The organism is Halocatena marina (assembly GCF_023276375.1).
GTDB classification, from domain to species: domain Archaea; phylum Halobacteriota; class Halobacteria; order Halobacteriales; family Haloarculaceae; genus Halocatena; species Halocatena marina.
On the sequence record NZ_JALLPK010000004.1, the window covers coordinates 1 to 57,671 of the forward strand.

Sequence of the window (57,671 nt, forward strand, 5' to 3'; positions counted from 1 at the left end):
GCCCGAAGAGGTGACCGCCGAAACTCTCGGACAGACGCCTTGGAGCGAGGGGAATCCGTGTAGCGTCCGGACGATCGTCACGGGCGCGGATCGTCGGCTCCGGCTCAAACAGTTCCTATACGACTGGGCACCTCCCGCTGCGAGTATTGCACCACTCTGGGGGACGCCCGAGCCGACGCCGTTTGACTGCGGTGGCGCTGTCGGATGGCTTGGGACAGATTACAAGGAACATCGTGGCGCTTGTGTCCAACGAGATCGGACCCAGATCGAGCTTTCGGTCGTCAAGGGCGAGTTCGATGACGCCGAATTGAAGACCCTCCTCAGCGAGTTATCTCCAATTGCCGTTGATAGAACTCGTTCTGTCCAGGGCATTCCGTTTCACCGACTCAACTATTGGGTGCGCTACCAGCACCGAGGGCCGAGCGTTCCGCATGGGCTGTGGGCGTATACGCCCGTCAGACCCTACGATACCTGTCAGCCACTCTCATCGATTGCACTATGTGACAACCCACCAGTCCCGCCACTCGCCCCACCTGAGGACTCGTTTGTCCTCGACTCGGCGGTCGCGTTTCCGGACGACGATGCGATTGAGTGTGTCTTTCGCCATCGGGAAAACACAAGTGACCATCTCTGGTTGACAGCAGTGGATGAAGAGAGCCGACTTGCACCCTCGATGCCACCGGAACCGACAGACCAACCAGCCGAGACACGGCGGGCTATCACCTTACGCGGTACGACTGTTCATTACGCTGCACTGACTGAGAAGAGGGGAGCGTGGGAAGTGATGTGGGCCGAAAACGGTGTACACTACGTGGTTTGGGCTGGTGCGTCACGATTCCTTGACGGTGACGGATTCAAAACACTGGTTGACACCCTCAATACCCCATAACATCTATCTCACTATCTGGTAGGTTTGCGATCTTGCTGGATAAGCACGGACGTCAGTCTATCAATCAAGTATTCGACGATGCGGACGAGACGGTCGGGAAGGCGGTTGCTCCCACGTTTTTGCTATGTGTATTGCTAGATGTGGGGACGTGTACTGTAGAAGAGTTTTATCAGTCCTGCGCTGAGATGCTTCGAGGAGAAGGTTAGACGAGATATCAAGCTAATTAGGCCACATGGAGAGCGATCCCGATTGACTGCCCGCGGTATCTTCCGGATGACCTCCTACCGTGACCTCCCCAATTATAACACCACACGGGCATTGTGCTTCGGCGCAAGACAATCTTGCCGTACTCGTTGATTGCATCGAACATGTGCTCGCTGTCGAATTCCCGGTCTGTCGAAACGGACCCCCCGAACGAGATCGTCGATAGGTGTAAGAATATTGACTCGATGTAGGCGCATGTCTGCGATCTAGGTGCGAGAGGAGGTCAAGAAGACCGCCAAGGTGTTGCTGTGAAACCAGCAGACGAATGCCCCAGTATCGTCATGGCCCACTTGCTTGACTCACGCGCCAGGAGTCGGTGGATATCGTGTTCAAGCGAACTGAGCCCGTGAACACTTATCTACAGCTGTGCTTCTGGCTTATCGACTTTGAAGCTGCATGTCAAGACCGTTTTTTGTTTTAATAGTAATCTCTGGCTCTAGGGTGATCGTTGGGTCGCCACCATCCCATGCAAGCTCCCATTGCTGGCCAATTGTCGCTAGCACAAGAGTTGCCTCAAGACGGGCAAACTCCTGACCGATGCAGGTCCGTCGACCACCACCAAACGGGATGAATGCGTACTTGGGGAGATTCGCTTCAAAATCGTCGGTCCATCGATTGGGCTGGAATGCCATTGGATCGTCGTAAAAGCGCTCGTCACGATGGACTGCAATGATTGATAGATGGACTTCTTCATCAGCAGGGATCAGATAGTCATTGATCTCGATATCCCGAGTCGATCGCCGAGGGATGGTGTGGATCGGGGGATAGAGACGGAGTGTCTCGGTCACAATTCGCTGTGTGAGCTCCAAATCCGCAATATCGTCATAGGTGGGAGGACCACCATCCAGTACGCTATCGAGCTCGTCATGAAATGACTGTTGAATCTCGGAATTCATCGCAAGCGAGTACCACGCAAAGCTGAGTGCCGCAGCAGTCGTCTCGTAGCCTGCGAAGACCATTGAGAGCATCTGCCCCTGAACCTCTTCTGTGCTAAGATGGCCCTGACCGCTTGCTTTGCGTGCATCATTTAGCTTTGACAAGAGAGTTTCCGCGTCTGATTGATTCTCTGATGCAGAATCGACGCTATACTCAGACAACAATCGTTGTACTTCCGTTCTGAGACGCTTCTTCGAGTTAGAGAATTCTTGGCGGGAAGGTGTCCACACCCAATTCGGAAGTGCCAATGATACCGGAGTGAACCACTTGTTTAACCCGTCTGCTGCATCACGGAGGTCATTCCCTTCTCCTGGTGAAAGCGCACGGCCAAAGAGCGTCGAAAAGAGAATTTCGAGGGTAAGATTCTTCATTTCCGATTCCATCTCAAGCGTTTCTCCTTGTTCCCACGTAGCAAGTCGACGCTGAGTGGTTTCTACCATCGTATTGGTATAATTCCTAATCCGATCCAAATTGAATAGTGGTTGGAGGATGCCTCGCTGACGACTCCACTGTGCTCCCTCTGTCGAGAGCACTCCATCACCGAATGCTCGTTGAAAATCAGCAGTCTTCGCAAATGCGTCAGCGTCTGTTACTAACGCCCGTCGAAAATAGTCGGGATTCGCCAGAACATATATATTCAAGTCGTAAAGGAGATCCATTCGATAAATATCTCCACACTCATCCAATGCATTGTTAACGAATTGAAATGGGTTCCACAGGTATTCAAGCGTGTTTCCGATTAGTGGTGTTCCCTGTGGGGCAGGAGGGCGCGAGTGTTGTCGATTCATGTTTATGTGCGCGGTAATGGGTCTAATAAAACCACTGACGTTACACTCAACATGACAATCTATTAAAAATATATGAAATAATCAAACGCAGTAGCTAGTACTGTAATTCGGCCTTTTGACGGCAGTCTCGCACAGCAGTGCCATTTCAGCAGCAGTAGGGAGTGATTACCACGGGCGCGGGGAATAGTCCATGGATAACAAAATTCTGAGATATTGTCTCACCAGATATGGTGTGCTTGTGTGTGCGCACGACTACGCGACGAACTCACGGAGACTGTCGACGGGGCAGTCGTGACCGAGTACTCTACCAGTGCCGGCGCGGTCCGAATTGAACAGTGTGATATCGAGTTGCTGGCACTCGAGGTCCTTGTATCCGGAGAGAAATGATCGTCATCCCTGTCGGAATCTGCGTATTGGTCCCCTCTTGTCCTTCCCTATGGCTTCGGATAGTCGATGCCGCAGAGAGTCTCTCCCAGTCCAGTACCCCGGCCGACGGCGAAGCACCACTTCCGAGAAGTCTCCTCCGTAACAGCCGTTGACGTGTCCGTATCGACCACGATGATTATTTTTCACAGCACTATTCATCTTATATGCAAAGGTAGAGAATAAAATCCGAATGATAACCTTACTACGTGTGATGAAAGGGCTCAATTCCGCAAAGATAACCATCTAGTCTGGGTAGGAAGGCATTAACACTCATTCGTGAAGGTCTCACAATTTCCAATAGCGTGAGAACAATCCATATTGATATACGTGTAAATGGAAAATTAATTATCTCCAAGAAGATAGTTAAACACTCCTAAAAATAGGGATGTGCTTGCAATACATGTTATATCGGCAACAACTTTCTTTTGGGTAGGTGAGGCTTACTGACCTATGGTACGAGATTACCATCCGGATGAGAAAAAGAAGGATAACCATACCGGGAATAGCGGAGAGAATAATAGAACAAACGAGCGTAGTACTGATAACCAAGAACAAGCATCGAACGCCCACTTCGGTCGACGATCCCTCCTAAAAGCCGGTGCTGCAGCTGGTCTCGGAATTGTGGGGACGACAAGCCTCACCGAATTGGCTGCAGCGTCTATCGATAAATCTTCGAACGGCAAGTACGACGTGTGGAAGATCACGGGAAAGGAGGTGTACGACCTATCTGACGGCGAGAAGCTGTCGAACATCTTGGTCGATCAGACTGCAGATGGTGCTACCTTGACCATCCGCTCGCAGAACAAGAGCAAGTGGGCAGTCAGAAACATCGGCTTCCTCGGTGTCGGCCAAGATGGTGAAGGTAGCAGTAGTTTTCAGTTTCAGGTGTCGACACCGTCTGGCGGCCACGGTTTGATAGAGAATATTTGGGCGAACGGCAAAGCACGAGACGGCCAGCCAGCCTCACAACTCGGTGGGATCTACATTCGACCCAGCCACGAAGGACACATCGATATCAGACACACGTATATCGAGGGATTCGGCAACAACGCCGTGTACGCAAGTGCTGTCGGCAAAGACGGCGGTAACGCCGGCTCAGTCACACTCAAGAACTGCTACCACCGGGATAATACTGTGAGTCAGTTCCGTATCGGATCCCCAAAGTCAATCGTTCGCAACTGCGTCGGCGTCGTGAATGACCCAGACGGCAAGCGGGGACAGTACCCGAGCGACGGCTCCTACAATGCCCGGTGTGTCTGGGGGAAGCACTTCCGTAATCAGCGAATTGAAAATTCGTCGTTCTATCTCTCCCCAAATGACGTCAATCCTGACACGGTATTCGAGGCACGATACATTGACGAAAGATCCGAAGGAGAGCAGGCAGTGGTAAACGCGAACGGCTGTAACGTGAACGCGAACGCGCCTCAATTGCAAAGCTCCACAAGCAACGCGACGGTAAATACCACCAGTCTCGGGAAGAATCCAACGGTGGCTGTGATCGGCGGTGGCGGAGTCCCACTCTCACCCAAGATGGCGGCCAGCGGCAACCGGTCGATGCCTCCGGAGCTGCCGGGAGCAGACGGAGGAAACAACTCAAAGAATTCTACTCCCTCCAAAGCCGATGGTGGAAACAGCTCGAACGATTCTACAGAAATCAAGACAGAGTGCCCTAAGGCGCAACCCCAGCGTCAGTCCACAGAGAACTAAACGCAGCACGTAAGTCGGAATTAAAGAAGCCAAGCGTTCTTCGCCCGGCTCTGTTGAGTAGTCGTTGACTGAGCCTGGTAATTAGACCCCAGAACCGGATATCGAACTATTTCTAAAGAAAAATGTAGATGCTAGTATCGATGATATAGTGAGTACAGAAGCTGAAGCGACGGAAACTATGAGTGATATACACGACTATCTGCAAAGCCAACGCACATCTCTGAACGTAGAACGACACCCCTTTGTTCTAGCGAAGGAGCTGGAGAGCTATCTCAGAAATGGAGTCTCTGTCTATGTTTTCCCGTAATGATATCCAAGCGCGAAGATGAGAAGTGGGACGAGTATGACGGACACAATAGCGACCATCTGAGCATAGATGGTGATGGTCTCTCCAGATGTTCCAAATTGAACAACCCACCATGGGAACTGACCCATCTGATGCAGATCAGTAACGATACCATCGAGGACTACTCCGAGGGCGATTGGTACTACCAGGACGAGGACAACGCCTGATAGGTGACCAATTGTCGAGCGGGAAAGTACCGCATAGTAGTAGTATCTGATCCCATCCATATATATGTAATTTCTATTCAGAATATACGTGGTTTAATAGTGGTCATTCACTCTCCCGCAATGTTGGCAGGAGACGTATGAACCCTCCACTCATAGTCCGAGCGTATGAAATGGGAGTAGATTTCACGTTTCTGTACAACCGTGAAATTCACTATGACCAGTGACAGGTTGTGTGTTTCTGTAGACTCACACACCCGAGAAGGTAATGGAATCCGGCATGATCAGCATGGAGCACAGGTGAATCGCTTCGAAGCGTACTCGGTGAAAATGTAACGCCAGCAGTTCGTAAAGGTGGATTGGGAATGAGGGTCCTCAGAGTATGACGGAAGGGATTTTGTACTACTAATACAACCTGTAATACAGTAATGTCCAGTAATACCGATAACGGGGAAATCATTCGCGTGTCCAAGAAGGGACAGGCGACGATCCCAAGGATCTCCGTGAACGGTTTGGCATCGAAACGCCTGGGAAGGTACACATCCACGAAGCGGAGGGAAAAATCGTGGTCGAACCCCTCCCTTCGGTCGAAGAGATGCAGGGTGTCCACGCTGGCCGCTACGAGAAGGGACAGTCATTGAGCACCTGCGGGAGATGAAAGAGGAGGATAAACTCGAATGCGTCCATGATCGTCGGCCACTCATCCGAGTCCGGGATAAGCCCCTCCCCAGCCGCATCGAAGCGCGTTCCGAGCAGTGGCCGTCCCTGATAACAGCCGGACTCAATCCGTCGCTGGGTCTCCTGCTTCGAGCGCTCGATCTCCGTACGCTTCGATGTGCTTGACGAAGTGCTTTGCACGTTTGCTTCCAAAGTTCAAATATCTCGAAGGTACTCGCCGGTTCTATGGGTATCTCATCGACGCTGGACGAGCGGTGTACAATCCGCTCGATCGGATGGCCACTCGCTTTGGGAGGGATCGTCCTGACTGGGACAACCCAGCACTCGATCACGACGACGTTACCGCACTCTATCGGGCCGCTGGTGCTCCTCGAAGAACTTTCACTAATCGTTCGCATCCGCCGATGGTGACGACTGTCCCTCTGAGCTTATAGCTGAGCTCGCTTTCTGATAGCGTCGTCGACCGTTCCGTCGGCAGCGATTGCTTCGAGTGCGTCCGTCGCACGGAGGCTCTTCAATTCCGAAACGGCATCGCGTCGCAAGGCACCGTCGATACCGTTCGTCCGCGTAAGTGTCTCAAGCTGCTCAACGCCATTGAGGCGACCGATTTCCCGGACCATCTCACGACGTTGCTTGAGTGATATGGACTTCTTGACAACTTGCTGGAATAATTTGCGTTCGCTCGGCATCGTCAATCTGCCAACCCCATCTCTTCGGCGGTTTCGGTATCTCCGGCCTGTTCGTCGTCTGCTTTGACCTCAAACCGTGGGAAGCGGTCTTCGAAGGCGTCCCAGTTGGCATTCATCTCTTCGTCGGTCAACGTGGCCGTCTCAAGGTCTGCGTGGCGGATGTCGTGGTCTATATTGGTACCAATGATGACGAGCTGGGACGCTCGATCGCCGTACTTGGGATGCCAATTTTCCTCTAAGTCGGGATACGCTTTGAAGTACTGCGACTGTTCTTCCTCTGGGAGCGTCGCGAGCCACATTCCAGCGGGTGTGAGACGAATCGACTGGCCCGCGACATCGAGACCGAGTGCAATCTCTTCGCGTCCTGCCAGCCAGAAGTGGCCCTTCGAACGAACGACATTCGCCGGGAATTCATCCAGCAGTTCAGCAAACCGTTCGGGATGGAACGGTCGGCGAGACTCAAAGACGAACGAGGTAACCCCGTGTTCTTTTTCCGCCGAAGCGTGGGGTTCTTTGAGCTCCTGCATCCAACCAGCGGACTGACTCGCTTCTTCGAAGTCAAAGCGATTCGTGTCTAAGATTGCTTCCGGATCGACAGCGCCGTGTTCGGTTCGGATGATCTTCGCGCGCGGTTGGAGTACTTCGATCATCTCCTCAATTTCATCAAGCATCTCCTCGTCCACGAGGTCGCACTTGTTCAGTAGGAGGACGTCACAAAATTCGATCTGTTCTACCAGTAAACTCCCGAGGTCTTTCTCCGTATCGCCGTCCATAAGCGACTCCTTCGAATCGAAGGTCGTCCAGAATTGGTGGGCGTCAACAACGGTAACCGTCGTGTCGAGTTCGTAGTAGTCCATCACCTCAATACCGGTCTCTTCGTAGAAGTCCGTGGGATCAAGGTCTGACTGGTCGAACCCCATCGTGAGCGTCTGCGCAACGGGGAGTGGCTCAGCAACGCCTGTTGATTCGATAACAAGGTAGTCGAACTCACGGGCCTGCGCGAGTTTTGCGAGCGCGTCAAGGAGGTCCCCACGCAGCTCACAACAGATGCACCCATCCGACAGTTCGATCAGATCCTCATCGTTCTCCGAGATATCCGAATGTTCGGCGACACGCTCGGCGTCGACATTCACTTCACCCATGTCATTGACGAGGACCGCGATGTCCAGGTCTGTTCGTGTGTTCAGGAGGTTGTTCAGTACAGTTGTCTTGCCTGCACCGAGGTTTCCGCTCAATACAGTGACAGGTATCGTCTCTCGTCTCATCTGTTATTAAGACTAGAGCGTATATTATTTATATTTAGCTATCTAAGCCACCATGTTGTTAACAGTGACACCAAACAAAGTCCGAAAATACGAGTCGCTTGACGTGGTAATCGTCGGCGCAGGTGCCGCTGGCATCGGTATTGGAACCGTTCTCTCAGATCTCAATCTCAGCTCCTACACGATTCTCGAGCGAGACGAGATCGGGGCGTCGTTCCAACAGTGGCCCGAGGAGATGCAGTTCATCACGCCCTCGTTCCCAAGCAATAGCTTCGGTTGTCGAGATTTGAATGCCATCACCACCGATACGTCGCCTGCATTTGCCCTCGACCGCGAGCATCCAACGGGCGCAGAGTACGCTAAATATTTACAAGGTGTTGTCGAGTTCCACGACCTCCCCGTTCGAATAGGAGTTGAAGTCGAATCAGTAGAACAGCATAACGATGAGTTTGTGCTGCATACGTCAGCGGGAGTTATCCACTGTCGGTTTGTCGTCTGGGCGGCTGGTCAGTTCGGTACCCCGAACGACAACCCCGTTCCGGGAGCAACACATTGTATCCACAACTCGCATGTTGATTCTTGGCGTGAGTATGTCACAGAGTGTATCTCAGACACTATTGTTATTATCGGTGGATATGAGAGTGGTATCGATGCGGCTCTTCATCTCGCTGATCTTGGATATGAGGTTATCGTTCTCGATAAAGAAGGACCATGGCAATTCCGAGAACCTGATCCAAGTGAAACGCTCTCACCGTATACGATCCAACGATTATACGAAGCGATTGACAACAGTGCCGCGATTACCCTGTACGATGGCTTCTGTGTCGACCATATAGAACAGTCTGATGGTGGATTCGAGGTGGTAGGAATGGATGGTGAGTCGTTCGAGACACGGAATCGTCCAGTGCTTGCGACAGGGTTCGAAAGCGGGCTCGGGCCTGCAGACGAATACTTTGATGTTACAGAAGGTACCCCCCAGCTCACTGAGCGAGATGAATCGACGGCGACGCCAGGGCTGTTTCTCGTCGGACCGCAGGTTTCACACAGAGGACAGCAGTTCTGCTTCATATACAAGTTCAGACAACGGTTCGCTGTTGTCGCCGATGAGATCGCCAATCGACTCAATATCGACCGGTCACCACTCGATGAGTACCGTGAGAAGAGCATGTTTCTCGAAGAACTGCCCTACTGCGAACAAGACATGTGTGATTGCTAATCATGACACAAGATACTTCAGAGGAAAACAACAGAATCGAACGCTCAAACGAAGCGAAGGACGACCATCGCTATGTTTGTCGAGTGACTGGTCGCGAAGATGGTCTCATTGGCAAGTATAACATCTGGCTCTGTCGGCAATCGTTCCGTGAGCTGGCTCCGACAATCGGCTTCAAGAAATATGACTGACGCACTGACGTGGTTGAGCAGTGGCTCATCGTCGGTGAGCGACGGAGAGGAGACCGTTGTGGTCGTTGGGAAAGAGAGCGTTGGCAAATCGGAGCTCGTCGCTGGCCTCACTGGGACGAATCCGACGACTGGGAACTTTCGGGGGACGACCGTCGATGTCGAGCGATACGAGTCGGATGAATTCGACTTCGTCGACACGCCCGGTATCCTGCTTGGTACGGACACCGAGACCACCCGAACGGCAATTAGAGCTGTCGAAATGACCGAGACAGTGTTACTCGTCACTCGCGCGACGAGCATTGACGATGATCTCGAAGACCTGCTGCCACTTGTGCAAGGAAAAACCGGTGCTATCGTGGTAACGTTCTGGGACAAGGTGGCGAACCCGGCCGAAGCGCGAGACCAATTGAACCGACTTGCAAGGAGTCTCGGTGTTCCACTCGTTCCTGTAGACGCGCGGAACGTCTCTCGTATATCTTCCGATGATGGTGATGCCGCCATGGACAGAGTCGACAATGACCAGCTCATTAGTGCGATTCACAACGCAAGAGAATTCCCTGGAAGAGTTCACCGACAAACAGGTATTTATTTCGAGCCTCCAGAGACAATCATCGACCACCCACTCACGGGTCCGTTCGTTAGCATTGCTTTGCTACTGTTGCCAGCCGCAGCTGCAGTCCACTTCGCTAACGCTGCGGCTGCCGAGCTCTCTCCCCTCGTTAGTACGATACTCACGCCGGCGGTCGAATGGACAAACGGTCTTCCAGGACCACTCGCAGCAGTGCTGGGCGGTGACTATGGCCTGCTTTCCATGGGGCCATTCCTGTTCGTCTGGGCCGGGCCGACAATCCTCATCTTTGCGGCTTTCATGGCAGTCTACAAGAAAAGCGGACTCATCACACGAATAACCGCATCACTCCACCCATACCTTCGGTGTGTGGGCCTCACTGGTCGGGACCTCGTCCGCGTGGTCATGGGGTTCGGCTGTAATGTCCCGGCGGTCACCAGTACCCGAGGTTGTTCGAACTGTACGCGTCGGACAACTGTCTCGGCTATCGGGTTCGGGTCGGCTTGCTCGTATCAGTTCCCGGCTACTCTTGCTGTGTTCGCGGCGGTCGAGATGCCGTGGCTCGTCATTCCGTACGTCGGTATTCTCACGACAACGACACTCGTCTACGCTCGCTTGATCGCACCTGAACACGCGCGAACGGCACCGCTCGCCACCGAAAGCCGTGCTTTCCTCCAGTGGCCGACGTGGCAGTCTGTGTGGCGCGAGACTAGAATAGTGGTCCACAGTTTCTTTCTCAAAGCACTCCCGGTCTTCACTGGTATTGTCCTTGTCGCATCTCTCCTCGACTATTTCGGCCTACTGGACATGATTGGCTATGCCCTCTCACCACTAATGGGAATCTTCAACCTTCCCGGTGAGACGGCACTCGTTGTCGTTCTGGGATCGATCCGCAAGGATGGCTTGCTTCTATTACAGTCAGATGGTCTCAGTTCGACGCTGTCCGCGATGACCCCCGCGCAGGTGCTGACAGCCGTTTATCTAGCGGGGGTGTTGCTTCCATGTTTGGTCACAGCGATCACAGTTGCGAAGGAACTCTCACCGAAGTATGCAGGACGTATGATGCTCCGCCAGGCAGCAGCTGCCGCCGGCTTCTCGCTGCTCATTGGATGGGGTGGAGCGATTATATTCTAGAAATGAATGGGAAAACAATACCGCTCGCATTTGAGCTTGCTGTGCTTTAGTGAATCAAGAAGACTGATCATCACGCCGACCGAGAGCAGGAGGCCGTATCGACCGGCGGAGGCGAGCCCTCACAGCAGTCGCTGTTGCTAGACGAGAAGTGCGCTGTAGCACGATTCAATGCCGGATCGAAACATGCCAAAATATTCTAATTGATACTAGAAAAACGCACTTTACCCATAGAATAGACATATTAATAGCGTAGGTAGACATCTCTCTTGGTACGCACGAGACGGTGAGGTATTTGATGGATTGCGTCTGCTCTTACTGAGGACGCTACTGGTGTTCTCCGTTGAGATTTCGAGAGACAACTCGATATCGATAGGTGTTCACAGCGATTCCACAGCATCACACGAATTTTACTGTGTGATCGGTCGTCTCTGGTAGTTAGGGGTGATCGGTGTGCAGCCGGTCGATATTGCCCCTGAACTGATGTCGATATCTCGTTGTATTAAAATACACCTATATCTACTCTTCTGATAGTAATGGGAGAGCGAGCATACGTCGGTACAGAGACGAGGTTCGTCGATTGAATATACGAATTATGGCAAAATCGTCGCATAGCCCCGTACTTTTTAGCAAACCGTGTTCTTATTTCATACCATCAGCACATATATTTGACTAGTTATCTATTCTTGATTTGTTGAGCGGGGCAGTACCGATAGCGACTGAAGATCGTTGCCCACTGACCGACCCCGACGTAATGATCCGGTATTCAGGACGGGGATGGGGCTGTCAGTTCGCCGCTCGAGAATTCGATCTCCCGGAGATCCCCATCTACCAGAAGATCGTCGCGCTCACGCGCTTCTCGGACGAGCGCCTCCGATGCGTACAGTCGGTCAAGCTGCATCGTATCGCTGATCCTCAGGATTCGAGCCTCGTCCGGTTCGACCACGCCGACCGTCGACAATGCAGCGGTCAATCCAGCCCTATCAGTCTCGACGACGGGCGGAGTCCGTGCAGCCCTCGGGGAACTGCTCGTAAGCGTGTTGATGAGCAACTTTAATGGATCGGCGGACCCTGCCAGCCGCTGATGGATGAAGTCAGCCATCCCGAGACCGGAGGCATTCCCGTGGGAGGCGTCCGTGAGTGATCGAACGTAAATACGCTTGACTGACGGTGATTCGGGTTCGGGTTCGTTGATTGCATACGGACGTCGGCCGACCACGTTGGTGTCCATCCCAGCGCCACTAACGTCCTTTCCCATCTGATCAACGACGAGCACGTCCAGGTCGTCGAACGGCAAGCTTGGAAGCAGGTCGTAGGCTCGTTCGAGGAGTGCTGATTCTCGTTCGAGAAGCGTGTTGGCCGGAACTCCTTCGATAACAGCTGTCTCATCGCGCTGATCCTCGACGATAGCAACACCGCCAAGGATCGGGAGCGCATCCAGCATGAACGACGCGATTTCGGGAATCATCTGGCGGAAACTCCAGTCGACAGCCCACTCGTGGGCCGTCTTCGCCCCAACCTGGTTGCCCATCCCAATGACGAGCATCTTCGCTAACCCGCTCTCGACCGATCCTTGAAAGTCGGTGTGGGGCTTCACACGATTGACCGGGATGATGCCGTCGGCTGCGGCCGCTGCCGCATCGGCGTGAACCGGTACGTTTCGCTCCGAAGTGTGGCCGACGACAACTGTCTCCATCGTTGAGCGCACTTCGCAACCAATTGAGTCCTCCTTGACGCCCAGCGCCTCGAGCTTCGATACCTGCCCGTCGGCGGTCGCTCCGCCGTGACTGCCCATCGCGGGGAACACAAATGGCTCATAGCCAGCATTTCGGAGCCCAGAGACGACACCCCGGACGATGGCTGGAAGGTTGCCGATTCCGCGACTTCCGACGCCAACCGCCACCTCATCTCCTGGCTCGACTGTCGTGAGTTCGAGTGTCGTCACCATCTCTGAGGCGTGGCGTTCAATCTGCTCAGGCGCTATTGGATTAGTGTGCCATACCTGCTCAATCGTTCCCATCCGTGGCAGCTTCTGGGTGCCACAGGCGTCCAGAACCGTCTCTTCTGGTACCACGAGTGAGTGTGGAGACGAGTTGTCAGCCATAGGTATAAGGATTCAGGGGATACATTATAGTGTTTTGGGGACAAGTCGCATGCAACTGAGCAGGCTCGACACAGAAACGGGTGACTCCCGACGAGTCCAGTTCGGCATAACCGACATCGCCAGAAGCTCCGACTGTAATGACTGTAGCAGGGGGCTGCCCACACCGACCACCACCAGAAAGCTCACGCCGCGAACGCCTCCGAGAGGTATCGCCTCGAAAAGACGTACAGGACTGTCGGGGGCGTCCCTATGATGAGCACTTCGACCATGAGCTTCCCCCAGAACACACGCTCGCCTGAGGATCCCGAGACAGTCTGGAACAGCACAGGGACTGCCGGCCGAGGCCCGAACCCGGTGGTCAGCAAGTTCGAGAACAGAAAGTCGTTCCACCCGACGAGGAACGCGAGGAACCCGACAGCAACAATACCAGGGGCCGATAGAGGCAGGACAACCCGAACGAACGCGCTGAACTGCGTGCATCCGTACACCTGTGCTGCTTCCTCCAGATTGGCCGGGAGGGACTCGAAGAAATCCCGCAGGATCCACATCGCAAACGGGACAACGAAGATCTGGTAGGCAATCCAGAGCCCATGGATCGTGTTAAACAGTCCGAGGTCGTGCCACAGCGATGTCACTGGAATAATCAGGACGATATACGGGAACAGCATCGCCCCGACGATGAGGTAGAAGCCTACCTTCCGGCCTGGAAAGCGAGTCCGTGCGAATGCGTAGGCACCTGGGATGGTGATGAGCAGTGCAATGATAGCGGTACCTGCGGCGACAAAGAGGCTGTTGACGAGATTGTCTTTGATTTCGTTGAATCCGGTAACCCATGTCTGTAACGTGGGATCGTGTGGAATGAGGTGTGGTTCGCCGAAAAACTCCGTCGGAGGGCGAAATGAGACGGACACAATAAACACGAGCGGGACAATGATAGTGGCCACGAGGAACGCAATCGTTGCGTAAACGAGGCCGCGATAGAGCAGGTCGCTCGAATCGGTTCGACGTCGGTTGGTACTCATGCTCGACCCACCTCATTCTCCCGCTCGAACTCCCGTATGAACAGGAACACGAATCCGAATGTGATGACGAACAGGATGACTCCGAGGGTGAATGCGAAGCCGAGTTGTCCGCGGTCGTAGGTGTAGTTGTACAGCAGTACAGCAAGAATCGACGTCTCATAGCCAGGGCCACCTTGCGTCATCTGGAGCGGCTGGGAGACCTTAGAGAGGTTCCAGACCATCCGGATGCTGATTGCAACAAGAATCGGTCCTTTCAACTGGGGGAGCGTGATGTTCCGGAACGTCTGCCAGCGGTTCGCCCCGTATACTCTGGCAGTCTCGTAGTATTCGTCAGGTATCTTCTGGAGCCCGGCCGTGAAAATGATAAACATAAACGGCCAGAACGTCCACGCTGTGGCGAACGTGATTACAGCGAGGGCGGTATCACCGTTTGCTGTCCAGTAGATCGACTCTGCGAGCACCCCCCACTTTGTCAGGTAGCCGAACACGGGACCGAGATCGGGTTCAAGTAGGTAAACCCAGATCGTCCCACTCACGAGCGGTGGCATGGCGTATGGGATGAGGAACACGCCGTTGATCACGCTCTTGAATCGGCTAATCTGGCTGACAGCGAGCGCGGCAGCGAGCGCGACAACGAGCTGGATGAACGTCGTTGTCGCGAATAACACCGTCGCCTTCATGGAGATAAAGAAGACGTCCCAGCTCATCAAAAAGGTGTAGTTGTCGAGACCAACCCACTGTGGCTCGCCGACGAACGGCCACTTGTGAAAACTCATCCAGATGCCTCGCATGAACGGGAACCACATCAGAGACACGAGGAATAGGGCTATCGGAACGACCAGAAGATACGAGAACCAATGGTCCCGCAGTACGCTCTCTATTTCATCAAGCCGGGAATAGCGGCGGACCGACTTGGCACGGTCAATAATTGTCCAATCCGAACTTGTCATTGTGACACAGAGCCTCTCGAATCGTAATAAAGATTCGCCCTCGCGCAAGGCGAGCGGCGTGCGGTGCTACATGCTGAAGTCGATCTGCTGTCGCGCTCGCTTTGCAGCCTCGTCGAGCGCCTTTTCGGGCGAGGTCTTCCCCCGAATAGCGTTCTGCAAAATCGGAGGCGTGTCACCCATCATCGCGGTGAGGTGTTGAGGGTGTGAGCTCCATCCAACTTCCGCGATCGTGTCCTCTGCAGTAGTGATCATCGTTTCGCCGAGACGGTGGGACGCTCCCTTGATTTCGGGCCAGACGTTTTTGTTCACCGGTGCACCGCCAGTGAACGTGTGGAGCTCCTTCTGGAACTCGTCTGTGAGCATGAAATTGATGAACTGCTTGCCCGCGGCCTGCTTTTTCGCCCACTCATCTTGTCCAACTCCCTTGGGTGCTCCCATGATTCCCGCGGCATAGATGAAGTACGCCCCGCGGTTGTTGGCGGCGCCCTTCCACATAGGTCCATACTGGATAGTTCCGTCCTTAATCATGTCAGGAGCTCGTGACAGGAACATTCCGTGGCTCAACGAATTGAACTGCATCATGCTAACTTTACCGTCGATGAGCAGTTGGACAGACTGCTCATCGGACATTGAGGGCGAATTCGGGTGAGATAGCTCGTGTTTTTGAAAGATGTCTACGTATTTGCGGAACCACTCTTTCCAGACCGCGTTGTCGAAGTTCACGTCGCTCCAATCGGGTGCGAGGAACAGACCGTCGGCACCACCTTCCGCTGTCGTCCACATTGCCAGCGTCTCGTCAGTGATGTCGCCCTGATCACCGAAGATCTGGTATCCGTAGTCGGCTGGACCGTCTTCCTGAAGTTGCGTTGCAACCTGTACCAGGTGGTTGTAGTTTTTGGGCGGGAAGTCGTCCTCAGGACTAAGGCCTGCTGCCTTGAAGTGATCCATCCGTGCGACGAAGGGTCGGCTCAAACATAGCGCGGTCGGCATCTCAACGACATCAGCGTCGTAGCCATTGTAGACGTTACGCGCCAGTTTGAGGCTCCACTCCATCCCGTCTAGGACTGAGTCATCGATACTGTCCATGTAGCTGTCGGCGGGTTCAATCCAGCCGGGCTTGATGAACTGACCGGAGAGGAAATTGTTTGAGTTGTAGATCGCCGGTCGCGTACCGCCAGCGATGTTCTGGCGCCACTTTCCGCCAGCGATGTCCCCAAACGACGTGTAATTTCCTTGGATGGTCAGCGATTGCTCGTTCTCGAACTGCTTAACGAGCTCTTTGACCCTATTGTTCGCGTACTCTGACTGGGAAGGATACCACGTCCAGTACGGCAACTGGACGCCGCTCCCGTCCGTCCCGGGCGTCGATGAATCGTTTCCACCGAGACAGCCCGCCATCGCGGCAGTGCTCGCTGTGGCGAGAAGCCCAGTACACTTCATAAATGACCGACGGCCGATTGGCTTACCATGCTCCGTCATACCCCCAAGAGAGGAATACATATTATTAAAACTTTCTCCCACACCGATTCATTAGTGGGAGCAGCACAGCAAGGTTGTTGTCGTCGAAAGAGAGAAACTGATCGGTTAGACAGCCAATATCCATCTCGTTACCCGTCTCAATTTTCAATGGAGTTCAAATTCTGAGAAATAAATCCCAAAGCCACCGTCCAGAACCCTCATTAGAGCGTCTAATCTCCGAGACATCAAGCGCAGTGCACCGAAACCACAGCATCAAAAACAGCGAGTTAGAATTAGTATCCACATTATTACATAGTGCGTTGTCGCTTTCGGACCATCACGGTTCACGAATGGCCAAGAACCTCGACCGGCTTGTACGGTTCCTCAATGTAAGCGATATCGCTGTCTGATAGTGAGACATCGAGGGCCTCGACCGCATCTTCGAGGTGCTCGACGCTCGTGGTCCCAACGATGGGAGCGTCGACCCAGTCATTGTGGCACTGCCATGCCAGACTGAGTTGAGCCATTGTCACTCCTTTCTCGTCGGCGAGTTCCTCGATCCGCTCGTTGATCTCCTCACCACCCCGGGAACGGTAGACTGCCTCTCGTTCGTGGAGGAGTTCGTCGGTTTGGGTCCGAGTCGATGTCGACTGCTCGTCGTGAGGACGCGCGAGGAAACCGCGCGCCAGTGGACTCCATGTGACGACACCGACGCCTTCCATCTCACAGAGGGGCATCATCTCGCGCTCTTCCTCGCGATAGGCGAGATTGTAGTGGTTCTGCATCGTGGCGAACCGCTCCAGATCGAGCACATCGCTTGTATGCAGCGCTCGGGCGAGCTGGTGGGCCCACATCGTGCTCGCGCCAACGTACCGGGTCTTCCCGCGACGGACAGCGTCGTCGAGCGCCCGGAGCGTTACCTCGATGGGCGTGTCGTCGTCCCACCGGTGGGTCTGATAGAGGTCAAGGGTGTCCATCCCGAGCCGGTCGAGGGTCGCGTCGAGCTCCTGTTCGATGGTCTTGCGAGAGAGCCCTCCCGAATTGGGGTTGTTGGGATCGGTCTGAAAGTACACCTTCGATGCGACCACCATCGCGTCCCGGTCGTACGGCTCAAGTGCCGTTCCGAGGATGCGTTCGCTCTCTCCAAAGGAGTAGTTATTCGCTGTGTCAAAAAAATTGATTCCAAGGTCAATCGCTCGCTCGATGATTTCGTGGCTTTCCTTACGGTCGAGCATCCAGTCGTGTTGGTTCCCAAAGCTGTTGCATCCCAAGCAGATGCGACTCACTTTCATCCCAGTGCGACCGAGTGTCGTGTACTCCATGTCGATACCGATCAACCCATTTGAATAAAGCTTTGGGTGAGTGCCACGCTGCGAGAGTGATCGAACCCATCGGACCTGCGAAAACTACAAGTTCTGTCGACGTCGTGTCCACTGCATGACTCAGACCCTGTCGGAACAGACAGCCATAGTCACCGGATCGAGCAGCGGGATCGGAAAAGCCATCGCAGAGGAACTAGCGGTGGCTGGGGCAAACGTCGTGACCAACTCACGCTCGGAGGAACGAGCGGAACACGCTGCCGCAAACATTGAGCGTGCCGGCGGAACCGCCGTCGGTGTCGCGGCCGACGTGACCGATCCCGACTCTGTCGCCACACTTGTCGACGAAGCCGTCGACGAGTTCGGTCGGCTCGACATCATGATCAATAACGCCGGCACGAACGTCAGAGGGCCCGCCGAGTCATTCGACCCGGCGGACTGGCAACACGTCATCGACGTGGACCTCTCGGGAGTGTTCTTCGGTGCCCAAGCGGCCGCCCGTCGAATGATCGAGCAGGGCAACGGCGGCCACATCGTCAACATCTCCTCGATAATGGGCGAAGTCGGGCTGCACGAGCGGGCGGCGTACTCGGCTGCGAAAGGCGGGGTGAATAACCTTACACGGACGCTGTCGGTCGAATGGGCCGAGCACAGTATCCACGTCAACGCGCTTGCACCCGGCTACATCAAAACTGAGATGACCGACGAGGCGCTCGCCGAAGTCGGCTTTACCGATGCGAACGTGCGAAACCGTACCCCGCTTGAGCGCTGGGGGTCCCCTGAAGAGATGGCCACTTGCGTACGCTTCCTCGTGGAGGGGGACCACTTCGTGACAGGCGAAGTGCTTCACGCCGATGGGGGCTGGTTGGCGTTCGCCTGGGGAAGCAGCGGCGACTAGAGCAGCAATCTGCGTGGGGTAGGGAAACCAGTGTCATCAGAACGGCGGAGATCACCGAGGTCAATATTATTAAGTAGGAGAGTGCACCTTTGTATGAGTATGGCTACAGATAGCATTCAGCAGGAAACAGATCTGTCTGCGGACGACTCCGACATCCGGATCCGCATCGAAGATCTTCAGAAGACGTTCGCCAATGGGACGGTTATCGCAGCCGAAAACATCGATCTCGATATCGAGGACGACGATTTCGTGGTGCTGCTTGGCCCTTCGGGGTGTGGGAAGACGACGACACTCCGATGCATCGCGGGACTCGAGGAGCCAGACTCGGGTACCATTTTCATCGATGACGAAGATGTGACGTACAAGAAACCCAAGGACCACAACCTGGCGTTCGTTTTTCAGCAGATCGCGCTGTTCCCCCATATGTCCGTCAGGCGGAATATTCGATTCGGCCTCGACATGAACACCGACCTCTCTAGCAAGGAAAAGCGCGAGCGAGTCGAGGAGGTTGCTGACCTCCTCGGTATTAGAGATCTGCTCGACCGAAGTCCCTCTGCGCTCTCTGGCGGCCAACAACAGCGCGTCAGCCTCGGCCGAGCGATGGTCATGGAACCCGCCGCATTCCTGCTCGATGAGCCGTTCTCAGCACTCGACGCAAACCTTCGGGACCAGATGCAGACAGAGATCAAGAAACTCCATCAGTCACTTGGGACCGCGATGGTGTTCGTCACCCACGATCAGGAGGAGGCGATGACCCTCGGCAACAAGATCGTCGTGATGAACGACGGCCAGATCCAGCAGATCGGTTCACCCTACGAAATCTACAACGAGCCGACAAGCAAATTTGTCGCCGAATTCATCGGATCCCCGTCGACGAACATGTTCGACTGTATGGTACAAGCTGGGAAAGAGGGTGTGACACTGCGCTCTGATACGTTCGAACTGCACTTGGATGAGCGACGGGCAGACGCGTTCGATGGCATGGACGGTAATTCGGTCACACTCGGTATCCGCCCGGAGTATCTGGAGGTAGACGCCTCCGACCCGCTGTTCGAGGCGACAGTCGACGTCATCGAGCCCCAGGGTAAGTCTGACGCGGTCCACTTGAGCGTCGGTGATGTTGGCATCGTTGCCTCCGTCACTCAGGGGCGCATCGGCCGGAACCGCGAGCGGACAAGCATCGCCTTCGACCGCGATGAGCTTTGGGTATTCGACGAAAGCGGCTCGCGTCTCCTCTAAAAGCGATCACAGCATGACCTTCAACATTATCATCACCGATTACACCTATCCCGATCTGAAGATCGAACGGAACGTGCTATCGACCATCGACGCGACGGTCACTGCTATCGACGCGACGACATCTGCCGAGATCGTAGAGCGAGCGACCGACGCGGACGCACTCATCAACCAGCAGGTACCGATAGACGAAAACGTGTTCGAGGCGTTGAGCAATCTCCGGGTCGTGGCGCGCTATGGCGTCGGCGTCGACAACGTCGACCTCTCGGCAGCCACCGAACACGGAATCACGGTTGCGAATGTCCCGTCGTACTGTGAGGAGGAGGTCTCAACCCACGCGCTGGCGCTGTTGCTAGCGGTAACCCGCAACGTCGTTTCATACGACGAGCATGTGGGAGCTGGTGGCTGGGACTGGAAAGTTGGGGCACCCATTCATCGTCTGGAGGGGAAGACACTGGGATTAGTCGCATTCGGTGCGATCCCGCAGGCACTCAGGCAGAAGATCCGCGGCTTCGACCTTGAGATCCTCGCGTACGACGAGTACCTCTCGACTGATGTGTTCGAAGCGCACGATGTCGAGCAGGTGAGCTTCTGGGAGCTTCTCGAACGCTCGGACGCCGTCTCTGTTCATGCCCCACTGACCGAAGAGACAGAGAATCTGTTCGATCGGAAGGCATTCGCCGCGATGCGTTCCTCGGCAGTACTCGTCAACACCGCACGTGGACCCATCGTGGACGAACAGGCGCTCGCCGAAGCTGTCAGGGACGGCGAGATCGCCGGGGCCGGCATTGACGTGTTCCCCAACGAACCGCCGTCGAATTCGTCACTGTTCGACCTTGATAAGGTCGTCTGTACGCCTCACGTAGCGTGGTACTCTGAGGAGTCGCTGACCGAACTTCGCCGTAAGACGGCGGAGAACGTCGCCAGAGTCCTCAAAGGAGACGACCCGATCAACCGGGTGAACACTCCTGTCGCCGACTGACGGACAACCGGGGAGCTCTGCAGTGTAACGATTCCGACCGCGATGATCGGCGTACCGTCTCGGTCCTCTAACGAGATCATCTGTGGTCTCCGTGCTCACGGTTACCGATCTCTATGAAGTGGAGTCGACCTCGGTTCAAAAATACTGTGACACGTGATGTTTATCCAGCACGAGTGGCCACAACGATGTGTCGATATACCCGCCGTCAACCCTGACGACCTCGTCAATCGAGGACAGAGAGGTCACCTCGTCGGATATGATGGCAGCCATCTCAACACTACGATCTCGGAGCATCCCGGTCACCGACCCGACATTCTTTGTCCAGCGGCTACTCATGTCGCTGTCCGCCCCGTCACTGAGGGAATTCTAGCACGGACACCAGCCTCTATCGCGTATCCCACCGACGACAACGATGTGCAATTCCTTTACCGTCACCAGTTGATGGACGAACGTCTTCGACGCCGATCGTTAGCGAACGGTATGCGGATTTGATACAGCTCGTGAGCAAGGATACAGGACAAAATCGTCCCGAATCAAGTTAGTAACGAATGACTAGGCAAGACTGATTCGTCATTGTTGGATATCCCCTCACATGACGGGTTCTCGACCATCCAATATTGATGGATGTTAGCATATTTCTATGGTACCTCCAACATTATTGAATATATTCATACGAGAAATACTGAAAATTACTAATTCAGTGATCGTCATCCGAGTGATATGGTATCAAATGATACTAAACCTCCGTCGAGGACCTAAATTCGTTCGATTGAAGAAATATTCAAGATTGTTGGAATTTCCGAAATGCACAACGGAGCAACAGTCACGGAAATCACAGAGGGTCTCTCGATCTGGAATGAGACTGAATACCGTATCGGGCTTCACGTCCACCAACACGACAGGTATGCCAACCACCAGTTCGTGATCTGTGATGCCGCCAAATGAGAAATCGACAAACTCGTGGACAACCGAAAGATTCGCAACACTTGGCGTCGAGGAGATCAGGTACTTCATCGAGAACAGTGACTGGAGGAAGAGATCGACGGTCGACGTCCCAGTCAATGGACCCAACGGAATCGCTCAAGTGCGATCGCCGGTTCAATCCGAAGCGTCGGACTCACGAAAACATCGATGACAACTCCGAGGCAGTTATGAATTCCGTGAACGGTGGCCGACTTCGCTACGATCGCTGCTATGCCCACTAAACCATTTTATCGATCCGCCACACCGCAGACTCTGGCCGTGCTATTACAGATCTACTGGTGTAACGGTTCGGCGTTCTCTATTGACGATAAGCAGCTCTCGTCAGTCCTTTTCTCCCAATCGTAATCTTATCTGGAGGTGCAAGCCGAGGGCATTACAATAGTACTTCTGTAATCGACTCGGTCGAATGAGATCACACGGGATCTTGGGACCGTATCCTCCTTACAGAGCAGTGTAGGTCATGTCTACCATGCAATCGTGCAACGAGCAACACGACACGATGGTATAACCTCTTGGATTCTCTCAAAGGGGCATCGAACCTAGTCGGTAAGATAGATCAGAAATATCCACTCGTTCAATGTAAATTCAAGAAATACACGTTCAGATATCTTAGTGGGCCATCGGCGAGTACATGATACCGGTAGTGTGATGATCCAGCACCCTATCTTCGCAGCGATTGTATCTATGACGAGAAGACACAACAATTCCTTGCTGAATAGAAACGTAGACAGAGCGGATCATTACCATCAGATCCATCGCTCTTCGTCCTCGGGATTCAGTTCATGATGCTCTCACATTGCGATGAGTGCTAGCTCTCTGATCATGAACTCCACTCACGATGATGTCAGAAAGAGCGAAAGAACGTGCCTCGCTATTAACGCATGAAACTGATGAACGCTGCACTGAGCGTCAGATAAGTGCCGAGACGTTCGATCATATTTACATCCGTATGTGAGTCATTATTATTAATGGCTCAACGGTGCTCGACCGCTTCGCTGAGTGGGACGATCTATCAGCCAACGGTCTGAACGATTTTTGGATCTACCTGTTTTGCAACCACGTCCGGACGCATTCGGCTTTGAGGGAATCAGAGATCAGTCGATAGTCTAGCGAGCCACACTGAGCGATTCAGTGACGACCGCTTGGATGCGGTCGCTATCATGCGTTCGAAGCATTCGCGTACTTACTGGCACAAATTGTGTTTCTGTGTCGTCCCAGAAATCCGAGACATATACCTTGAGGCGATGCAGCGCCTACTCGCGGAAGCGATCAGAATAACACAGACCGTGGCCAATCCAACCCTACTCTGAACAGGGCGCTAACTCGCATCAGTGTTGAGTTTCGAGTGGATTTTTATGTCTCTTGCTGCTGTGCCCGAAACTCAGTTGCCACTTCGATGATAGGACGCTCGTGTTCGGCTTCAACATCGGCGACAATCTCCTCGGTGAGCGAGGCTATCGTCGCGTCGGCGAGTCTTTCCTCAAAGGCTTGCTCTGCGGACGCGAGCATATCGCTGATCGCCGGAGGCATCCGACAACCGACCGGACACTCCTTATTCGGATAGTTGTCGTAGGATTGGAGCAATGGGCCGGTATCAATGGCGCGGTAGACGTCGAGCAAAGTGATTTCCGCTGGAGAGTGTGCGAGTTCAAATCCGCCGCTGCGGCCGCGCTGGGATCGGACGACACCAGCGTCCTGAAAGTCCCCCAATAGCCGACGAACGACTACGGGATTCGTGTCGACGCTGTAGGAAATTGTTTCGGAGGTAGTCGGCCTGTCCCACACGGCCAGCACGACAAGCGTGTGTACACCGGCTTGAAACCGCGTGTTGTTCATGGCTCCATTTCAGTACTGAGTGGCTAAATCTCCATCGCCGTTCTATTGGTGCGATACTGATACGTCGAAGCAATCAGAATGCAGTGCGTTTATACGATTCCAAATCGTAACTAGCGTTGTTACGATAAAACGTAACGGGCAAATCACCATGCATAGCCTGTTCAGCTCCCTCATGGGGAACTTGCTCGACGAAACGAACATCAGGCCGTCGTGGCCTGAGTCAACCGAACGACGCAGGAGAGATAACCATGGCAGCAACCAACACAGAGACAGCGGAGTATAACGAGCAGAAACTAGAGAACAAGGTCGCGGTCGTCACTGGTGGCAACAGCGGTATCGGCCGAGCGATCGCCGAGAGGTTTCACGCGCAAGGCGCGTCGGTCGCGATCTTTGGCCGGAATCAGGAAACTCTCGACGAAACGCTCGATGCGCTCGGCGGCGAGGATGAGTCGCTTGCCGTCCAAGGTGACGTCACCGACGCCGAGGATCTCGATAAGCTCTATGCGGCCGTCGAGGAGCGTTTCGGTCGAGTTGATATCCTCGTGGCGAACGCCGGGGTCGGGAAGATCCGTCCGTTCGACGAGGTCGACGAGGACTTCTTCGATCAGGTTACAGACATCGATTTCAAAGGTGCGTTCTTCACGGTCCAGACGGCCCTCCCGTTACTGAGCGACAGCAGTTCAGTGATGTTCACTACCACGGGCGCGACCGAAAGGGGTCTCCCAGGATTGTCGGTGTACGCAGCGGCGAAGGCGGCGCTACGCTCGCTGACGCGGTCGTTAGCAGCCGAACTCGGACCGCAAGGAATCCGCGTGAACGCTATTAGTCCTGGTCCGGTCGAGACATCGCTCGTGGAACGAATGGGTATTCCGACCGAGCAGGCGACCGAGGAACTGGGCAACATCGTTGAGCAGCAACCAATCGACCGGTTTGCCCAGCCAGAGGAGATTGCAGCGACAGCAGTGTTCCTCGCTAGCGAAGACGCTTCTTACGTCACCGGCTCGGAAATCGACGTTGACGGTGGGATGGCACAGGTCTGAGCCATATCTGATGTCGGTTATATAGATTAATTATACGTACATATATCTGAAGTGTATGACACCAATGTGAGTTTCGAGTTCAGGCGTGCATTAGAAATCCACTTACTTGACTCCAGATTCATTTAACGCGTCGGGTTCAATCGTCCTTGTCCTAGTGGAAGCGATCGACTCGTCCAGATTCGGTCACTGAAGAAGTACACTGACTTTGACTCACCAATTTGCTCATGTCACCGTTTGCTCGTTCAAGAAATGACAGAGCGTGTCTGCGTGGACAATTGTACAGCGGCTGGTTTGGTCACAACTTCAAAGTGACACACTAAGCGGACGCTTCGGCGACGAACTCCGTAACGATCCTGTTTTCGGCCCGACGAAGCAGTTTACTCATCGACGATTTGTTGATGTCAAACTTCTCTGCTAACTCAGCAAGTGTACAGCGCCGAGTTGCTTCGTAGTACCCCCGTTCGACCGCTTCCGTAACTACCTGCCATTGACGGTCCGTGAGCACCTCGTTCGGGTTGTATGCGTGGGTCAACGAGACGATCTCATACGGGATGTCGATTTCTGTTAGTTGATCCAAATATTCCGATAGCTGCTCTTGTGAAGCCGTTAGTTGGGCCGAATACCACCCGTTTTGAAGACTAACGGGATATTGGGGAACTGTTCCCGAAGATACGAGTACGTCGTACGACTCTGTCATCCGGCTGGTGAACTGAAACACAACCATCCGATCATCGGTGTGGAGTAGCTCGTATGAATCCACTTCCACTAAGACCTCAATATTGCTCATGAGTCTCCCGATGTCTGACGTCTGAACTTCGACAATGCCGAGCAAGCCCTCGTTCGTGGGAATCGTCGCTGATACGTTGAACGTCGCCTGCGGGAACGCAGTCGAGAGCGTAGCCAACCAATCCGCTACTGCCGCTGCGTTGATCTTCAGTCGTAGATGAGCCATTTCGATGAATTTGGGTCGCTCAGTATTTAAACACGGAAACCGGTTTCCGGCAGAGATTACGATGATTGTACGGCAAATACGTATACGGTAATGAGACCACACGAATCCATGTCGACACTGATTGAGAGGCGATGATGAGTCTTGAAACCACAGTTGACGGAACGACTGTACTTATAACAGGAGCATCAAGTGGGATTGGAGAAGTCGTTGCTAAACGATTCTCCGCTGATGGCGCAAACGTTGTTATCTGCTCTCGTACCCAGAAGAACGTCGAGCCCGTTGCCGAACAGATACGAGATTCTGGCAACAATGCGCTCGCTATCGAGTGTGACGTGACCGATCGTGAGGCTGTTAATCGGCTTTTCGCCGTGACAGCTGAAGAATTTGGCACTGTGGATACACTCATCAATAACGCCGGCACGAGGGTCATGTCCGACTTCGATACCATCTCGGAGGAGGAGTGGAAGACTGTTATTGATGTCAACCTCCATGGAACGTATCACTGCACTCAGGCTGCTAGCGAGTATCTCAAGCAGGCCAGTGGAACAGTGATCAACTTCGGCCTTTCCAGTGCTGCAAAGCAGCGCGGGACGCCATCACTAAGCCATTATAGCGCCGCGAAGGCAGCCGTAATCAATCTCACAACAACACTAGCATACGAATGGGCGGACGATAATGTCAGAGTCAACTGTATTGCGCCTGGATTCGTCGCAACCCCAGCTGTCGAAACCGGGATAGGTATCTCAGCAGCAGAGATTGACCGCACCGAAGTCGAGCGGTCCATCGCGCTTCCCGAAGAGATCGCCGATGTTGCAGTCTATCTTGCAAGTTCTAATTCATCACATATCGTTGGCGAGACGATCACTGTTGATGGCGTTCCTCGAATTGATGAAATGCCTGAACTTTGACTATTGGATCGCAATCGTTGGCAAGTCATCCTCTTTCGCCTGAAGTACTTCGATGCCCGGTTCGCAATCTTTACAGATAATGTACTAAGTTTGACCCAGTAAATAGTGCTTAGGTGGATGTCAAAATAAACACAGTGATAACGACTCTCTCTAATTGTCATCGACACCGTGACGAAAAGCAGAGTGTAAGCTATTGATATAGCGTGATATTAACAGCAACCGCCAGCGTCACAAGCGTCGTCGTACTGAATCCCAATCCCTTCGCTGATCGCCTCGTTACACTGCACGAGTATTTCCTCGAACTCTGATTCGGTTGCCTCGGACTGGGTCTGTGTCAGTTCCTCGCCGAGTTCTTTGGCCGCGCTTAGAACGTCGTCGTCAGTAGTGCTCAACAGCACCCACCTCCTGTTGACTGAGCGAACTCGTGACCAATTTCCTCGCTTATCACATCGTTCGTCTCCTGTAGAAGTTCGACGAGCGCGTCTTGGGCGACTTGGTGTCGTCGGATAGTGTCGTTGTCAGCCATCTCCGATTTGAGGTCTTGAAGTTCGCCCATTATCGACTGGTCGAATCCGTCTCGTTGGAGCTGTTGTTGCTTTTCGTCGAATTCTCTGAGCAACGCAGACGCTTCTGCGTCGTTTTCGAGTGCGTTGCTTGCCTCGACGAACTCTCGGTACGTCTCCGATTCTCTGAGTGTCTGTACGAACGTTCGAAGTTTGTCGTCGATATCTTGCTCTCCAGATTGGACTTCGCTCATGAGACTCTCACCTCCTGTTTATTCGTTAGTTCTGCGAGTCCGGTGATCTCATCACCGAACGCGCGCAGTTCATCTAGTCCGACCGGTTCGTCCTGACGAAGCGGCGCGAGCATCATCGGCGTTTCGAAGCGGTCCTTGGTTTCACCGAGATACTTTTTCTGTTGGGCCCGTCGGTTGGCGAAGAAGGCATTGTCGCCATACTTCTCCGGCAGGAGATAGTTTGCGACGACGAAGGCCGTCTCGATACCGACCTGTTCTTGCAAGTCCGCTGCGGCACGGTAGGCTTCCATCATTGGTGTAAATTCGGGATATGTGACGAACGCAAACGAGCTCTGCGCTGGATCCTGCATCGTTTCAATAACCTCGTCGTACTGATCACTTTTCGTTGGCGCTGCTCCTTTCGTCAACGAACCCAGGTCCATGAACCCTTTCCAGTCAGATGGAAGTTCGAGTAAACGAAGCGTGTGGCCGGTCGGTGCGGTATCGAAGACGACGATGTCATAGCCGTCCTTCTCGAAGTAGCTGACGAACTTCTCCAGTGCGGCCATCTCTTCGGCGCACGGCGATTCCAGTTCTTCCTCGACGTTCGCGATCGCCGCTTTGGCGTCCAGTTCGGAGCCTTCTTTATCCGCATACATCTCGTGGACGTGGTCGAGGACCTGCTCGCGGTACTCTTCGAGGGCTTTCTCCTGATCAATACGGGCGGCGTCCAAATTCGATTGGCTCACCGAAGTCGGTTCGTGGCCGACAGTTTCGCCGAAGATATCCTCCAGGTGGGCGGCCGGGTCAGTCGTCACGACCAGTGTTTCGTACCCGGCTTCGGCGAGCTTCGTCGCCGACGTTGCAGCCACGGTACTCTTGCCAACACCGCCTTTCCCGGTGAAGAACAGGTACCGGGTGTCGTCGGTGGGCGTCAACTGCTCGGCGACCGACTCCGGGTTGGCCAGCGCATCGACGTCGACCGATTGCTCGATATCGACATCGGTGGCTGCGCCGACGTCGACAGTCGACTCGTCGCCATCGTAGATGACACTACCGACATCTGACAACAAGTCTAGACCCGCAATTTCACCGGGCTGGAGTGGATACGTGGCCATCGCGTCGACATCGAATTCGGTCTGTACCCGCTCGATGGCTGCCTGTTCGTCGTTTCGCTTTCCCTGAAAAAAGGGGTCCTCACAGACCGACTCAGGGAGGTAGCCGTTTATCACGAGAAACTGAGATTCAATGCCCAGTTCCCCGAGGTCCGAGGCGCTGCGTTCTATTTCGTTGATAGACGACTCCTCGGGTTTGCCCACGAACGCGAACGTGGTTCGGTCCTCGTTCTGAAGCGTATTGATGGCTTGCTCGTACTGGGCCTTCTTGTCCTCCATCGAGGAGGCAGGACCGATACAGGTCGAGCCGCCCTTATCGAGTTCGGCGTTCCAGTCCGAGGGCAGTTCCATCAGTCGGATAGTGTGTCCGGTCGGTGCAGTGTCGAAGACGACTACGTCGTACGCGGGGCTATCCATGAAGTCGACGAAATTATCGAAAGCGGCTATCTCTTCGACACACGGGCTGTTGAGCTGCTCTTCAACCGTCTTGAGTTGATCGTCGTCGAGCAGTTGGCGCATTGGTTCGATGGTTTCCTGGCGATACTCCTCAGCCGCCGTATCGGGGTCGATTTCAATGGCTGAGAGATTGTCAATATCTCTGATCTCGGTCACCTCGTGACCGATTTCTTGCCCGAAGATGTCCGAGAGGTTCGGGGCCGGGTCGGTGGTCACCAGCAGTGTCTCGTAATCGTTGTCAGCCAGCCACGTTGCTGTGGCACAGCTGACGGTGCTCTTTCCAACGCCGCCTTTCCCACTGAAAAAGACGAACTCGGTATCGTCGCTGTGCGGTTCAACGATTTCGCTGGCTGTCGTTTGGTTGCTGGTCATCTATGTTTCTTGTGGGTCGGTAGAATTCTCGATAGTCGATGCGAGTTCGTCATACGAGAGATACGTCTCCTTGGCGACGATCTCGTTGTCGACGACAGTGATCGGGAGAATCGACGGGCCGTGCGCTTCGAGCAGATCTGCAATTTCCTGAGTTTCGAGAAACTGGTCGATGTTGTGTTGCATATTTGCCCGCGACACATCGACGTCGTAGTCGTCTTCGAGCAGATCGAGGGCGGCACTGACTTCGACGAGTTCGGCGTCCGGATCCGGTCCACAGACGCCGGTGGAACAGCACATCGCTTCTTCGTACAGCGTGAGTTCAGTCATTCGTATGTTGGCAGTATTTGTTCAATTGAGTAGTCGATACCTCGTATCGTTCTACAGTCTTCCTCGGAGCATTTTGACCTGAGTTGTTTGAGTATTTGTTCATATGTAGATAAGCGCTTTGGTCGGAGATCCATTTAGACGCAGCTGAGAGAACCGCCGATTGTAGGTGATCTCTTCGAATGATTGAGTCTAATCGTCGCTTGCACTCACCGCTCTTTGTGGGATGGTATCTGCCCGCTCGTATAAATAGGCGGCGGCAGACACGGTGGCTAAATGCTGGATACGCGTCAGAATCCGCGTCTCAGTACGCAACACTTACTTTATGATACACTCAAGTGTAGAGTATGTCCTCGACCGAGCGGTTACAGCGGTATCTCACGGACGAACGCGGTGGCTGTGGTGATGAAGAAATAGCGCAACGGTTGGCTGAACTTGAAGAGTTAGACGCAGCAGCTGGTGGCCCCGCGCTCACGGCTGATGTTGGTGTGTTGTCCGCGCTCGCCAACGAGACGCGGTATAAGATAGTCCGTATTCTCCACATCGCAGGTGAAGAACTCTGTGTCTGTGAGTTTTCGCCGCTTCTCGACGTCAGCGATAGTGCGATTAGCCATGCCCTCTCTCAGCTGACCGACGCTGGGCTCGTGACGCGTCGGAAAGACGGGAAATGGCGAAAATACCAGACAACTGTACGGGCCGACGCACTGCTCATCGCACTCAACGGTTCTCGCAGATGAGCAGAGTTCGACCGATGCTGTACTGCTGTTTCCACAGTCACCGTTAGCCGGGCAGAAAGACATTGAGTATAGCAACGACGATGCCAGCAAGCCCCATCCGAATACCAGCAATATACCATCGTTGCTGCGAAATCGACGCCATGTAGGCTCCGAAGGTGAACAACACACCGACTGCAAGGGCGACCGAGACGAGCGTCGCTTGGAGTAACGAAAGCACCGTTCCTTCCATCAGGAATGGAATAAGGGGAATTACAAGACCAAGCAACGGGCCAAGTCCACTCATAGCGGCGTTGATAACCTGATTGCTCATCTTCTCGCGTTCGACGTGCGTATCGCTCAAGTCGGTGAGCATTGCCGCTTCGGTCTCCTGCAGTTCGGCGCGCATCTCCGCGCGTTCGATCTCCCAGACACTCCAGACACCAGATGTGCAGAGCCCGATGGCAGCTCCGAGCCCAATACTGATAACAGTCAGTCCGTCAGGCACTCCAGAGAGATACGCGCCCACGGTAACCCCAACACCAGTTAGCGCCCCATCGAACCCATTCGAGACAAAATATCGCCGCGCAATCGGTCCGACTTTATCACTCCCGAGCCGCTGTACCAACGACGCCGAATCGGATTCCGGGGCCATTAGTCCTGAGCCGTCGGTTCATCCTCAACGATGTACTCTCCACAGGCGACCTGATCGACCGAATGGACGCTCGCGCCTGCATCTTCAATCACCGCTACAACGTTGTCGTAATCGATGTCCTCCCCTTCGATGGTGAACTTGATGTTGCGAACCTCCTCATCCATCTCTAAGAGAACAGCGTTTACACCGCTGACGCCGTCAGTGTCTGCGACCTGTTGTGCAATCACGAGCATGGTCGGTTCGTGCGGCTTGAGAATATCGATTACCAACTGACGAATTGTAGCCATACGTTCTTGCTATAGAAGCAGACAATAAGGATGTGTTGATGACCAGCTCCGCGGACGGTTCCCGACAGAAACAGAGTGGATATGACAGGTTTTTGAATTATAACTCATCTGCAAAGACGTCGTTCAGCGCAGGGTGTGGCTACTTCATCCCACACCACCGGTTCCAGTGCTGTCAGTGGGTTCACATGGATCGATTAACCCAACAGCCGCTCTAACAGTGAACGGTCATGTGGTCGCTCGGCGAGTAGCACAGTTGTCTCTAGATCGTCGAGAACCGACAGTGTTAGCGATCCGCCAATGATTCTCGAAAGCAATCCACGCTCTGTAGCCCCAACAATGACTAATGTCCGATCAGTTGCTGCTCTCCCGATCGCGGTCTCGACGTCGCCAGTCTCTACCAGCAGCTCGGCCTCGTCCAATCCGTGATCGGTGGCCCATCCTTCGATGAAGTTCTGGCCCGTCGGTGGGTTATCGGTCACGTGAAGAATCGAGACACGCGCGTCGACCGTCTGCTGTAATGCCCGCGCGACCTCCGCAGACAGATCCGAAGAGTGGCCACCGGCGGTCGGCAGAAGGATCTCGCTTGGGTTGAACCCTCGTTCGTCGAGCACGAGTACGTCACACGGTAGATTGTGCATCAACTCGTCCAGTGTCCCTTCCGCTCGGCTCCCAGCGAGGCGTGTTCCCCGATGACCCATAATGAGCCTATCGACATCGTGAGAACGGGCTGCATCGAACACCTCGTCGAGTCCCTCGTGTGAGAGGATTGTCCGCGTCTCGATGGGCACTCCAAGCTCTTCAGCGTCCGTTCGGGCGTTGGCCAAAAGTTGCCCAGACATCTCCGAGATACGCTCGCGCTGGTTGGCTGCAGCCGCCAGCGGTGTCTGGTTCGGCACTTGAATGACGTGGACTGCGAGGAGTTGCCCGCTGTCGTGCTTCGCAAGGGCTGCTGCCAAGGCGACGAGCGAGTGTTCGGTTCGGGGGTTCGAGAGCGCGACCATCGTTGTCGGCGTTTCCATGTCCTCGGTAGTGCCATCTGGAGCAACACTCGCTGCCGCATCGACGACAGGCGAGGGCAGGTCCCCCCCGCGATCCAGAATGTGCTTGCCGAGGAGCCCCTGTCCATCAGCCCGATTGCGTGCGTACCCGAAGTACCACCCGAAGGCCACGACGATGAAGACCGCCGATAGGAATAGCTCTCGCTGGCCGACAAACGCCAGCAGTCCGATCGAGAGAACCATTCCGAGGATGGGTGTGAAAGGATACAGCGGCACGGTGAACACCGGATCGTAGTCGGGATCGGTTTCACGGAATACGATGAGCGCTGCGTTCATCAGTGCATAGACGACGAGGTGGAGGACACTAGCTGCCTTCGCAAGCACCTCGATGTCCTGGCCCAACATCGCAATGAAGACAATAATCATTGCACCTGTGAGGACGATTGACCGGTACGGCGTCGCGTACGAAGGATGGATCTCGTTGAGCCAATTGGTGACGATCCGGTCCCGGCCCATCGCAAAGTTGATCCGAGCCGATGCGAGGATCGACGCATTTGCGCTCGAAGCTGTCGCCAGCAATGCCCCGAGCGTCACGACGGTGACAGCGACACCGGTCAACCCACCAGGGAATGCGACCTGAGTCGCCTGAGTAAGCGGCGCTGTTTGGCTCAGCTCGGGCCAAGGAACCACGCCCAGCAAAATACTCACGAGGACTGCGTAGACGACCGTCACGATGGCGACGCTTCCGATGACCGCGATGGGCAAGTTCCGCCCTGGATTCTTCAGCTCCTCAGCGACTGTCGCAATCTTCGCGTAGCCGAGAAAGGAGACGAAGATCAGCGCTGTTCCTGGGAGTATCGCGCCATATCCTAGAGGAGTGAGGCCGCCATCACTCAGCAGCGTCCCAACATCGAACGACAGCCAGCCCTGAATCGCAAACAGAGCGAGGATCGATAGCAAGATAGTTACGATGACCGTCTGGACGCCACCGGTCTCTTTGGCACCGATGTAGTTGACACCGACGAAAACGGTACCGGCGATGAGTGCCCCTACCTGAATGTCCGAGAGGAATAGAATGTCCGGAATCGGGAGCAGCGTGGTGAGATACTGACCGAAGCCGATGCTGTAGAACGCCGAGGCGAACGCAAGACCCATCCAGTCGCCGAGGCCGGCGATCGAACCGAACAGAGGGCCAAGTGCTCGATTGACGTAGTAGTAGCCACCGCCGGCTTTGGGCATCGCTGTCCCGAGTTCGGAGACCGACAGCGCGTTCACCATCGCGATTAGCCCGCCGATCACGAACGAGACGACGACAATGGGGCCGGCGGTGCTGGCTGCAACGCCCGGGAGGACGAAGATGCCCGCGCCAATCATCGTGCCAATCCCGATGGTCAGCGCTGAGAGCAGCCCAAGGTCCTTCGCAAGTTCCTCGTCGCTCATTCGTTGGTGTCTACGTGTGGGAGGGCAATCACTGGACGGTCCGCGTTCGTAACAAGCTTCGGAGAAAGATCTCCCGAGAGAAACTTCATAACTCGGCCACCACCACGGGAACGGTACACGATGGCACTCGCATTGACCTCGTCAGCAGCCGAAAATATTGTGCCAACGATATCTCTGGCGTAAGCGGTGTGCTCGTCAGCATTAGGAAACACCGTGCGAACAGCGGCATACGATTCCCTTGCTATCTCCTCCGATTGCACAACCGGCGTTTTGTCTGGGACACCTTCTCCTTTCTCTACAACGTGGAGCGTTGTAACGTTCGATGGGCGATACGGTTCAAGTGCGGTCGCCGTCGCGAGAGCGTCGTTTTCGTTGGCGACGGGCAGAAGTACGTGGGCGAGCAGATCCTCGGATTCACCATCAACGCTACCGTGCATGCTCGTCTACTAGGGACAGATCGTTAATAGATTTATGTATAGAACGTTAAAATCGTTGGTATAGTATTTAAACATGGAGACGATTGGGGATTCTGTCCTGTATTCTTTCGATGAAGCGGATAACCGGGGAGCAAATCAATAGAGATCACTGGAACCAATTGGAGAATCTTCGTTTCCAACTAATCGGGAGTACCCCTCTGGAGAAACAATCCAATTCCTCAATAAGTGTTAATTACAACACTATCACAAAGAGAACAATTGCACGTGGCTCTATTGTAATCGTAGAAAGGAGAGTTCGCTTTGTGCAATTGACACTGAGTTGTGGATCTGTTTATTATCTCTCGAGATTCCCGGTGACACGTGTGAGTCTCTTTCTTAATTCGAGCGACTACGACTCGTCTTCTTGGTCGAGGAAACCATGGTAGGGACAGACGAACTCGTCACGTATGAGTTGCTCATCAACGATGTTCAATCCGATTCCGTCAAGCTCTTCGCTTATTCGATTGAGGTCATCGTGATCTTTCCCGATGGCATTCACATATACGTTCCGTTCTCCAGTCATAATCTCCCGAACTGCCGTTACGCCGCGTATGTCACGGGCCTGGTTTGCGAAGTCAGCTCGTTCTGGAACGGGTGCTGTGCAGATGATTTTCGTATAGAGTGGATACCCCGCGAGGTCGTAGTCAATATCGATATGGTATCCACGAACGATACCGCTCGCCTCGAGCTTATTGAGACGTGTTCTTACGGTGCTCGATGAGAGATCAAGTTTCTCTGCGATGTCGCTGGACGATGTTCCTCTGGCATCCTGCTGGAGATAATAGAGGATATGTTTATCTACTGAATCCAATTTGCCATCCTTCATTTGTATCTTATTTTGGTGCTCGGTTCAACCATTAGTCTTGTTCTATCCCAATCATCTAGCACGATATTGACGACAGATCACGAACGATGTTTCATTCTTAAGGAAGGTCAAATAACTCCAGTCAATCATCTGTGACGCTCTGACCTTCTGTTGGACAACGAAATAGGGTTAGATGATCGAGATATCCATATAACGGATAAGGCTTGATATCGGTATAAAATTGACGGATCGTCAAATAAATACTATAGTTTAAGGGCTTCCGTCACATACATGGGAATGAACATACGCAGTCGGAACGAAATTTCATTCGATACTAACCCACGCATATGACGCCGAATCCAACCGACGTAGATGATCGATCCACAGAACATGAAACGAGCTCGTACTACGTGCTGGGTAGCAGACATGTTGGTCCTGCTGTTGCCCGCCGTCTCCGAGTAAATGACCATACCGTTTGTGTATTGGACGAATTGAATGGCCGATCTGAAACATCTGGGTTCGAGGGAGATCAAATAGACGTCCAAACCCTCGAGACGGCTGGAGTGGGTGCCGCATCAGCGGTCGTCGTAGCCACTGAGTCAGACAGCCGCAACTTGCTTATCGCACAGCTCGTTCGAGCTTGCTTTGACGTGACAAATATCATCGTATTGACTAACGTCCCGGAGCACTTTGATATGTTTAGAGAAGCCGGTCACAACCCTGTCTGTGCGACGTCCGCCCTGTCTGACGCGCTCGTCAATACCATATGAAGGAGCTCGAACGCGACCTCGGACTGCCATCCGTACTCGCGATAAGCATCGGGGCGATGATCGGTAGTGGTATCTTCATCCTGCCAGCGCTCGCACTTGAGATCGCAGGAACAGCAGTGATTCTCGCATACGCTCTTGCAGGACTGCTTGTCGTTCCGGCCGCCCTTTCGAAGTCCGAAATGGCGACCGCGATGCCCGAAGCTGGCGGTACATATATTTATATCGAGCGGGGAATGGGCCCGTTGCTTGGCACCATTGCCGGCATCGGGACGTGGTTCTCCCTGTCGTTCAAGGGAGCGCTTGCGCTCGTCGGTGGTGTCCCGTACTTGCTCTTACTGTTCGATCTTCCACTAAAACCAGTTGCTCTCGGACTCGCAGCGTTGCTGATACTCATAAATGTAGTCGGTGCGAAACAGACGGGTCGGCTACAGGTAGCGATCGTGATCGTCATGTTGGCTGCCCTCGGCTGGTTCGCTGCCGGAAGCGCACCCAGCGTCCAGTCCGCCAACTACGCCAACTTCTTCGATGCTGGCGTCGGTGGACTCCTTGCTGCAACTGGATTGGTATTCGTCTCCTACGCTGGCGTCACGAAGGTCGCGAGTGTCGCCGAAGAGGTCGAAAATCCGGGCCGTAACATCCCATTCGGTATTCTTGGGTCGCTCGTATTCACGACAGTGCTGTACGTAGCTATCGTGACGATACTGGTCGGAGTGACGGATTCGAGGAGCGTCGCTGGTTCACTGACACCAGTGGCAGTCGCCGCGGAGTCGACGCTCGGTCAGTTCGGTGTCATCGTCGTCATTCTTGCAGCCATTCTCGCGCTGATTTCGACGGCCAACGCAGGTATTCTCTCCTCATCGCGGTATCCGTTCGCGATGAGTCGAGATAGTCTTGCTCCACCTACTCTCTCAGCGGTAAGCGATCGGTTCGGAACGCCCGTACCCTCAATTACGCTCACTGGAGTGGTGCTGTTGATACTCATTGCGTTCGTGCCTATTCTCGATATTGCGAAACTCGCCAGTGCATTCCAAATTCTCGTGTTCGGACTCATCAATTTGGCTGTCATTGCCTTCCGTGAGGGTAGCACAGAGTACGACCCCGAGTTTACGTCGCCACTGTACCCTTGGATACAGGTGTTCGGTGCCATCACTGGACTCCTCTTGCTGACCCAGATGGGGACGGTTGCTCTCGTTGGGGCCGTTGTCATCGCCGTTGGGAGCATCGGCTGGTACGTGATCTACGTCCGACCGCGGGTGAGCCGAGAAGGGGCAGCGACGGACGCGGTTCGCCGACGAGTCAGAAGAGACGTACTCACAGAAACTAAGTCCGTCATGGACGACACACCCCGTGAAGTTCTCGTTGCGTTCACCAAGAATCTGGATGAGACTCGTGAACGATCGCTGGTTGCCATCGCTGCCGATCTCGTTCGTTCGGACGACGGTCGCGTAGTTGTCGTTCGGTTCGAGGAAGTTCCCGATCAGACCCCTCTTACTGAGGACGTGACGGTTCGGTCCTCCTCAGATATCTCGTACGAAACGCGGATTGAGTCGCTCTCGACGGAGTTGGCGGTCGACATTGAGGCCGACGAGATCGTGAGCCACGACACGAAGCACGCGGTCGTCAACTTCGCAGACAATCGAGGGGTGGACACGATAGTGGCCGAACACGAGCCACTTCGGCTTCGGTCCCGATTGTTTGGCGATCCCATTGATTGGGTTGTTCGCCACGCACCGTGTGATGTGCTTCTCGTGGATAATCTCGGCTACGACCAGCCAGAGCATGTCGCTCTCTCTGGAGATGGTGGACCGCACCCACCACAGGCAGTGAACGTTGCCGAAGCCATCGCCGTCGCGAATGAGGGATATATTTCACTCTGGTATCCCGCTGATCGGAAGAGCACAGAGCAGTACAAGCGTACGATCGATGACTACCAATCCGAACTCTCGGAGATTCTTTCCGTTCCAGTCCGTGTGGAGTCCATCAGAGCCGACGGCGGGCAACCATCGATTCCAGATGTGGTTGTGCGTCGCGGCACTGATGAGAGACTTCGGGGCGTACTGTTCGATGACTATCCAGTTTTCCCAAGTCCAGGATGCATAACGATTACCGTGTATCCGCATAAATCACGCCGACCAGGGTTTGCACGCCGACTATTCGAACACTTTACTTTCTAACTCATTCTAGTGTTCGACGGATTCAATAGTTGCTGCAGCTGAATCGTTGGTTGGAATTGTCTCACACGATGACATACTGACCATGGATTTACTTTGTGCTTGAGATGGAGAAATGTTAGACGATAGACATCCCGAATATCCAATTACATTCATTCGTTTTATACGGCGAGACAAATGTGTCTCGATCTCAACTCCGACTACTACTGTCGTATCACCGTGTGATTCTATGCGACTCACAACGGCTTTTTCACTGGTCTGTCTGCGTTTCGGGACGAAATAAGTATCGTTGCTCAACACGATGCGGGACGCTAGAAGGTCTTCGATCATGTCGTCCGGAATGCCGACGGTTTCTTCCTAATAATAGCTCGTGCAAAACAACAGCGTCGAGCACGATGATCAGTTTTCTTTATATTGGCATCCCACATATAGAATTTTAGTAATTGAACCGATCAGCGAAGACATGAGAATAGTTTTTAGAATGATGTTTAATTTTAAAATCCCAAGGTTAGCATCTCTCCAACCACACCCCCCACGTTTCCGACGTCTCCGTCGTTGATGCACACTAATACCGTGTGTATCACCCCCTACATTTCCGTCGTTTCTCCATCACCCACCCCGGATTTCCGTCGTCAAACGAATGGAAAAGTCAAGGGATCGCTTGTCATCTCTGCATACGAGAATCTTCGAGAATCGTTTCGCGAACAACTTCGGGATCTTCGATAAGACGGTTTTGAAGGTGGATTCCACCAGCACTTCCCTTATTGATCTTCTCAATTTCCACGACGCCAAGAAACGCTTGTTCTTTCAGAATGTCGCGGAAACGCCGAACAGATAAACTATCCATATTCAGTTCCATACAAATGTTCTCGTACTGATCATAAATCCGACCAGTGAGAAACACATCATCCTTGGAGTTGAGACTGAGTTCGGTCAAAGCGAGCAACGCAGCCTTTGCTTGGGTAGGGGCGCCGTTTACAAGTTCTCGAAAACGATCTTTTTCAGCGTGCTGTTGTGCCCGACGGACATGGTTTTCATGAACCCTCTCTGCCTCATCTTCATAGGCCACTTCGCCAGCATGGCGAAGAATGTCGATCGCCTTCCGAGCGTCGCCGTGTTCCTGAGCTGCAAATGCGGCAGAAAGTGGTATAACATCCTCAGTAAGGACACCATCCCGAAAGGCATCCTCACGGTTAAACATGATCTCACGAAGCTGGTTTGCGTCATATGGTTTGAAGAAAATCTCCTTGTGCTGGAAACTACTTTTGACTCGTTCGTTTAGGTTATCGACATACTGGATTTTGTTACTGATTGCAATAACACCGATACTACAGTCGATTTTTCCGGCTTCCTCAGCTCGTGAGAGCTTCATCAAGACACTGTCGTTGTTCATCAAGTCGATCTCATCGAGAATGAGGATGGTAGAATCAAATTGTGTATCAAGCGTCTTCCAAAGAAGTTTGTAATATTTCGATGTGCTGAGACCTGTATACGGGACAGAGATATCGGTGGCTGATTCGTCATTTAGTTTTGCAGCGAGTGACGAAATTACTTGAGTTTCGGTGTTATCTTCCGCGCAATCGATGTACGCAGTGCCAATATCAATATTATCCTCTGCTGCATTTTGCGCACGTTGGCTCACATGTCTTGATACCAACGATTTTCCGGTTCCAGTTTTACCGTAAATCATCACGTTCTCGGGAGAGGATCCAAAAACTGCTCCATTAAGACGTTTTGCAAGCTTGGAGATCTCTTCGTCACGTCCAACAATACGATCTGCCTCTGGGACGTGACCGATCTTTAGGAGATCCTTGTCTGAGAAAATTCGATGGTTAGAGTCAAAAAGTGGATCGTTGACGGTACTTGATGGGGGATCAGACGTCATTGAATACAACGAATTTGGGTGCTAGATGTATAAAACTAGTGGGCAGGTAAACCCCATGTTTCCGACGTATAGTCACTGAATTTGATGGATAGAGCCCGAGTAAGCCAATAATTAGTTTGTCGACACTAATACCAGGTTTCCGTTGTCGACAGATGAAGCTGAAAGATAGCTGTTCGATAAGAACGAAGTGCTGACTACACACCCACCCCACGTTTCCGTCGTATTTCACTGACGGAAGGAGGTGGAGTCGAAGAAGTCCTTTTGCGATAGGCAATTAAGTGTAACGTCACCTGTCACAGTGTTAGAAGACTATAGAAAACACTCGAAAAACCCTTGGTTCAACTGAGAACGAATATATTTCGTTCTCGCTGGAAACGAATTTGACTTAGTGGGCTATTCACTCCCAAACCTTATTAAGTTAATGATCATGTGACATACATCGAACAACACAGACCAAATATAAATTATCTCATGTCAATAATTTACTTCTACAATGTTTTCCCCTTAGCTTCTCGATGGTACGTCGGAAACGTGGGGTGGGTGTCTCCGTGATTCTCTATGCTCGAACGAATACAATGGTGGGATCCGACAGAATCAACGAAGTTCGAAATACGTTCAACCCGTTCTCCAAATGCAACACGCAAGTAGTCGTCCTCGATCATGAAGAGCGTATTACGAGCAGATCTATACTTTCTTGATCAACACAAAACAATCAACACGAAATATCGTACAACGACGCGATCAGGTTTCGAGTTGGTGTCTTGAAAGATGCTGCTGGTGAACTCTATGTAATTTCGCTACTAACTACGAGATACTGAATGAAAACACTCACTCTCCTATAGCTATTGCTATAGCTCGTCCTATAGTCCTGAAAACGTACGTTTGAGCGCCTTCATTAGGTATCTCAGACTAGGTCTGTCTTATCGACTCATTAGAGAACACTACGATAGCCGCAGGTATTACTCAGAAAAACTGTGTTTCGGCCGTTATCCGTTGGGTCACGTGCTTACTCCACGGTCACTTATGGCAAGGAATCAATGATTGACTCGCATCCAAAGATATCGGTAGTGGCAATTCTTTTCGAGAGAACGTTACATAGTGGTTCAACACAGCTGATCTCCGTGCCTCTCTACTGTTCAGTCATGAGTTTGTACTGCTTCTTCGGAATCTCATGTTGCAACGCACGGTTTTGTTTGAAACGGCTGATTTCATCGACCATAGTACTCGTGAGCGGCTCTCTGATCGCCGATCCAGCCATATGAGGTGTGAGAATAACATTCTCAAACTCTCGTAATCTATGGTTTGCTGGGAGTGGTTCTTGATCAAAGACATCGAGTACAGCCGATATGCGCCCTGTTTCAAGCTCACGGATAAGATCTTCAGATTCGATTATCGATCCCCGAGCCGCATTAATCAGCAGTGAGTCGTCCTGCATTAATTCAAGTTTAGGCTCATCAAGTAGGTGAATCGTTTCGTCGGTTTTCGATGCGTGAATAGAAACGATTGAAGATTCTGTGAGCACCTTCTCGAGATTCACGCGAGTAACAAACTCATAGTCAGCGATTCTCGCATCCGAAATATATGGGTCGTAGACGAGAACTTCGACATCAAATGGAGCCAAGAGATCAAGTAAGTACTCTCCGATGGTTCCAAGTCCAACGAATCCGACTGTTGTTTCAAAGAGCGAGTCAATTCGTGTTGGTCCTCGATCCCACTCACCGGCTTTCATTTCTGCATCGATAGCAGGGATATCCCGGAGTGATGATAATATACTCCCCAGAATGTATTCAGCGACAATCTTTGCCATGACGTCATTTGCGCTACATACAGTGATACCCTGATCGTAGGAATAATCCGACACATATGGTGCAACACTTCCACCGACGTGTGCGATAAGCTCTAAGTCTTCAGCCTTTTTAAGAACATCTTCGGTCATCTGAGAGGACTTCCACCCCGTGATACACACTTGTTTGCCGGGAAGCAGCGATTTCAGTTCGTCCTGTGTTAATGGTTCTGTCCCCGAATTCCACGTTACAGACCCTAAGTCATTGAGACGATCTCGGATTGTATCATTGAAGAACGTCTTCAGTCTCGAATGCTGATCTGGAATTGTGACTAAGATATCCATTATGGATTCACTCAACTAGAGATTGCAAAGACGAGTAATTAAAAATTGTGCCGCGTTGACCGGGAAGTGAGCACGAAATTAGATTCCGGATTAGCATACTTGATAGGCAATGAAATTTTCTCGTTGGACACGGAGTTGCTTCCCTCACGGATCACACTGAGGTTCTTGAAGTAGCCGAGAAATTCCTCAAAAAGTAGCGCTGCATTGTGGGCTACCATGGATCAATGACAGCGTTGACACGCATGATGTACTTCGCTTTGCGGACCAAAGCATCGAGGTGTACAAAGAATTGGGACGTACTTACTTTATAGAGGAATTTCACTGTCGAAGGCTGTGTATGGATGCCTGCAAACAAGCACTAAAGAGTACGGGATCTGTAGTGTTTTTCTCTAAACAACTGTTCCGGTATGTGGAATACACTCTGAAGTATCTTTCCTCTTGACAAAGAAGAGCTGACGATATTTACAGTCGTAACACCGTAATGGGTAGTTACAACACTATAGATGTAAACTTTTCCGAGAAGTCGAGTATTAGCGGAAAACGAGTGGTCGCTGTTATTCCTCTATATGGAAATCCCACCTATTAGATGGAGGATATACTGCCTCTATTCTAATACGTCAAAAAATCGCTACTCATCGGATTTCGCAGGGCTAGTCCAGTATCGAAGGGAAATCAACTGAAAAACAACGAACTCAGCCCACAAGCTCAGTCGTGAGGTCCTGACTCTATGCCTGTACCGTAAGAATGGTAATACTGGATTGTGAAACAATATTTGATGACGGAGAGTACGAAAAACTACGTCAACGGTGAGTGGGTCGTTTCAGAAACCGGCGATACTTTTGACGTAGAGAACCCCGCGAATCCGAACGAAATCGTCTCGCGATATCAACAGTCAAATTCCACTGACGCTGCCGTTGCTGTCAGTGCGGCTGCCGAATCACAAGACAGTTGGAAAAACACACCAGGACCCGAACGTGGGCGGATCCTTCGTGAAGCCGGAACTGTTCTTGCTAATCAGAAGGAGGGCTTGACTGGATTGTTGGTTTCCGAAGAAGGCAAATCCTACGCTGAAGCAGCCGGAGAAGTTCAACGAGCGATCGATATTTTCCATTACTTTGCAGCCAAAGCTGCTGATCTTGGAGGGACCGTAAAAGGATCAAGTGGAAAAAATACCACTCTCTATACACGGAAAGTACCGGTGGGAGTCGCCGCTCTCATTACGCCATGGAATTATCCAATTGCAATCCCTGCGTGGAAACTCGCTCCGGCACTCGCTGCAGGCAATAGCGTCGTTCTCAAGCCAGCTTCGGTTGCACCGGGCCTGTCCCTCAAAATTGCAAAGGCACTGGATGAGGCGGGGCTTCCTGCTGGTGTCCTCAACGTAGTCACTGGTCCCGGGAGGGAAGTCGGATCTGAGTTCATTGAGAACGAGTCCACTGATGCTGTTTCATTTACCGGTAGCAGTCAGGTCGGCCAGACAGTGTATGATCAGGCAACCGATGCTGGAAAGCGCGTCCAAACTGAACTTGGTGGAAAGAATCCCACCGTTGTTACTGGTTCTGCTGATCCCAGTAAAGCGGCTGATATCGTAGCTACAGGTGGGTTTGGTACTACTGGACAGTCCTGTACCGCGTGTTCACGGGCAATTGTAGACAGTGCGATTCATGATGATTTCGTTGCTGCACTGATCGACCGGGCAGAGTCGATAGATATCGGGCCTGGAAGCGATCATGAAATGGGACCGCAGGTAAGTGCAAACGAGCGAGATTCCACCCTCGAATACATCGATATTGCTGTTGAGGAAGGTGCGACGCTCGCTGCTGGGGGTGGTGTTCCCGATGGAACTGCTGTTGCAAACGGGTACTTTGTGGAGCCAACTGTCTTTACTAACGTAGACTCCGAGATGCGAATTGCTCAAGAAGAAGTGTTCGGCCCCGTAATCTCCGTAATCGAAGTCGATGACTTTGATGGAGCGATCGACGTAGCGAATAATGTCCAATATGGTCTTTCGGCAAGTGTCGTTACCGAGAGCCACAATGAAGCAAACCGCTTTATCGACGAGGCTGATGCCGGGGTAGTGAAGGTCAACCAGAAAACGACTGGACTCGAGCTTCACGTGCCGTTTGGTGGATTTAAACGCTCTTCATCAGAAACGTGGCGTGAACAAGGTGATTCAGGACTCGACTTCTATACAATCGAGAAAACGGTTTACGACAGTTACTGAGCAGTATACTCAATCACTGATCCCAGACTGTCCTCATCATACCTAATCCGGTGACGATAGATGGGGGCACGGGAATACTAATAATTCGGCTGAGGAAATTCTTAGATTTGCAGTGGGATAACAACCGATACGTCCAATAAGGTTTGCTCACCAGCGGTGGCTAGAGGAATTCCTCAGGGATCATCTTCGAGTCGAAAACGGTCTACGGTATTCTCGTCGACATTGATACCGAGCCCCGGATCACTGGGGACGGCGAGTTCTCCACCAGTTGGGTCGAGTGGTTCGACCAACAGTTCCTCGCGAATTGGGTTCTCACTTCGGTCGAATTCAAACAACATCGGGTTGGGAAGCGCTCCCGCATGTGGATATGAAGGAATAGATGCAGCAAAGTGAAGTGCGGCGACAAGACCGACGCCACCATTCCAGACGTGTGGTCGGACGACAACATTCTCAGTAGTGGCGAGTTTCGCAATGAAGCGCGCCTCTGAGAGTCCTCCACAGTGGGTAACGTTGGGCTGGACAACGTCGATCAGTCGGTCGTCGATCAACTGCTTAAATTCGAACCGGTTAAAGTGCGCCTCGCCAGCAGCGATCGGCACATTAACACGTTCGGATAGTTCACGGTAGCCAGATAGATTTTCTGGAGGAACCGGCTCTTCGGCCCAAGTGATGTCATATTGCTCAATCGCGTTGATTGCTTTTGCAGCCTGCTTGGGTCGATAGTTACCATTGAAATCAACCATTAAATCTGCATCCTCACCGAGAACGTCTCGTGCCGTTCGAACCCGTCGGATGTCGTCATCGATACCACACCCGATCTTGATCTTGGCCGCGGTAAATCCCTCTTCAGCAGCTTCTGTCATTGGGGTTTTAGGGTCCTCTCCCCACTCAGTGATGTACATTGTCGAGGCATACGGCACGACCTCAGAGGGAACAGAGCCATCTATGAAGACGTCAGAAGAGGACGTCCCAAGCAGACGGGAGATGGGTTCGCCGACGGCTTTTCCCTTCAGATCCCACAGAGCGATGTCTGCAGCACTTACTGCGCTATGGACGACGGGTCCACGACCGAAGTGATAGTCACCGGCGTAAAGATCAGTGGTCAGCGTCTCGACAGCGTGCGGTGACCGTCCAACGATGTAAGGTGCGACAATTTCCTCAATAGCGGTTGCGATGGTCCGAGGAGGTGCGAACGCCTCTCCCCATCCCACAAGTCCGTCACGGGTTTCAACGCGGACGAGCGTCGCTGCGCGTGTATCGGTAATACCACGCGACCCGCCAAACCGACGGCCTTCTGGGAGTGAGTACGACAGCGGAATTGCTTCTATTGACGCGACTTCCATATCTACGGAAATAATCGTATACTACAAATAACTACCTCTACCTTTCCAACATAATACGAGACAAGCACTCACGAAAGCTATCTGCTGCAGGTTACCATCGTGTCTGAAAGCCCCTGTTCTGTGGAGACATTGTTCATCACGTCCGCGTTTGCAGCAGCATTCGATTGAACCGAGGAGTAGCCGATTGCACTCATTGTACCGCTCGTGTATCACTCAACTCGTCTCTTGTCGATCTCAACACCCAATCGAGGCACATCGGTAACCGCGATGCATCTAGTCGGGAGTAGCCACACAGCAACAGAAGCCATTCGTCGATGAACAAGCAGACCTATACTGTCCCTCGAGGGGCCCGCTTCAGTAACTCGTAGGCAAATGGGATTGCAAGGATATATACGAAGCCAAAGAACGTACCTGCCGTTTTCCCGAGATTCAGGTACGTTGCTACGGAGATAACAATTCCCAATACAATGATAAGCGCGATTCGGGCGGGTATTCCTGTGATCTTCACCATCTTCCAGTCAACATTATCTACAGAGCATAAAAAAACACCGGTTAAGTAACAAGATATTGTTGGAAATGCAGATTTCGAAATGGGCGCAGAAAGTGCTATTCAATAGTCAGGGATAGCTTCACCCCTATGTTCCTTCCAGTGGTTCGCTATCCCAGTATTCATGATCTGAATCTGCACGATAGCAGGTGACCTCTCCTCCATCGGAGGTATCGAAAGTTGGCGGATATTCTTTACACATCGCTCGGGCATCGGGACAGCGCGTATGGAACCGGCAACCTGATGGTGGATTCTCCGGATCGGGAATATCGATTGACCGTACTGGCGGATGTCCTTGCATTTCACTATCGAGTTCAAGTTCAGGAGTCGCCCAATTCAATACTTTCGTGTACGGGTGGGTAGGGTTATGGATGATCTGGTCGACCGGCCCAATCTCCACGAGCTTCCCAAGGTACATCACACCGATCCGACCTCCTGCTTTTTCAGCCAGATACCGTGCGTTGGAAAGGTCATGTGAGATGAAGAGGTAAGAGGTATCGAATGCATCTTGCAGTTCAAGCATGAGATCCATCATCTCAATCCGTAGGGAAACGTCCAGAGCAGAGATTGCTTCATCGGCAAGGATTAGCTCCGGATCCATCAACAATGCACGAACCAGAGCAACTCGCTGAGCCTCACCCCCTGAGAGTTGGTGTGGGTATCGGTACGCAAAATCTGATGGTGGCTTCATGCCGACCCGATCAAGCATTGCCAGAGCACGAGCTTCCCGTTCCTCTCGAGAGAGAGTTGACTTCCACTTCTTCAGCGGCCGCGTCAGTGATTCTATCACCCGTTTATTTGGATTGAGCGAGCTCCCTGGATTTTGGTGAATCATCTGAAGCGATCGGCGGATTTGACTATAACTAACACCGTCGGTGATTTCACCACGACGAGTTTTCCAGAGGTCTTGATTCCGGTATGTAACGCTCCCGTTTGTCGGCTCTTGGATACCGATTGTCGTCTTCCCAAGGGTCGTTTTTCCACATCCACTTTCTCCAACGAGTGAGACAACGTCATTCTCGCCAATGTCTAAACTGACACCGTCAACAGCCCTGACTGTCGTTTCGTCGTCGAACAACCCAAAAGGATTACTCTCAGCGCCAAAGTGGACGTCAATATCGTGAAGTGAGATCAAAGGTTCACTCATTGGTTCACCTCTTCTCCCTTTTCGAGGGAGAATTGAACTGATTTGCGTGCTTCTTCCGGATAGAAGCACGCGACCCGATGATTATCCGTTATACTCTCCAACACTGGATCTTCCTCTGTACAGTGATTGCTCGCAATTGGGCATCGGTCATTGTAGGAACAGCCAATAGGAACATTCGCTGGATTTGGCGCTGATCCCTCAATTGGTCGCATTTCTTCAAGTGGTGCGTGTGTATTTGGTGTTGCACGTAACAACGACCGTGTATACGGATGCGATGCTGATTGGAGCAGTCGGCTCGTCGGCCCGACCTCAACCAACTCAAATGCATAAACGACTGCTAGTCTGTCCGCCAACTTTGCGACAAGAGGCAGGTCGTGAGTAATAAACACCATCGTCAGGTCGTATTTCTGTCCAATTTCGTTAAGCAAGGCGATGATTGACTGCTGCATCAACAGATCAAGCGCTGCAGTGGGTTCATCCATCACAAGGACATCCGGTTCGAGAAGTAGACTCAACGCAATGAGTGCACGCTGACTCATCCCACCGGAGAGTTCGTGGGGATACGCATCCAAAACACGATCCGGCTCAAGATACAGATCCGATATAAGCTGACGAGATCGTTGCATACCTTCCTTAAGATCTCTGTCGTGAGCCTCAAGAGTTTCTTCGAAGTGTTCTCGGATCCGCATTGTTGGATTGAACGAGTCCATTGCGCCCTGGAATACCATCGCAATTTCCTCCCAACGGAGTTCACGTAATTGGTCTTCCGAGAGATCTAGAATGGAGACCGGTTCTCCATTGGTCGGATGATACGTTACCGACCCTGTTGTGTGACCAGGCTCTTCGACTGCATCAAGCAATGAGGAGCCAAACATCGATTTGCCGGAGCCTGACTCTCCAACAATCCCGAGAACTTCTCCCCGGTTGATGTCAAGGGTCACATTGTTGAGAACTTTCAATTCTCCGGTTGATGATGGAAATTTAACACTCGCGTCTTCAACCTCAATAATTGTGCCCGTATTGTCTTCTCCAGAATGGTCTGATTTCTCTGAGACTGCCGTCATCGTTGGTTACCCAGTAGCGTTTGATCACTAATCCAATTCTGTTCCAAGTCTGAACTTACGAAGGACAAATAAGTTAGCATACCTTATGATTAGATATGGCTTCTATAATTTAGGTTCTTCGGTGTATTCTCCTCCCAAACGACAGTTGCATGAGTAGGAAGCGGTAACATCAAAGTCCACGATGGAACTGCAATCACTATACTATATCTGCATCAGAACCGATTCCAGACAACCAAATTGCTAAATCACTGCGGCTATATGCAATTGACATGCCTGATTTCACAGACCTTGCAGATGTCCTTTGTTCATTCAAACAACTGGTTTGGGTTGTTATCGCTCTAACCACGACACTCCTCATATTGTCGGCATTTTCGGCTTTCATCGGTGGTCTCTCAGAGGGGGCAATGGTTGTCCTTACACTCTCAACAGCAATCAATGGAAGCTCACTTCTAATCGGAGTGGCCGTGTTGTTACTTTGTCGACGCCACGACCGACCAATCTGATACGTAAGTGCTAAGCCTTTGTCCTCGATTAAGCGTGGCGAGCGTGGCGGACGGGGATCCATTTCGTAATGGCCAGCTCCTGAGGTACGAACCGAGTGGACGGCGTGTGATACGTTACCGGAGAAGTCGCTGTGGGTTCGTGAACACTCGTGTCGGGTTGTAGATTCACAGCAGATCTGGATGGAGTAGATCATTCGTGTGAAGGTGACTGGGAGGTCGTAAAGAATGGCGTGACAGATGAGGCGATTTAATCTGAAGTGCCGACAATTTTACCGCTTGATTCAGATTCTTCGACTGTTGTGGACCCAGATTCAGAGAAGAACTTGGTTCTCAATCGAGGGTTGAACACACGGTCAGCACTCTGTGCGAGTAACAACGAACCGAGCGAAAGAAGCACAACTGCAAACATTGGCACGAGCACGATATGGGCTAATTCCGAGTTGTACAGTGCTGCTGTGCCACTGACCGCATTTGACATCATGACACCCCAGTTCGGAGTAATCCCACCCAGTACGCCGAGATAGTACAGCGCAACTGCTTCGAAGATAATCCGTCGAGTCGCGCTAACGAAACTGACCGAGATATAAGGCATTAGGTTCGGCAACAAGTCGACACGGACGATGGACGAGGTAGAAAGTCCCATCGTTCGAGCAGATTCTACATACGCGGCGTCTCTGAGCGTGAGAACTTGCGAACGCAATGCCCGTGCAAGTCCTGTCCAGTTGTTAATTGCAAGGATGAGACCGATAAAGTATGGATTTGTAGTATCTAAGAAGAATGTGATCACGATGACAAGGGGTAGCCCTGGCAACGTAAGGAGGGTGTCACTGAGAGTCATCAAGAGTCGATCGACAATGCCACCAATGTAACCGGACACAAGGCCGACGAGTACACCAATTGCAGTCGCGAAAACGGCACCAGAAGCGATCATCTTCAGAATATATGGGGTTGCGTGGACAGTCTGGGAAAACAGCCCCTTACCGGTACGGTCAGTGCCCAACGGGAAGGCCCAGTTGGTAAACGGTTTGAGGAACCGATCGTCCACTGGCGCGGTTGAAGGTTCTGGCACAACCATCACGCCAATGGTCCCTAGATAGAGTATCGCGAGCAGAATCGTCAAACCGACACGGCCTCGCCAGTCTGCTAATAGCACTTTGGCAGGTACAATAACCGACTCAGTAACAAACCGACGATACCGTTCAGTCTTGTTTGGTGTCTCTTGTAGATATTGCTCTGTATCGAGGATGAACTCTTTCTCGGAGCCTGCACTTTCGGAATTGTCTTTTCCAGTCGCTTGCGATGGGAGCGTACTAAGCCGAGCACGGATCTTGGTGATCAATTCGCCAGCTGAAACGACGTTGGAGTACGTCTCGCGTTCACCTTCACTGCCGGTCCGTGGGTCAATCAATCCGTACGTAAGATCCGCAATGAAGATTCCAACAATAACTGCAATTGCAATTACCATAAACGTACCCATCATTAATGGGTAGTCACGTGCCTCGATTCCCTTGAACAGGTAGAACCCAATTCCTTGATATCGGAAGATTTCTTCTAAAATCACGGACCCGCCGAACACTGCACCAATAGAGAGAACTAAATGAGTATACATTGGAAGGATTGCATTACGACCAACGTACCTGAGTGCAATTCGTCTTGAGGAAAGCCCTCGAAGGCGACCTACATGGAGATAATCCTTTCCAAGGATCTGGATGCTGTTCCCACGCATCCCCAAAGCATAGCCACCTGCCCAAGTAAGGATAATCGACAGGATTGGTAACAGAGCATGATAAAGAACGCTCACCAAGAATGCTACAGTCCAGCCTGGTTCGAGGGCTTCCCCGTACCGACCGCCTGTTGGGAAGATACCCCAATAATATCCCAGATAAAAGACGAACACTAGCGCGAATATATAATACGGAACCGACTGAGTGAAGATTGCGCCCAGAGACAATGACGAGTCGAATCGCGTACCCTCCTTATACGCCATGATGGCACCGAGAGAGATCCCCACGATGAATGCCAATGAAATTGAGATGGACATAATGAAAATTGTCCAAGGCAATGCCTCCGCGATGATTTCCGAAACCGGAGACCCAGTCGAAAGCGAAAATCCGAGATCCCCCTGTACGAGCGAGGACATGTAGTTGATATAACGCTCGTGTAGTGGTAACTGAGGATTGATATTTAAGTATTTTTTCATAAGTTCGATCTGTTGGGCCATATTTGGACGTCCCCGAAGTTGTGCCCGGAGATACGTGAGAGGCCCACCAGGTAGTTTCTGTACGAGAACAAAAGCGAGATTGACAACGATGAAAATTGTCAAGACTGCCTGAAGAATTCTCTTTACTATCCACTTTGGTATCATCTGTACCTATTAGTCACGACTCTATGTAATAAAAATGGCGGAACGAGGTATGATCCCATATCACGAAATCGCACGGCGACTGTGGAATGAAGGATGGAGTATCCTTGGTGTTTATTTATACGGAATTGGCTAACCTGCACACTGAGAATGACGTCCAACGATCACACGAATATTCAAACGACCAACGTATAGTGATATTCCAGATAGTAGCGTTCCCAACTCACCTTGGAAAGCACTTCGACAGTGCGTCACACCCTAGTTCGTAGCTTTCATTTCTCCAGTCTTAGCTAGATGAATGAATGGAATATTCGTTTTGAGATTACCATTCCCTGACTCAGGGTACGACCACATATCACGAGTGATAAAGTGCTGATTTCGTTTCTCCGTCGAATTCATGTACGGACGAACCTGATTGACAGTCCAGGCAAGTTCTTTGATGATCTTCTTTGCTTTGCTCTTTTTGGATGTCTTTGAAAGTGTACGAAGCTTCTCAGTGACATTAATCGTCTGTAAGTTCCCATTCGCGTTACCGATTGGCATTGGAACTTCGTACTTATCTATGTCTGGCCGCCAGAAAGCCGGTTCACCGACAGTACCAATGCAGGGTTGTAAGTTGAAGTACGGGTGGGCGAAGCCGACCTGACCCCAGTTTCCGGCAAGAGCCATTTCGAAGTCGTTGTCAGTCAACACCGGCCCAAAGAACTCCGAATCTTCTACAATGACCGATTCGGACTGTATTCCAAAGTTGTTGAGTTGCTCGGGGACATTTCCGAAGACGGAATGTGACGAGGTCCAACTGCCCGTCATTTTGAACGGAATGTTAACTAGTTTGTTATCGGGAGTGTACCATTGGCCGTCATTCTTCTGGAATCCTGCGCCTTTGAGCAGTTGCGTTGCCTTGTCGATCTTTGGTCCAGGACCGTAGGCTTCAAAGTCACCTGCAACATCGTTGATATAGTCTTCAATGGCCGTATTGCAAAGGCCACACTGAGGAGAGACGGTCGTTGACGCGGCACGAAGAGACTTATACTGTTTTGCGTCAAACATATAAGAAATGGCCTTTCGAAGCGTTTGACCGTAATCAACATCCATCCCGACAAACTCACCCTTCGGACTAAATGCCATCATACTCCCCTCGAAAGCAGGAACTCGGATAACATCCCAGTGATCCGGAAGTTGATTGACGATATTGTTTGGGAACTGTCGGTGATCAACTGCATCGACCTGATCACCGATGGCAGCTTGGTGCATCCCCGTCTCTTTCGGGAAGAAGGTCGCCTTCAGCTTCGCCCAGTTGATATTGTCGGCAGCGGCATAATCCTCAAATCGCTCGAAAATGATTGCATCATTAGTCGTTTCAGACATCTTGAACGGACCGTTCCCTACTGGCTCGTCCAACTGGAACTCTTGTAGAGAATTAATTGCTTCATCGCTTCCGTCTGTTTGCTCAAGTTCTTTGAGGAATTTCCCATAGATCGATTTCTTGGCATAGATCATCCGATCCATGAACGACGGCCACGCCACGTCCGGGTTGACATTACTAACTGAGATCTCAACAGTGTAATCATCAGATGCGTTGACTTCCTCAGTGAAGTTCCACATCGGTGCTTCGAGATATTTGTCGATGCGGTATTGGGTGACAAGGTCCTGGGCGGTGAGATCGTCTCCGTTATGCCAGACGTAGTCATCCCGAAGCTTGAGCGTGATCGTATTCCCGTCGATACCGAAATCTTCGGCAATCATCGGCGACCATTCATTCTGTCCTTGTTTGAATCGAGCGGGGGTATCGTATACCCACCAACTAGTCTGATCTGGGGTTGTATCTGTTTGTGGATTGAACAGATTCCAATTTACATTCGACCAGTCGGTTTCTGAGGGCACATGGAATGTCCGATTGAAAATCCCATTTTCATTCTTCCCACCCCCACCTTCGGCGTTATTACTACCTCCATTCCCCTGACAACCTGCAAGCATGATCGATCCTGTAATTCCAACCGTCTGAATGAATCTTCGACGGTTGATTATCTTGTCAGCTTTTGACATACACTTTATCTGGAGAGTACATCCACTTATATCTTTTTGTTATGTATTAGGATAGTCAACCGAGGTTAGTACTCTGAACTGTTCAGACAGCACGCCTCCGGACCGATGTGGAACCGTAGAAGTAGAAGCAACACATCGATCATCCGATGTCTACCGGAACCATAAGAACGTATCCACACTAATACCCCAATAGCTATGCTGTCACATCCAAATCAGTACGACGATGGTCGCAAATTCCTTTGACCGCAAATTCGGGACACGGACGCGATTGGTCGGTGCAGGGCATCTCTTCGCCGCCGGAATCGTTCACGCAGGAAGTGCAATTTGGATCCTTACCTCCTACCGTCCCGGTGTTGCGATGGATCTACTGACCAAATATTTGATCAGCAAAACGAATGAGACAGCAGTGCTCGAGGCAGGGCAATGGCTTGGCGTACTCTCTTCCGAGACAGTTGTCGCGGTAGCTGGTTGCTTCCTCCTTCTCGCGTTCATACAATTCGTGACGGCGCTAGCTATCCGTGACGGGAAGCGTTGGTGGTGGTGTCTCTGTGGTACGCTCGCCGGCATCTCCACTATCATATTATTCCCGTTGGTCTTTGTCAGCGCCACGCTCATATATCTCAGTAGAGATACCTTTAAGTCATATTCGCAGGCGTAAATGAGCGACGTTCTACAATACGATCTCCCTGAATCACAAGCCGTTGGCCAACGCGATAGTCACGAAACGTCACTGTGTCGCCCGAAGGATATTCAATACGGACAACTTCAGCGCGTTCAACGTCGCCAACGCCGATATGGAGCATCCGACTGTCCTGCGAAAGAAAGTCAGCCTTGGCCGTCACACGTTCATGATAGGTTCCGCTCTGTGTGATGACTGTAACCTTCGTTCCCAGTACTGTTTTTCCGTTATTCGGCCGGACAGTCAACTGCAATGCATTGCCTTCTCTTGCATCGTTCCGATACAGCCGTGACTGTCCATTCACGTTTGCGACGAGGAGATCAGCATCGCCATCGACGTCGAAGTCATACTGACCAACACCACGTCCATCGGTCTTCTCAAAACCAACGTCCGGTGCAGATCTGGCTTCGAACTTCATACTGCCGATGCGCTCGAAGATGCGAGACTGGGCAAAGCGATCGAACGCGTCTCCCCATCGGTCTTGAACCTCTTCGGGGACGAACTGCTTTCGGGTCGTATGGAACAGATCTTGGTCGCCGTCGTTATCTAAGTCTTCCAACACCGCCGCCCACCCCCACCGACCGTTCCGGACCTCCCACTCAGAAGCCTGATCAGTGAAGTTGCCGTCGCCATCGTTAATGAGGAGATTGTTGCCGATGGAGCCACTCGTGATTACCCCAAGGCTGTCGAGGCGGCTACGTATATCGCGCGTCCAATAGATGTTGCTGACGAAGATGTCCATGTCACCATCTCCGTCGACGTCATCCACCTCTGAGGCCATCCCGTTTCGGTTAGTGTTTGGAATCTCGCGCGATGAAAAAGTGCCATCGCCTTGATTGACGTAGAGGATATCGTGGTGGAAGTCATTGGCCACATGAACGTCGGGTTTCCCGTCGCCAGTGAAGTCGACGAAACTCGCTGACAGACTCCAATGCGCACCATCGAGACCAGCGTCGGTCACACGCTCGAAGGACGACGTACAGGTCCCACGAAATAGGAAATTGGGCTTCCCGTTGTCGGTCGTCTGATTGGGCTGTATTCGTGCTGGTCGAGAGTGTATCCAATCGCCATTCTGCGTGACGAAGATGTCTGTACAGCCGTCACCGTTGTAATCCGCGGCAGTGACAGCGACTGGAACCTCAATTCGTGCATCGAACGCGTCGGGTTGTGGTACGAACGAATCTCCATTGTTGTGTAGGAGAATCGGTTCACCGTGCATTGGATTGAGGACAAGATCTTCACGACCGTCGTTGTTGTAGTCGACGAACAGCGCCGACCGGTAGACCGCACTATCGTTCAGAGCCGGCAACGCGTTTGAATGGACGAATTTGTCGCCTGTGTTCCGGAATAGCATCGGACGCTTGCCGCCCACTAGGAGGACGTCACCCCGCAAATCACCGTTGTAATCTGTGACATAGACTCCTGATCGCCCCATTGTTCCCTGCGTTCCGTTGAGTTTTCGAACCGCCTCGTAGCTCAGGCTACGATTCTTTGCGACGTCCGTGAAGGCCAGCCGTGTCTCCTGCGATGTGTTTGGTGTGTTTATATCGGACGCGTTCGCCGAGCCGTCCACGAGTTCGGGCCCAAAAATCATCGCGGCAGGCACAAGATACATCAATGCGCCTATAAGGACGACTGTAGCTACGACAGCTCCTTCACGTCTCATCCGAGATAGTTCAGGAGACGACCAACATAAACCTATGGGACGCACACGTGGCCATCGACATCGAACGGTTGCGGAGCTGCTAGAGGACGAACAGTACACTCGGTATGAAGATAGTTCCAAAAGCACAACTCACGATCGTCTCTGTGAGCGATAGGTTGATAACCATCAGTTCAAATGGAATGTTATGAGAAAACATGGCTCAGAGAGGGGACTCACTCGGCGAGGGCTACTTCGGGCTGCCCTCGCAGTGGGGAGTACGGCTGGTCTGTCCGCGTGTATGGAGATCACTGGAGGGTTAGACGTTCCGACAGGTCCCTCGGACCTCTCGACATACCCTGCTTCGCAGCATGCATGGAACGATGCTCTTGTGACTGACTCACATGGAAACACAGTCGCGCCACATTATCAACTGCTCTTGTTTCTGGAGTACAAGGGGAGTATCCCGCCGACGGAGGCAGAGCGAGCGGCAGTTGAGTCTTGTCTTGCGAGCGTTGATCGCGCGTTCCAACGCGGCACTGGTGGCAGCCCGGACGCGCTCAGTCTCAACGGTCTGCTCGGACTGATAGGCTACACGCCGGATTACTTCGCGCGATTCGACCGCTCGTTCACAACCGAAGTCGACCTATCCACGCCAGAGCAAGTGCTCAAAGCAGTTGGTGAAGACGAGTCAAAGGCAGATCACTACGACGCGGTTGCCCTCCTAACAAGCGATCGAGTCGAGGTGTTACTTGCCGCTGAGCAGGCAATGCGTGGCAATAGAGACCAACTCAATGGTGTTCCGGTCAGTTCATCACTCACAGATGTATTTGCCATCGCTGCACGACGCACTGGATTCAAGGGACCAGGTCTGGTCAGTAGTCGACTCTCGGACGAGGTAGATATCGATGCCGTTAACGAGCAGTCACCGTCTGCGATGGGCTACAAATCTGGATTCTCTGACAATCAAGCGTCCGAGAAGCGTGTGACTATCAAGACAGGGCCGTTTGCGGGCGGCACAACGCTCCACGTCTCCGAGCTCGTGCTGGATCTCGAGGCATGGTACAATCGCTCGGAAGGGGATCGTGTTCATCGGATGTTCAGTCCACAGCACAGTCCGGAGTCGGTCGGTGAGGTTGGGAGGTTTCTTGCCAACGACAGCCGCATTAACGAGACGATCGCTCAGTCTACCGAGGCGGATGCGGAGCAATACGGGGTTGTCGGCCATACGCAGAAAGTGGCTCGCGCCCGCGACTCGAACTTTGAACCTCGTATCCTTCGCCGTTCAGAGGCTATCAGCGCAGAGACCGGACGTGCAGCGCTTAACTTCACCTCAATACAACGCGCGATGACTGATTTCGTTGAAACTCGACAGGCGATGAGTTTCGTCGACACTGACGCTGACAGTGATCACACTACACCTCAGTGTCCAGCCCATCAACAATCTACCTCAAATGGGTGCCCAGCAAAGAACGGTATTCTCCAGTTTGTCGAGACCGAACACCGAGCGAACTTCCTCGTCCCACAGCGCCAACGCCGTGCGCTCCCGGAACCGCAGTAACTGCACTGGTTACACGAAGAATCATAATAGTGGATTCCGTGGTTACTATTGTGAAGTTAGCACTGTCGACACTTGGCTGTCCAGAATGGGATATTGAACAGATCTGCAGCGTCGGACGCGAGGTTGGATACGACGGCATTGACTTTCGCGGCTATCAAGAGCAACTAGACGTCACACGTCACCCACTATTTGCCGAGCAATCCGATACAACTGCGTCGAAGATCGCACATATGGGACTGAGAACAAGTGCGTTTAGTTCAAGCATTCGACTTTGTGACGCC

At 52.4% G+C, this 57,671-nt stretch carries 54 protein-coding genes (1 of these 54 running past the window's edge); 23 read left to right on the top strand and 31 right to left on the bottom strand.

What is annotated here, in order from left to right; genetic code table 11:
- Both MW898_RS22900 and MW898_RS26595 read left to right on the top strand, forming a co-directional pair.
- On the top strand, positions 1-889 hold an 889-nt coding region (locus MW898_RS22900), incomplete at its 5' end, for a hypothetical protein (RefSeq protein WP_248910590.1).
- A gap of 5 nt (positions 890-894) precedes the next feature.
- Entirely contained in the window at positions 895-1,095 is a 201-nt protein-coding gene (locus MW898_RS26595; RefSeq protein ID WP_507237225.1) for a hypothetical protein, read from the top strand.
- Between the two features lie 435 nt (positions 1,096-1,530).
- Here the strand turns inward: MW898_RS26595 and MW898_RS22905 are convergent, their stop codons facing one another.
- On the bottom strand, positions 1,531-2,877 hold the full coding sequence (locus MW898_RS22905) for a cytochrome P450 (RefSeq protein ID WP_248910591.1): 1,347 nt from the start codon (positions 2,875-2,877) through the stop codon (positions 1,531-1,533).
- 240 nt (positions 2,878-3,117) lie between these two features.
- On the opposite strand from MW898_RS22905, the gene MW898_RS22910 reads away from it, so the two are divergent.
- Entirely contained in the window at positions 3,118-3,264 is a 147-nt protein-coding gene (locus tag MW898_RS22910) for a hypothetical protein (protein ID WP_248910592.1), read from the top strand.
- Positions 3,265-3,753: 489 nt separating this feature from the next.
- Positions 3,754-5,010 (top strand): hypothetical protein, encoded by a 1,257-nt coding sequence (locus MW898_RS22915; protein ID WP_248910593.1) that lies wholly within the window; start codon positions 3,754-3,756, stop codon positions 5,008-5,010.
- Between the two features lie 291 nt (positions 5,011-5,301).
- Here the strand turns inward: MW898_RS22915 and MW898_RS22920 are convergent, their stop codons facing one another.
- Together MW898_RS22920 and MW898_RS22925 are read right to left on the bottom strand one after the other, a co-directional pair.
- Positions 5,302-5,583 (bottom strand): hypothetical protein, encoded by a 282-nt coding sequence (locus MW898_RS22920; RefSeq protein WP_248910594.1) that lies wholly within the window; start codon positions 5,581-5,583, stop codon positions 5,302-5,304.
- 555 nt (positions 5,584-6,138) lie between these two features.
- Positions 6,139-6,378 (bottom strand): hypothetical protein, encoded by a 240-nt coding sequence (locus MW898_RS22925; RefSeq protein ID WP_248910595.1) that lies wholly within the window; start codon positions 6,376-6,378, stop codon positions 6,139-6,141.
- A gap of 2 nt (positions 6,379-6,380) precedes the next feature.
- On the opposite strand from MW898_RS22925, the gene MW898_RS22930 reads away from it, so the two are divergent.
- On the top strand, positions 6,381-6,632 hold the full coding sequence (locus MW898_RS22930) for a hypothetical protein (protein WP_248910596.1): 252 nt from the start codon (positions 6,381-6,383) through the stop codon (positions 6,630-6,632).
- On the opposite strand, the gene MW898_RS22935 is transcribed toward MW898_RS22930, so the two are convergent.
- Both MW898_RS22935 and MW898_RS22940 read right to left on the bottom strand, forming a co-directional pair.
- Positions 6,627-6,887, bottom strand: coding sequence for a hypothetical protein (locus MW898_RS22935; protein WP_248910597.1), 261 nt, complete (start codon positions 6,885-6,887; stop codon positions 6,627-6,629). The genes MW898_RS22930 and MW898_RS22935 overlap by 6 nt on opposite strands.
- Positions 6,888-6,889: 2 nt before the next feature.
- Complete coding sequence (locus tag MW898_RS22940) at positions 6,890-8,152, bottom strand: CobW family GTP-binding protein (RefSeq protein WP_248910598.1); 1,263 nt, start codon at positions 8,150-8,152, stop codon at positions 6,890-6,892.
- Positions 8,153-8,204: 52 nt separating this feature from the next.
- On the opposite strand from MW898_RS22940, the gene MW898_RS22945 reads away from it, so the two are divergent.
- The 3 genes from MW898_RS22945 to MW898_RS22955 are packed head-to-tail and all read left to right on the top strand — an operon-like array spanning position 8,205 to position 11,255.
- Positions 8,205-9,365 carry an NAD(P)/FAD-dependent oxidoreductase gene (locus tag MW898_RS22945; protein WP_248910599.1) on the top strand — a complete coding sequence of 387 codons (1,161 nt, stop codon included), beginning with the start codon at positions 8,205-8,207 and terminating at the stop codon, positions 9,363-9,365.
- A gap of 2 nt (positions 9,366-9,367) precedes the next feature.
- Positions 9,368-9,553 (top strand): 30S ribosomal protein S14, encoded by a 186-nt coding sequence (locus tag MW898_RS26425; protein WP_248910600.1) that lies wholly within the window; start codon positions 9,368-9,370, stop codon positions 9,551-9,553.
- On the top strand, positions 9,546-11,255 hold the full coding sequence (locus tag MW898_RS22955; RefSeq protein WP_248910601.1) for a nucleoside recognition domain-containing protein: 1,710 nt from the start codon (positions 9,546-9,548) through the stop codon (positions 11,253-11,255). Before MW898_RS26425 ends, MW898_RS22955 begins: the two co-directional genes overlap by 8 nt.
- 763 nt (positions 11,256-12,018) lie before the next feature.
- Here the strand turns inward: MW898_RS22955 and MW898_RS22960 are convergent.
- The 5 genes from MW898_RS22960 to MW898_RS22980 form a co-directional block, all read right to left on the bottom strand.
- A complete protein-coding gene (locus MW898_RS22960) occupies positions 12,019-13,356 on the bottom strand; it encodes a nickel pincer cofactor-dependent isomerase, group 22 (RefSeq protein WP_248910602.1) in 1,338 nt (445 codons plus the stop codon).
- A gap of 182 nt (positions 13,357-13,538) precedes the next feature.
- Positions 13,539-14,378: a carbohydrate ABC transporter permease gene (locus MW898_RS22965; RefSeq protein WP_248910603.1), complete on the bottom strand. Its 840-nt coding sequence runs from the start codon at positions 14,376-14,378 to the stop codon at positions 13,539-13,541.
- Entirely contained in the window at positions 14,375-15,328 is a 954-nt protein-coding gene (locus MW898_RS22970) for a carbohydrate ABC transporter permease (protein ID WP_248910604.1), read from the bottom strand. Before MW898_RS22970 ends, MW898_RS22965 begins: the two co-directional genes overlap by 4 nt.
- Positions 15,329-15,394: 66 nt before the next feature.
- Positions 15,395-16,807, bottom strand: a complete 1,413-nt coding sequence (locus MW898_RS22975) for an ABC transporter substrate-binding protein (RefSeq protein WP_248910605.1) — start codon at positions 16,805-16,807, stop codon at positions 15,395-15,397.
- A gap of 323 nt (positions 16,808-17,130) precedes the next feature.
- Positions 17,131-18,108 (bottom strand): aldo/keto reductase, encoded by a 978-nt coding sequence (locus MW898_RS22980; protein WP_248910606.1) that lies wholly within the window; start codon positions 18,106-18,108, stop codon positions 17,131-17,133.
- Positions 18,109-18,223: 115 nt separating this feature from the next.
- Here MW898_RS22980 and MW898_RS22985 point away from each other — a divergent pair, with 115 nt between their 5' ends.
- The 3 genes from MW898_RS22985 (at position 18,224) to MW898_RS22995 (ending at position 21,221) form a co-directional block, all read left to right on the top strand.
- Positions 18,224-19,003: an SDR family NAD(P)-dependent oxidoreductase gene (locus tag MW898_RS22985; RefSeq protein WP_248910607.1), complete on the top strand. Its 780-nt coding sequence runs from the start codon at positions 18,224-18,226 to the stop codon at positions 19,001-19,003.
- Positions 19,004-19,096: 93 nt separating this feature from the next.
- A complete protein-coding gene (locus MW898_RS22990; RefSeq protein WP_248910608.1) occupies positions 19,097-20,242 on the top strand; it encodes an ABC transporter ATP-binding protein in 1,146 nt (381 codons plus the stop codon).
- A 13-nt stretch (positions 20,243-20,255) separates the two neighbouring features.
- Positions 20,256-21,221 (top strand): C-terminal binding protein, encoded by a 966-nt coding sequence (locus tag MW898_RS22995; RefSeq protein ID WP_248910609.1) that lies wholly within the window; start codon positions 20,256-20,258, stop codon positions 21,219-21,221.
- A 135-nt stretch (positions 21,222-21,356) separates the two neighbouring features.
- Here MW898_RS22995 and MW898_RS23000 read toward each other — a convergent pair whose 3' ends face one another.
- Complete coding sequence (locus MW898_RS23000) at positions 21,357-21,557, bottom strand: hypothetical protein (protein WP_248910610.1); 201 nt, start codon at positions 21,555-21,557, stop codon at positions 21,357-21,359.
- A 468-nt stretch (positions 21,558-22,025) separates the two neighbouring features.
- Between MW898_RS23000 and MW898_RS23005 the strand changes: the two genes are divergently transcribed.
- Positions 22,026-22,166 (top strand): hypothetical protein, encoded by a 141-nt coding sequence (locus MW898_RS23005; RefSeq protein WP_248910611.1) that lies wholly within the window; start codon positions 22,026-22,028, stop codon positions 22,164-22,166.
- A 116-nt stretch (positions 22,167-22,282) separates the two neighbouring features.
- Positions 22,283-22,426, top strand: a complete 144-nt coding sequence (locus tag MW898_RS23010) for a hypothetical protein (RefSeq protein WP_248910612.1) — start codon at positions 22,283-22,285, stop codon at positions 22,424-22,426.
- Positions 22,427-23,558: 1,132 nt separating this feature from the next.
- Here MW898_RS23010 and MW898_RS23015 read toward each other — a convergent pair.
- Complete coding sequence (locus MW898_RS23015) at positions 23,559-24,041, bottom strand: Rrf2 family transcriptional regulator (RefSeq protein ID WP_248910613.1); 483 nt, start codon at positions 24,039-24,041, stop codon at positions 23,559-23,561.
- A 248-nt stretch (positions 24,042-24,289) separates the two neighbouring features.
- Here MW898_RS23015 and MW898_RS23020 point away from each other — a divergent pair, with 248 nt between their 5' ends.
- On the top strand, positions 24,290-25,081 hold the full coding sequence (locus MW898_RS23020) for an SDR family NAD(P)-dependent oxidoreductase (protein ID WP_248910614.1): 792 nt from the start codon (positions 24,290-24,292) through the stop codon (positions 25,079-25,081).
- Positions 25,082-25,397: 316 nt separating this feature from the next.
- Here the strand turns inward: MW898_RS23020 and MW898_RS23025 are convergent, their stop codons facing one another.
- On the bottom strand, positions 25,398-26,033 hold the full coding sequence (locus MW898_RS23025; protein WP_248910615.1) for a helix-turn-helix domain-containing protein: 636 nt from the start codon (positions 26,031-26,033) through the stop codon (positions 25,398-25,400).
- 131 nt (positions 26,034-26,164) lie between these two features.
- Here MW898_RS23025 and MW898_RS23030 point away from each other — a divergent pair, with 131 nt between their 5' ends.
- Positions 26,165-26,941, top strand: a complete 777-nt coding sequence (locus MW898_RS23030) for an SDR family NAD(P)-dependent oxidoreductase (protein ID WP_248910616.1) — start codon at positions 26,165-26,167, stop codon at positions 26,939-26,941.
- A 209-nt stretch (positions 26,942-27,150) separates the two neighbouring features.
- Here MW898_RS23030 and hcsS read toward each other — a convergent pair whose 3' ends face one another.
- Genes hcsS through arsD form a run of 4 tightly spaced genes read right to left on the bottom strand, consistent with a single transcriptional unit; the run spans position 27,151 to position 29,947 of the window.
- Positions 27,151-27,339, bottom strand: coding sequence for a halo-CC-star protein HcsS (hcsS, locus tag MW898_RS23035; protein ID WP_248910617.1), 189 nt, complete (start codon positions 27,337-27,339; stop codon positions 27,151-27,153).
- Positions 27,330-27,698 carry a halo-CC-star protein HcsL gene (gene hcsL, locus MW898_RS23040; protein WP_248910618.1) on the bottom strand — a complete coding sequence of 123 codons (369 nt, stop codon included), beginning with the start codon at positions 27,696-27,698 and terminating at the stop codon, positions 27,330-27,332. The genes hcsS and hcsL overlap by 10 nt, the downstream gene beginning before the upstream one ends.
- Complete coding sequence (arsA, locus tag MW898_RS23045; RefSeq protein ID WP_248910619.1) at positions 27,695-29,620, bottom strand: arsenical pump-driving ATPase; 1,926 nt, start codon at positions 29,618-29,620, stop codon at positions 27,695-27,697. Before arsA ends, hcsL begins: the two co-directional genes overlap by 4 nt.
- Positions 29,621-29,947 (bottom strand): arsenite efflux transporter metallochaperone ArsD, encoded by a 327-nt coding sequence (gene arsD / locus MW898_RS23050; protein ID WP_248910620.1) that lies wholly within the window; start codon positions 29,945-29,947, stop codon positions 29,621-29,623.
- 344 nt (positions 29,948-30,291) lie between these two features.
- On the opposite strand from arsD, the gene MW898_RS23055 reads away from it, so the two are divergent.
- Entirely contained in the window at positions 30,292-30,681 is a 390-nt protein-coding gene (locus MW898_RS23055; protein WP_248910621.1) for an ArsR/SmtB family transcription factor, read from the top strand.
- Between the two features lie 43 nt (positions 30,682-30,724).
- On the opposite strand, the gene MW898_RS23060 is transcribed toward MW898_RS23055, so the two are convergent.
- The 5 genes from MW898_RS23060 to MW898_RS23080 all read right to left on the bottom strand — a co-directional run bounded on the left by MW898_RS23060 (position 30,725) and on the right by MW898_RS23080 (position 35,339).
- Complete coding sequence (locus tag MW898_RS23060; protein WP_248910622.1) at positions 30,725-31,312, bottom strand: VIT1/CCC1 transporter family protein; 588 nt, start codon at positions 31,310-31,312, stop codon at positions 30,725-30,727.
- Positions 31,312-31,599: a DUF211 domain-containing protein gene (locus MW898_RS23065; RefSeq protein WP_248910623.1), complete on the bottom strand. Its 288-nt coding sequence runs from the start codon at positions 31,597-31,599 to the stop codon at positions 31,312-31,314. The genes MW898_RS23060 and MW898_RS23065 overlap by 1 nt, the downstream gene beginning before the upstream one ends.
- Positions 31,600-31,793: 194 nt before the next feature.
- Positions 31,794-34,037, bottom strand: a complete 2,244-nt coding sequence (locus MW898_RS23070; protein WP_248910624.1) for an amino acid permease — start codon at positions 34,035-34,037, stop codon at positions 31,794-31,796.
- Positions 34,034-34,474 (bottom strand): universal stress protein, encoded by a 441-nt coding sequence (locus MW898_RS23075; RefSeq protein ID WP_248910625.1) that lies wholly within the window; start codon positions 34,472-34,474, stop codon positions 34,034-34,036. The genes MW898_RS23070 and MW898_RS23075 overlap by 4 nt, the downstream gene beginning before the upstream one ends.
- A 388-nt stretch (positions 34,475-34,862) precedes the next feature.
- The gene (locus MW898_RS23080; RefSeq protein ID WP_248910626.1) at positions 34,863-35,339 is read right to left on the bottom strand and encodes an Lrp/AsnC family transcriptional regulator; all 477 of its coding nucleotides are present in this window, start codon (positions 35,337-35,339) and stop codon (positions 34,863-34,865) included.
- 326 nt (positions 35,340-35,665) lie between these two features.
- On the opposite strand from MW898_RS23080, the gene MW898_RS26430 reads away from it, so the two are divergent.
- Positions 35,666-36,088 (top strand): NAD-binding protein, encoded by a 423-nt coding sequence (locus tag MW898_RS26430; RefSeq protein ID WP_373689906.1) that lies wholly within the window; start codon positions 35,666-35,668, stop codon positions 36,086-36,088.
- On the top strand, positions 36,085-38,262 hold the full coding sequence (locus tag MW898_RS23085; RefSeq protein WP_248910627.1) for an amino acid permease: 2,178 nt from the start codon (positions 36,085-36,087) through the stop codon (positions 38,260-38,262). Before MW898_RS26430 ends, MW898_RS23085 begins: the two co-directional genes overlap by 4 nt.
- A gap of 661 nt (positions 38,263-38,923) precedes the next feature.
- Here MW898_RS23085 and MW898_RS23090 read toward each other — a convergent pair.
- Both MW898_RS23090 and MW898_RS23095 read right to left on the bottom strand, forming a co-directional pair.
- A complete protein-coding gene (locus MW898_RS23090; protein WP_248910628.1) occupies positions 38,924-40,144 on the bottom strand; it encodes an orc1/cdc6 family replication initiation protein in 1,221 nt (406 codons plus the stop codon).
- Between the two features lie 1,129 nt (positions 40,145-41,273).
- Positions 41,274-42,272 carry a hydroxyacid dehydrogenase gene (locus MW898_RS23095; RefSeq protein ID WP_248910629.1) on the bottom strand — a complete coding sequence of 333 codons (999 nt, stop codon included), beginning with the start codon at positions 42,270-42,272 and terminating at the stop codon, positions 41,274-41,276.
- Positions 42,273-43,047: 775 nt separating this feature from the next.
- On the opposite strand from MW898_RS23095, the gene xacF reads away from it, so the two are divergent.
- Entirely contained in the window at positions 43,048-44,496 is a 1,449-nt protein-coding gene (gene xacF, locus MW898_RS23100) for a 2,5-dioxovalerate dehydrogenase (protein WP_248910630.1), read from the top strand.
- Positions 44,497-44,669: 173 nt separating this feature from the next.
- On the opposite strand, the gene MW898_RS23105 is transcribed toward xacF, so the two are convergent.
- The 4 genes from MW898_RS23105 to MW898_RS23120 all read right to left on the bottom strand — a co-directional run bounded on the left by MW898_RS23105 (position 44,670) and on the right by MW898_RS23120 (position 48,474).
- Complete coding sequence (locus tag MW898_RS23105) at positions 44,670-45,839, bottom strand: mandelate racemase/muconate lactonizing enzyme family protein (protein ID WP_248910631.1); 1,170 nt, start codon at positions 45,837-45,839, stop codon at positions 44,670-44,672.
- Positions 45,840-46,167: 328 nt separating this feature from the next.
- Positions 46,168-46,350 carry a hypothetical protein gene (locus MW898_RS23110; protein WP_248910632.1) on the bottom strand — a complete coding sequence of 61 codons (183 nt, stop codon included), beginning with the start codon at positions 46,348-46,350 and terminating at the stop codon, positions 46,168-46,170.
- A gap of 124 nt (positions 46,351-46,474) precedes the next feature.
- Positions 46,475-47,533 (bottom strand): ABC transporter ATP-binding protein, encoded by a 1,059-nt coding sequence (locus tag MW898_RS23115; RefSeq protein WP_248910633.1) that lies wholly within the window; start codon positions 47,531-47,533, stop codon positions 46,475-46,477.
- Entirely contained in the window at positions 47,530-48,474 is a 945-nt protein-coding gene (locus MW898_RS23120) for an ABC transporter ATP-binding protein (RefSeq protein WP_309242264.1), read from the bottom strand. Before MW898_RS23120 ends, MW898_RS23115 begins: the two co-directional genes overlap by 4 nt.
- Before the next feature lie 392 nt (positions 48,475-48,866).
- On the opposite strand from MW898_RS23120, the gene MW898_RS23125 reads away from it, so the two are divergent.
- Positions 48,867-49,100, top strand: coding sequence for a hypothetical protein (locus MW898_RS23125; RefSeq protein ID WP_248910635.1), 234 nt, complete (start codon positions 48,867-48,869; stop codon positions 49,098-49,100).
- A 247-nt stretch (positions 49,101-49,347) separates the two neighbouring features.
- Here MW898_RS23125 and MW898_RS23130 read toward each other — a convergent pair whose 3' ends face one another.
- Positions 49,348-51,465, bottom strand: a complete 2,118-nt coding sequence (locus MW898_RS23130) for an ABC transporter permease subunit (RefSeq protein WP_248910636.1) — start codon at positions 51,463-51,465, stop codon at positions 49,348-49,350.
- A gap of 255 nt (positions 51,466-51,720) precedes the next feature.
- Positions 51,721-53,508: an ABC transporter substrate-binding protein gene (locus tag MW898_RS23135; RefSeq protein ID WP_248910637.1), complete on the bottom strand. Its 1,788-nt coding sequence runs from the start codon at positions 53,506-53,508 to the stop codon at positions 51,721-51,723.
- A gap of 223 nt (positions 53,509-53,731) precedes the next feature.
- Here MW898_RS23135 and MW898_RS23140 point away from each other — a divergent pair, with 223 nt between their 5' ends.
- Positions 53,732-54,166, top strand: a complete 435-nt coding sequence (locus MW898_RS23140) for a hypothetical protein (RefSeq protein ID WP_248910638.1) — start codon at positions 53,732-53,734, stop codon at positions 54,164-54,166.
- On the opposite strand, the gene MW898_RS23145 is transcribed toward MW898_RS23140, so the two are convergent.
- Positions 54,144-55,853, bottom strand: coding sequence for a CRTAC1 family protein (locus tag MW898_RS23145; protein ID WP_248910639.1), 1,710 nt, complete (start codon positions 55,851-55,853; stop codon positions 54,144-54,146). The two genes, MW898_RS23140 and MW898_RS23145, sit on opposite strands and share 23 nt — an antisense overlap.
- Positions 55,854-56,037: 184 nt before the next feature.
- On the opposite strand from MW898_RS23145, the gene MW898_RS23150 reads away from it, so the two are divergent.
- Positions 56,038-57,390: a DUF7405 family protein gene (locus tag MW898_RS23150; RefSeq protein ID WP_248910640.1), complete on the top strand. Its 1,353-nt coding sequence runs from the start codon at positions 56,038-56,040 to the stop codon at positions 57,388-57,390.
- A 50-nt stretch (positions 57,391-57,440) separates the two neighbouring features.
- Positions 57,441-57,671 carry the 5' end (the start) of a sugar phosphate isomerase/epimerase family protein gene (locus MW898_RS23155; RefSeq protein WP_248910641.1) on the top strand. The gene runs 591 nt beyond the window's last position, so only the first 231 of its 822 coding nucleotides appear in the window; it begins with the start codon at positions 57,441-57,443; its stop codon lies beyond the right edge, outside the window.

Bases quoted from the DNA above. Each gene is read 5' to 3' on its own strand.
- MW898_RS26430 (WP_373689906.1), top strand. From the start codon at position 35,666: ATGACGCCGAATCCAACCGACGTAGATGATCGATCCACAGAACATGAA.
- MW898_RS23005 (WP_248910611.1), top strand. From the start codon at position 22,026: ATGCACAACGGAGCAACAGTCACGGAAATCACAGAGGGTCTCTCGATC.
- MW898_RS23130 (WP_248910636.1), bottom strand. From the start codon at position 51,465: ATGATACCAAAGTGGATAGTAAAGAGAATTCTTCAGGCAGTCTTGACA.
- MW898_RS23080 (WP_248910626.1), bottom strand. From the start codon at position 35,339: ATGAAGGATGGCAAATTGGATTCAGTAGATAAACATATCCTCTATTAT.
- MW898_RS22905 (WP_248910591.1), bottom strand. From the start codon at position 2,877: ATGAATCGACAACACTCGCGCCCTCCTGCCCCACAGGGAACACCACTA.
- MW898_RS22975 (WP_248910605.1), bottom strand. From the start codon at position 16,807: ATGACGGAGCATGGTAAGCCAATCGGCCGTCGGTCATTTATGAAGTGT.
- MW898_RS22935 (WP_248910597.1), bottom strand. From the start codon at position 6,887: ATGCCGAGCGAACGCAAATTATTCCAGCAAGTTGTCAAGAAGTCCATA.
- arsA (WP_248910619.1), bottom strand. From the start codon at position 29,620: ATGACCAGCAACCAAACGACAGCCAGCGAAATCGTTGAACCGCACAGC.
- MW898_RS23090 (WP_248910628.1), bottom strand. From the start codon at position 40,144: ATGACGTCTGATCCCCCATCAAGTACCGTCAACGATCCACTTTTTGAC.
- MW898_RS23110 (WP_248910632.1), bottom strand. From the start codon at position 46,350: ATGGTGAAGATCACAGGAATACCCGCCCGAATCGCGCTTATCATTGTA.
- MW898_RS23150 (WP_248910640.1), top strand. From the start codon at position 56,038: ATGAGAAAACATGGCTCAGAGAGGGGACTCACTCGGCGAGGGCTACTT.
- MW898_RS23085 (WP_248910627.1), top strand. From the start codon at position 36,085: ATGAAGGAGCTCGAACGCGACCTCGGACTGCCATCCGTACTCGCGATA.
- MW898_RS23010 (WP_248910612.1), top strand. From the start codon at position 22,283: ATGGACCCAACGGAATCGCTCAAGTGCGATCGCCGGTTCAATCCGAAG.
- MW898_RS22945 (WP_248910599.1), top strand. From the start codon at position 8,205: ATGTTGTTAACAGTGACACCAAACAAAGTCCGAAAATACGAGTCGCTT.
- MW898_RS22955 (WP_248910601.1), top strand. From the start codon at position 9,546: ATGACTGACGCACTGACGTGGTTGAGCAGTGGCTCATCGTCGGTGAGC.
- MW898_RS23025 (WP_248910615.1), bottom strand. From the start codon at position 26,033: ATGGCTCATCTACGACTGAAGATCAACGCAGCGGCAGTAGCGGATTGG.
- hcsL (WP_248910618.1), bottom strand. From the start codon at position 27,698: ATGAGCGAAGTCCAATCTGGAGAGCAAGATATCGACGACAAACTTCGA.
- MW898_RS23060 (WP_248910622.1), bottom strand. From the start codon at position 31,312: ATGGCCCCGGAATCCGATTCGGCGTCGTTGGTACAGCGGCTCGGGAGT.
- arsD (WP_248910620.1), bottom strand. From the start codon at position 29,947: ATGACTGAACTCACGCTGTACGAAGAAGCGATGTGCTGTTCCACCGGC.
- MW898_RS23070 (WP_248910624.1), bottom strand. From the start codon at position 34,037: ATGAGCGACGAGGAACTTGCGAAGGACCTTGGGCTGCTCTCAGCGCTG.
- MW898_RS22980 (WP_248910606.1), bottom strand. From the start codon at position 18,108: ATGGAGTACACGACACTCGGTCGCACTGGGATGAAAGTGAGTCGCATC.
- MW898_RS23065 (WP_248910623.1), bottom strand. From the start codon at position 31,599: ATGGCTACAATTCGTCAGTTGGTAATCGATATTCTCAAGCCGCACGAA.
- MW898_RS22915 (WP_248910593.1), top strand. From the start codon at position 3,754: ATGGTACGAGATTACCATCCGGATGAGAAAAAGAAGGATAACCATACC.
- MW898_RS23095 (WP_248910629.1), bottom strand. From the start codon at position 42,272: ATGGATATCTTAGTCACAATTCCAGATCAGCATTCGAGACTGAAGACG.
- MW898_RS23135 (WP_248910637.1), bottom strand. From the start codon at position 53,508: ATGTCAAAAGCTGACAAGATAATCAACCGTCGAAGATTCATTCAGACG.
- MW898_RS22995 (WP_248910609.1), top strand. From the start codon at position 20,256: ATGACCTTCAACATTATCATCACCGATTACACCTATCCCGATCTGAAG.
- MW898_RS22940 (WP_248910598.1), bottom strand. From the start codon at position 8,152: ATGAGACGAGAGACGATACCTGTCACTGTATTGAGCGGAAACCTCGGT.
- MW898_RS23115 (WP_248910633.1), bottom strand. From the start codon at position 47,533: ATGAGTGAACCTTTGATCTCACTTCACGATATTGACGTCCACTTTGGC.
- xacF (WP_248910630.1), top strand. From the start codon at position 43,048: ATGACGGAGAGTACGAAAAACTACGTCAACGGTGAGTGGGTCGTTTCA.
- MW898_RS26425 (WP_248910600.1), top strand. From the start codon at position 9,368: ATGACACAAGATACTTCAGAGGAAAACAACAGAATCGAACGCTCAAAC.
- MW898_RS22985 (WP_248910607.1), top strand. From the start codon at position 18,224: ATGACTCAGACCCTGTCGGAACAGACAGCCATAGTCACCGGATCGAGC.
- MW898_RS23015 (WP_248910613.1), bottom strand. From the start codon at position 24,041: ATGAACAACACGCGGTTTCAAGCCGGTGTACACACGCTTGTCGTGCTG.
- MW898_RS22960 (WP_248910602.1), bottom strand. From the start codon at position 13,356: ATGGCTGACAACTCGTCTCCACACTCACTCGTGGTACCAGAAGAGACG.
- MW898_RS22965 (WP_248910603.1), bottom strand. From the start codon at position 14,378: ATGAGTACCAACCGACGTCGAACCGATTCGAGCGACCTGCTCTATCGC.
- MW898_RS23105 (WP_248910631.1), bottom strand. From the start codon at position 45,839: ATGGAAGTCGCGTCAATAGAAGCAATTCCGCTGTCGTACTCACTCCCA.
- MW898_RS22920 (WP_248910594.1), bottom strand. From the start codon at position 5,583: ATGGATGGGATCAGATACTACTACTATGCGGTACTTTCCCGCTCGACA.
- MW898_RS23020 (WP_248910614.1), top strand. From the start codon at position 24,290: ATGGCAGCAACCAACACAGAGACAGCGGAGTATAACGAGCAGAAACTA.
- MW898_RS23030 (WP_248910616.1), top strand. From the start codon at position 26,165: ATGATGAGTCTTGAAACCACAGTTGACGGAACGACTGTACTTATAACA.
- MW898_RS23055 (WP_248910621.1), top strand. From the start codon at position 30,292: ATGTCCTCGACCGAGCGGTTACAGCGGTATCTCACGGACGAACGCGGT.
- MW898_RS23125 (WP_248910635.1), top strand. From the start codon at position 48,867: ATGCCTGATTTCACAGACCTTGCAGATGTCCTTTGTTCATTCAAACAA.
- MW898_RS23145 (WP_248910639.1), bottom strand. From the start codon at position 55,853: ATGAGACGTGAAGGAGCTGTCGTAGCTACAGTCGTCCTTATAGGCGCA.
- MW898_RS23075 (WP_248910625.1), bottom strand. From the start codon at position 34,474: ATGCACGGTAGCGTTGATGGTGAATCCGAGGATCTGCTCGCCCACGTA.
- MW898_RS22990 (WP_248910608.1), top strand. From the start codon at position 19,097: ATGAGTATGGCTACAGATAGCATTCAGCAGGAAACAGATCTGTCTGCG.
- MW898_RS23000 (WP_248910610.1), bottom strand. From the start codon at position 21,557: ATGAGTAGCCGCTGGACAAAGAATGTCGGGTCGGTGACCGGGATGCTC.
- MW898_RS23140 (WP_248910638.1), top strand. From the start codon at position 53,732: ATGGTCGCAAATTCCTTTGACCGCAAATTCGGGACACGGACGCGATTG.
- MW898_RS22970 (WP_248910604.1), bottom strand. From the start codon at position 15,328: ATGACAAGTTCGGATTGGACAATTATTGACCGTGCCAAGTCGGTCCGC.